This is a genomic window from Streptomyces sparsogenes, from assembly GCF_001704635.1.
In the GTDB taxonomy this organism is placed as follows: Bacteria; Actinomycetota; Actinomycetes; order Streptomycetales; family Streptomycetaceae; genus Streptomyces; species Streptomyces sparsogenes.
This window is the reverse complement of sequence record NZ_MAXF01000037.1, coordinates 1-55,344: the sequence shown is the minus strand read 5'-3', so window position 1 is coordinate 55,344 and position 55,344 is coordinate 1. Positions and strand designations below refer to the sequence as shown.

General features: G+C 73.4%; 46 protein-coding genes, 1 other RNA gene and 2 pseudogenes. 37 read left to right on the top strand and 12 right to left on the bottom strand.

All coding sequences use genetic code 11. The annotated features are described in order from the left end of the window. A pseudogene (locus BBH68_RS40510) lies at positions 1-429 on the bottom strand (hypothetical protein); the annotation flags it as partial. A 522-nt stretch (positions 430-951) separates the two neighbouring features. On the opposite strand from BBH68_RS40510, the gene BBH68_RS08040 reads away from it, so the two are divergent. From BBH68_RS08040 to BBH68_RS08025, 4 genes are all read left to right on the top strand, one after another. Continuing rightward, positions 952-2,700, top strand: coding sequence for a serine/threonine-protein kinase (locus BBH68_RS08040; RefSeq protein ID WP_065960172.1), 1,749 nt, complete (start codon positions 952-954; stop codon positions 2,698-2,700). Positions 2,701-2,863: 163 nt separating this feature from the next. Next, a complete protein-coding gene (locus BBH68_RS08035) occupies positions 2,864-4,168 on the top strand; it encodes a serine/threonine-protein kinase (protein ID WP_065960170.1) in 1,305 nt (434 codons plus the stop codon). Positions 4,169-4,266: 98 nt separating this feature from the next. Beyond that, positions 4,267-5,379 carry a peptide chain release factor 2 gene (gene prfB, locus BBH68_RS08030; protein ID WP_065960169.1) on the top strand — a complete coding sequence of 371 codons (1,113 nt, stop codon included), beginning with the start codon at positions 4,267-4,269 and terminating at the stop codon, positions 5,377-5,379. A gap of 309 nt (positions 5,380-5,688) precedes the next feature. After that, positions 5,689-6,366: a hypothetical protein gene (locus BBH68_RS08025; RefSeq protein WP_065960166.1), complete on the top strand. Its 678-nt coding sequence runs from the start codon at positions 5,689-5,691 to the stop codon at positions 6,364-6,366. Positions 6,367-6,576: 210 nt separating this feature from the next. Here the strand turns inward: BBH68_RS08025 and BBH68_RS08020 are convergent, their stop codons facing one another. Then, positions 6,577-6,771, bottom strand: a complete 195-nt coding sequence (locus BBH68_RS08020; RefSeq protein ID WP_065960165.1) for a hypothetical protein — start codon at positions 6,769-6,771, stop codon at positions 6,577-6,579. Positions 6,772-7,102: 331 nt separating this feature from the next. Between BBH68_RS08020 and ftsE the strand changes: the two genes are divergently transcribed. The 7 genes from ftsE (at position 7,103) to BBH68_RS07985 (ending at position 12,848) form a co-directional block, all read left to right on the top strand. Beyond that, on the top strand, positions 7,103-7,792 hold the full coding sequence (gene ftsE, locus BBH68_RS08015) for a cell division ATP-binding protein FtsE (RefSeq protein ID WP_065960162.1): 690 nt from the start codon (positions 7,103-7,105) through the stop codon (positions 7,790-7,792). A gap of 9 nt (positions 7,793-7,801) precedes the next feature. Then, positions 7,802-8,713 (top strand): permease-like cell division protein FtsX, encoded by a 912-nt coding sequence (gene ftsX, locus BBH68_RS08010; protein ID WP_065960160.1) that lies wholly within the window; start codon positions 7,802-7,804, stop codon positions 8,711-8,713. Between the two features lie 68 nt (positions 8,714-8,781). Then, complete coding sequence (locus tag BBH68_RS08005; RefSeq protein ID WP_065960158.1) at positions 8,782-9,978, top strand: S41 family peptidase; 1,197 nt, start codon at positions 8,782-8,784, stop codon at positions 9,976-9,978. Positions 9,979-9,996: 18 nt separating this feature from the next. Then, positions 9,997-10,476, top strand: coding sequence for an SsrA-binding protein SmpB (smpB, locus tag BBH68_RS08000; RefSeq protein ID WP_065960157.1), 480 nt, complete (start codon positions 9,997-9,999; stop codon positions 10,474-10,476). A 127-nt stretch (positions 10,477-10,603) separates the two neighbouring features. After that, positions 10,604-10,973: a transfer-messenger RNA gene (gene ssrA, locus BBH68_RS07995) on the top strand. 262 nt (positions 10,974-11,235) lie between these two features. Continuing rightward, the gene (locus tag BBH68_RS44690) at positions 11,236-12,309 is read left to right on the top strand and encodes an NsdA family TPR-like regulatory protein (RefSeq protein ID WP_065960183.1); all 1,074 of its coding nucleotides are present in this window, start codon (positions 11,236-11,238) and stop codon (positions 12,307-12,309) included. After that, positions 12,294-12,848, top strand: a complete 555-nt coding sequence (locus BBH68_RS07985; RefSeq protein WP_065960154.1) for a GNAT family N-acetyltransferase — start codon at positions 12,294-12,296, stop codon at positions 12,846-12,848. Before BBH68_RS44690 ends, BBH68_RS07985 begins: the two co-directional genes overlap by 16 nt. Positions 12,849-13,097: 249 nt before the next feature. On the opposite strand, the gene BBH68_RS07980 is transcribed toward BBH68_RS07985, so the two are convergent. Further along, positions 13,098-14,567 (bottom strand): MFS transporter, encoded by a 1,470-nt coding sequence (locus BBH68_RS07980; RefSeq protein ID WP_065960152.1) that lies wholly within the window; start codon positions 14,565-14,567, stop codon positions 13,098-13,100. A 102-nt stretch (positions 14,568-14,669) separates the two neighbouring features. Here BBH68_RS07980 and BBH68_RS07975 point away from each other — a divergent pair, with 102 nt between their 5' ends. From BBH68_RS07975 to BBH68_RS07935, 9 genes are all read left to right on the top strand, one after another. After that, complete coding sequence (locus BBH68_RS07975; protein WP_065960151.1) at positions 14,670-15,716, top strand: LysR family transcriptional regulator; 1,047 nt, start codon at positions 14,670-14,672, stop codon at positions 15,714-15,716. A 113-nt stretch (positions 15,717-15,829) separates the two neighbouring features. Continuing rightward, positions 15,830-17,224, top strand: coding sequence for a nitrate/nitrite transporter (locus tag BBH68_RS07970; protein WP_065960148.1), 1,395 nt, complete (start codon positions 15,830-15,832; stop codon positions 17,222-17,224). Between the two features lie 126 nt (positions 17,225-17,350). After that, positions 17,351-18,637 carry a uroporphyrinogen-III synthase gene (locus BBH68_RS07965; RefSeq protein WP_170066548.1) on the top strand — a complete coding sequence of 429 codons (1,287 nt, stop codon included), beginning with the start codon at positions 17,351-17,353 and terminating at the stop codon, positions 18,635-18,637. Positions 18,638-18,732: 95 nt separating this feature from the next. After that, positions 18,733-19,323: a CGNR zinc finger domain-containing protein gene (locus BBH68_RS07960; protein WP_065960147.1), complete on the top strand. Its 591-nt coding sequence runs from the start codon at positions 18,733-18,735 to the stop codon at positions 19,321-19,323. A gap of 103 nt (positions 19,324-19,426) precedes the next feature. Further along, entirely contained in the window at positions 19,427-19,957 is a 531-nt protein-coding gene (locus tag BBH68_RS07955; RefSeq protein ID WP_065960145.1) for a sigma-70 family RNA polymerase sigma factor, read from the top strand. Continuing rightward, on the top strand, positions 19,954-20,718 hold the full coding sequence (locus tag BBH68_RS07950; RefSeq protein ID WP_065960142.1) for a zf-HC2 domain-containing protein: 765 nt from the start codon (positions 19,954-19,956) through the stop codon (positions 20,716-20,718). The genes BBH68_RS07955 and BBH68_RS07950 overlap by 4 nt, the downstream gene beginning before the upstream one ends. 262 nt (positions 20,719-20,980) lie before the next feature. Next, positions 20,981-23,287 carry a HelD family protein gene (locus tag BBH68_RS07945; RefSeq protein ID WP_065960182.1) on the top strand — a complete coding sequence of 769 codons (2,307 nt, stop codon included), beginning with the start codon at positions 20,981-20,983 and terminating at the stop codon, positions 23,285-23,287. Positions 23,288-23,670: 383 nt separating this feature from the next. Further along, complete coding sequence (locus BBH68_RS07940) at positions 23,671-25,101, top strand: NAD-dependent malic enzyme (protein WP_065960140.1); 1,431 nt, start codon at positions 23,671-23,673, stop codon at positions 25,099-25,101. Positions 25,102-25,364: 263 nt separating this feature from the next. Next, positions 25,365-25,646, top strand: coding sequence for an HU family DNA-binding protein (locus BBH68_RS07935; protein WP_009717479.1), 282 nt, complete (start codon positions 25,365-25,367; stop codon positions 25,644-25,646). A gap of 248 nt (positions 25,647-25,894) precedes the next feature. Here BBH68_RS07935 and murA read toward each other — a convergent pair whose 3' ends face one another. After that, on the bottom strand, positions 25,895-27,238 hold the full coding sequence (gene murA / locus BBH68_RS07930) for a UDP-N-acetylglucosamine 1-carboxyvinyltransferase (protein WP_065960138.1): 1,344 nt from the start codon (positions 27,236-27,238) through the stop codon (positions 25,895-25,897). 239 nt (positions 27,239-27,477) lie between these two features. On the opposite strand from murA, the gene BBH68_RS07925 reads away from it, so the two are divergent. From BBH68_RS07925 to BBH68_RS07890, 8 genes are all read left to right on the top strand, one after another. Then, positions 27,478-28,065 (top strand): YqgE/AlgH family protein, encoded by a 588-nt coding sequence (locus BBH68_RS07925; protein WP_065960137.1) that lies wholly within the window; start codon positions 27,478-27,480, stop codon positions 28,063-28,065. Between the two features lie 119 nt (positions 28,066-28,184). Next, positions 28,185-28,469, top strand: a complete 285-nt coding sequence (locus BBH68_RS07920; RefSeq protein WP_076972165.1) for a DUF3039 domain-containing protein — start codon at positions 28,185-28,187, stop codon at positions 28,467-28,469. 255 nt (positions 28,470-28,724) lie between these two features. Continuing rightward, positions 28,725-30,377 (top strand): beta-N-acetylhexosaminidase, encoded by a 1,653-nt coding sequence (locus BBH68_RS07915; RefSeq protein ID WP_065960134.1) that lies wholly within the window; start codon positions 28,725-28,727, stop codon positions 30,375-30,377. A gap of 275 nt (positions 30,378-30,652) precedes the next feature. After that, positions 30,653-31,552: an FAD binding domain-containing protein gene (locus tag BBH68_RS07910; protein ID WP_065960132.1), complete on the top strand. Its 900-nt coding sequence runs from the start codon at positions 30,653-30,655 to the stop codon at positions 31,550-31,552. After that, on the top strand, positions 31,549-33,900 hold the full coding sequence (locus BBH68_RS07905; RefSeq protein ID WP_245737951.1) for a (2Fe-2S)-binding protein: 2,352 nt from the start codon (positions 31,549-31,551) through the stop codon (positions 33,898-33,900). The genes BBH68_RS07910 and BBH68_RS07905 overlap by 4 nt, the downstream gene beginning before the upstream one ends. Beyond that, positions 33,897-36,224: a xanthine dehydrogenase family protein molybdopterin-binding subunit gene (locus tag BBH68_RS07900; protein ID WP_065960128.1), complete on the top strand. Its 2,328-nt coding sequence runs from the start codon at positions 33,897-33,899 to the stop codon at positions 36,222-36,224. The genes BBH68_RS07905 and BBH68_RS07900 overlap by 4 nt, the downstream gene beginning before the upstream one ends. A 30-nt stretch (positions 36,225-36,254) precedes the next feature. Next, positions 36,255-36,998 carry a response regulator transcription factor gene (locus BBH68_RS07895; RefSeq protein WP_065960125.1) on the top strand — a complete coding sequence of 248 codons (744 nt, stop codon included), beginning with the start codon at positions 36,255-36,257 and terminating at the stop codon, positions 36,996-36,998. Beyond that, positions 36,995-38,716 carry a sensor histidine kinase gene (locus BBH68_RS07890; RefSeq protein ID WP_065960123.1) on the top strand — a complete coding sequence of 574 codons (1,722 nt, stop codon included), beginning with the start codon at positions 36,995-36,997 and terminating at the stop codon, positions 38,714-38,716. Before BBH68_RS07895 ends, BBH68_RS07890 begins: the two co-directional genes overlap by 4 nt. 45 nt (positions 38,717-38,761) lie before the next feature. Here BBH68_RS07890 and BBH68_RS07885 read toward each other — a convergent pair whose 3' ends face one another. From BBH68_RS07885 to BBH68_RS07865, 5 genes and pseudogenes are all read right to left on the bottom strand, one after another. Continuing rightward, entirely contained in the window at positions 38,762-39,979 is a 1,218-nt protein-coding gene (locus BBH68_RS07885; protein ID WP_065960122.1) for an ABC transporter permease, read from the bottom strand. Positions 39,980-40,173: 194 nt separating this feature from the next. Continuing rightward, a pseudogene (locus tag BBH68_RS07880) lies at positions 40,174-40,866 on the bottom strand (ABC transporter ATP-binding protein); the annotation flags it as partial. Beyond that, on the bottom strand, positions 40,863-42,020 hold the full coding sequence (locus BBH68_RS07875) for a peptidoglycan-binding domain-containing protein (RefSeq protein WP_065960121.1): 1,158 nt from the start codon (positions 42,018-42,020) through the stop codon (positions 40,863-40,865). The pseudogene BBH68_RS07880 and the gene BBH68_RS07875, both read right to left, overlap by 4 nt. Then, a complete protein-coding gene (locus BBH68_RS07870; RefSeq protein ID WP_065960119.1) occupies positions 42,020-42,622 on the bottom strand; it encodes a hypothetical protein in 603 nt (200 codons plus the stop codon). The genes BBH68_RS07875 and BBH68_RS07870 overlap by 1 nt, the downstream gene beginning before the upstream one ends. A 122-nt stretch (positions 42,623-42,744) precedes the next feature. Next, a complete protein-coding gene (locus BBH68_RS07865; RefSeq protein ID WP_065960117.1) occupies positions 42,745-43,590 on the bottom strand; it encodes a DUF1963 domain-containing protein in 846 nt (281 codons plus the stop codon). A gap of 217 nt (positions 43,591-43,807) precedes the next feature. Between BBH68_RS07865 and BBH68_RS07860 the strand changes: the two genes are divergently transcribed. From BBH68_RS07860 to BBH68_RS07850, 3 genes are all read left to right on the top strand, one after another. Further along, positions 43,808-44,524, top strand: coding sequence for a DUF899 family protein (locus BBH68_RS07860; RefSeq protein ID WP_245737949.1), 717 nt, complete (start codon positions 43,808-43,810; stop codon positions 44,522-44,524). 89 nt (positions 44,525-44,613) lie between these two features. Beyond that, a complete protein-coding gene (locus BBH68_RS07855; protein WP_065960115.1) occupies positions 44,614-45,546 on the top strand; it encodes an NAD-dependent epimerase/dehydratase family protein in 933 nt (310 codons plus the stop codon). Positions 45,547-45,761: 215 nt separating this feature from the next. Further along, positions 45,762-46,280 (top strand): hypothetical protein, encoded by a 519-nt coding sequence (locus BBH68_RS07850; RefSeq protein ID WP_065960112.1) that lies wholly within the window; start codon positions 45,762-45,764, stop codon positions 46,278-46,280. Between the two features lie 562 nt (positions 46,281-46,842). Here the strand turns inward: BBH68_RS07850 and BBH68_RS07845 are convergent. Then, positions 46,843-47,817 (bottom strand): helix-turn-helix domain-containing protein, encoded by a 975-nt coding sequence (locus BBH68_RS07845; protein WP_065960179.1) that lies wholly within the window; start codon positions 47,815-47,817, stop codon positions 46,843-46,845. A 360-nt stretch (positions 47,818-48,177) separates the two neighbouring features. Continuing rightward, on the bottom strand, positions 48,178-48,627 hold the full coding sequence (locus tag BBH68_RS07840; protein ID WP_065960111.1) for an ATP-binding protein: 450 nt from the start codon (positions 48,625-48,627) through the stop codon (positions 48,178-48,180). 165 nt (positions 48,628-48,792) lie between these two features. On the opposite strand from BBH68_RS07840, the gene BBH68_RS07835 reads away from it, so the two are divergent. From BBH68_RS07835 to BBH68_RS41395, 4 genes are all read left to right on the top strand, one after another. After that, on the top strand, positions 48,793-49,611 hold the full coding sequence (locus BBH68_RS07835) for a helix-turn-helix domain-containing protein (RefSeq protein ID WP_065960109.1): 819 nt from the start codon (positions 48,793-48,795) through the stop codon (positions 49,609-49,611). After that, the gene (locus BBH68_RS07830) at positions 49,608-49,793 is read left to right on the top strand and encodes a DUF397 domain-containing protein (RefSeq protein ID WP_065960108.1); all 186 of its coding nucleotides are present in this window, start codon (positions 49,608-49,610) and stop codon (positions 49,791-49,793) included. The genes BBH68_RS07835 and BBH68_RS07830 overlap by 4 nt, the downstream gene beginning before the upstream one ends. A 30-nt stretch (positions 49,794-49,823) precedes the next feature. Beyond that, positions 49,824-51,320: a protein kinase domain-containing protein gene (locus tag BBH68_RS07825; protein WP_141712966.1), complete on the top strand. Its 1,497-nt coding sequence runs from the start codon at positions 49,824-49,826 to the stop codon at positions 51,318-51,320. 99 nt (positions 51,321-51,419) lie between these two features. Continuing rightward, a complete protein-coding gene (locus tag BBH68_RS41395) occupies positions 51,420-53,009 on the top strand; it encodes a protein kinase domain-containing protein (protein WP_076972160.1) in 1,590 nt (529 codons plus the stop codon). A gap of 51 nt (positions 53,010-53,060) precedes the next feature. On the opposite strand, the gene BBH68_RS07815 is transcribed toward BBH68_RS41395, so the two are convergent. Beyond that, positions 53,061-53,606 carry a hypothetical protein gene (locus BBH68_RS07815; protein ID WP_065960104.1) on the bottom strand — a complete coding sequence of 182 codons (546 nt, stop codon included), beginning with the start codon at positions 53,604-53,606 and terminating at the stop codon, positions 53,061-53,063. A 168-nt stretch (positions 53,607-53,774) separates the two neighbouring features. Here BBH68_RS07815 and BBH68_RS07810 point away from each other — a divergent pair, with 168 nt between their 5' ends. Next, the gene (locus BBH68_RS07810) at positions 53,775-54,239 is read left to right on the top strand and encodes a MerR family transcriptional regulator (RefSeq protein ID WP_065960177.1); all 465 of its coding nucleotides are present in this window, start codon (positions 53,775-53,777) and stop codon (positions 54,237-54,239) included. A gap of 47 nt (positions 54,240-54,286) precedes the next feature. Continuing rightward, positions 54,287-55,300: an aldo/keto reductase gene (locus BBH68_RS07805; RefSeq protein ID WP_065960174.1), complete on the top strand. Its 1,014-nt coding sequence runs from the start codon at positions 54,287-54,289 to the stop codon at positions 55,298-55,300. Positions 55,301-55,344 lie beyond the last annotated feature (44 nt).

Here is a 55,344-nt window from a genome sequence, read left to right as displayed (position 1 = left end):
GCCCGCGGACCCTGGCTGGCCCGCAGACCCCGGGTGGCCCGGACTGCCCGAGTGGCCCGCGGACCCCGGGTGGCCGGGGTAGCCCGGGTAACCGGGGTGGCTGGGGTAGCGGTCGGGGTCGGCCGGCGCGTTGAGCCCGAGGACCGCGCCGTCCACCAGGGGCGGCTCGCCGAGCGCGCAGCGCTGCGCGTCGAGCCGCTCGCCCCCCGCGTAGAGCACCGCGGCGCCGCTGCCGCCGCCCGTGTCGCAGCCCGCGGCGGCGAGGGCGTCGGCCAGGCCGCTGGTCACCGAAGCGAGGGCCGTGCCGACGGGGGCGGTCACGAGCACGTCCACGGCGCGCGGTCCGGCGTGAGCGTGGCCGGGCGCGGGCTGGCCCGGACGGCCTGGGTGGGCGCTGCGCGGCCCGAGGACGGTCAGCCGAATCTGCATAGCCGTCAACGGTCCCTTCTGTCCGAGGGGCCGGGCAGGGGCGCCGTTCCCCCCACCGCCCCCAGGCGCGTCGGCACGTACAAGCTCCGTACGGATGTACGGGCACGGCACGCGGCTCCCCCCGGCTCCCACCGCTTCCGTGCTGCGTGCATCCTCGCACCTGCCGCCCACATCCCGCCCGGCGACCGCCGCTTCATGATCTTGTTTGGTCGGCTGACTGGCCGAAACTGGTTGATTACGACCGGCCGGCGAGCGCTTCTGCCCTCCCGCGGCGCCGGATCGTTCCGGCCCTGGCAACCATCTGTCCGGATCGTGCGTCTTCCCCGCATGCCACGCCCGCGGCGGCTCGTACGGAGATCAGTACGGCATCTCCCCCGCCCCCACTACAGTGGGGCGGACGCGAGCGATGCCGACGACACGGAACCGGACCACACCGAACCGGCTCGGACGGAACCGGACGAGAGACGGAACCGTCCGTCGGCATGACGCAGGCAACAGGACCACGACCAGGGAGCGCATGACGTGCGGCCGGTAGGCAGCAAGTACCTGCTCGAGGAGCCGCTCGGACGCGGAGCCACGGGCACCGTCTGGCGAGCCCGCCAGCGGGAGGCGGCGGGCTCGGAGGCCGCCGTGGCCGGACAGCCCGGCGAGACCGTCGCGATCAAGGTCCTCAAGGAGGAGCTCGCGAACGACGCGGAGATCGTCATGCGCTTCCTGCGTGAGCGCTCCGTGCTGCTCCGGCTCACCCACCCCAACATCGTCCGCACCCGCGACCTGGTCGTCGAGGGCGATCTCCTCGCCCTGGTCATGGACCTGGTCGATGGCCCGGACCTGCACGACTACGTGCGGCGCAACGGCCCGTTCACGCCCGTGGCCGCCGCCCTGCTGATGGCCCAGGTCGCCGACGCGCTGGCCGCCAGCCACGCCGACGGCATCGTGCACCGCGACCTCAAGCCGGCCAACGTGCTGCTGGCCGGCACGGGCGAGGGCCAGGAGATGCACCCGATGCTGACCGACTTCGGCATCGCGCGCCTCGCGGACTCGCCCGGCCTCACCCGCACCCACGAGTTCGTCGGCACACCCGCCTACGTCGCGCCGGAGTCGGCCGAGGGCCGCCCGCAGACCTCGGCGGTGGACGTCTACGGCGCCGGGATCATGCTGTACGAGCTGGTCACCGGCCGTCCGCCGTTCGCCGGCAACACCGCGCTCGAGGTGCTGCACCGGCACCTGAGCGAGGAGCCGCGCCGCCCCACGACCGTGCCCGAGCCGCTGTGGACGGTCATAGAGCGCTGCCTGCGCAAGAGCCCGGAGGAGCGGCCCAGCGCCGAGAACCTGGCCCGCGCGCTGCGCGTGGTCGCCGCCGGCGTCGGGGTGCACGCCACGCCCGCGCAGGCCGAGGCCGCGCTCGGCGTCGGCGCGCTGCTCGCCCCCGACCCGGCGCCCGCCCCGGTGCCGGACAGCGAGCCGGCGGGCGCCGCCGACCCGACCCAGGTGCTCCCCGCGGGCGCGGGGGGAGCCCCCGCGTACGACCCCGCGGCCGCCACCAGCGTGCTGCCCCAGACCGGCACCCCCGGCGGCGGACCGAACGCCGACCCCACCCAGGTGCTGCCCGCGGGCTCCGGCCCGGCCGGCGGCGCCGACCCGACCCGCGCGATGCCGCCCGTGCCCCCCGGCGGCCAGGGCCCGGGCGAGGAGGAGCCGCACCCCTGGCAGAGCCAGCTGCGCGCCGCGCGGGACCGCAACGACCAGACGCAGGTCCAGTACCTCGACCCGAGCGAGGACCCGCTGCGCCGCCGCCCGCAGCGCCGCCCGGCCCCCCAGCCGCCGCAGCGCCCGCAGCCGCAGCAGTACCCGCAGCCGCAGCAGTACCAGCCGCAGCCGCAGCCCCAGCAGCCGCCGCGCGGCCGGCAGCAGCGCCGCCAGCAGCAGCAGCCGCCGTACGTCCAGCAGCCCCAGGGGTACGCCCCGGCGCCCCACCACCCCCAGCAGCCGCAGCCCCAGCGCTACGCGCCGCCACCGCCCCCGCAGCCGCAGCAGCCCGAGCCGCGCCAGCCCCGGCAGCGCAGCTCCAGCCCGATGAAGATCCCCGGCATGGGGTGCCTCAAGGGCTGTCTGTTCGTGATCGTGATCCTGATCGTGGGTTCCTGGCTGATCTGGGAGCTGACCCCGCTCAAGGACTGGGTCGCCGAGGGCAAGGGCTACTGGGACGCGATCACCGGCTGGATCTCCGACGTGAAGGGCTGGATCGACGGCCTCAGCGGCTCCAAATGATCCACGGGCGGCTCGAGCCGCCCGCGATCAAGGGGATTTGTCGACATCCGAAGGGTGTTTTCCGCGCAGAAGTGACAGTTGGCGCTGTCCAAGGCCCCCAACGCGCCGGTAGCCGCGTAGCTTTGTCGCCAACGTGGCCCCTGTCGGAGGAGTCGAAGCAGTCTTGTCACGGAAGATCGGCAGCCGGTACACCGCCAACCAGGTCCTGGGCCGCGGCAGTGCCGGCACGGTGTGGCTGGGCGAGGGCCCCGAGGGCCCGGTCGCCATCAAGCTCCTGCACGAGGAACTCTCCTCCGACCAGGAGCTCGTGGGCCGTTTCGTACAGGAGCGCACCGCGCTGCTGAGCCTGAACCACCCCCGGGTGGTCGGCGTGCGCGACCTGGTCGTCGACGGCAACGACCTCGCGCTGGTCATGGACCTGGTGCGGGGCACTGACCTGCGCACCCGGCTCGACCACGAGCGGCGGCTGGCCCCCGAGGCCGCCGTCGCCATCGCCGCGGACATCGCCGACGCCCTGGCCGCGGCCCACGCGGCAGGGATCGTGCACCGCGACGTCAAGCCGGAGAACGTCCTGCTGGACATGCAGGGCCCGCTGGGGCCCGGCGGCTCCCACCCGGCCCTGCTCACCGACTTCGGCGTGGCCCGCCTCGTGGACGCCCCGCGCCGGGCGCGCCCGCAGAGCACCGCCCAGGGGCGCGTCCAGAACCCGCGCAGCGTCATCGGCACCCCGGACTACCTCGCCCCCGAGATCGTCGAGGGGCTGCCGCCGCGGGCGAGCGTCGACGTCTACGCCCTCGCCACGGTCCTCTACGAGCTGCTGGCGGGCTTCACGCCCTTCGGCGGCGGCCACCCCGGCGCGATCCTGCGCCGCCATGTGACGGAGACCGTCGCGCCGCTGCCCGGCATCCCCGACGAGCTGTGGCAGCTGCTGCTCCAGTGCCTCGCCAAGGCGCCCGCCTCCCGGCTGCGCGCCTCCGAGCTGGCGGCGCGGCTGCGCGAGCTGCTGCCGACCCTGGCCGGCTACCCGCCGCTGGACATCGACGAGCCCGACGAGCCGGGGAGCGAGCCGGAGGGCCGGTACGACGAGGCGCCGGCGCCGCACCGCGCCCCGGCCGCCGAGGAGCCGCCGCGGCGCCGCGGCGCGGTGCCGCTGGTCCCCGGGGCGGTGCCCGACTCCAGCCGGGAGACGCACACCAGCATGCGGGTGCCCAGCGCGGACGAGCTGGCCGGGGGCCCGCACGGCACGGCGCGCGCCCCCCGGGTCGCCGGCCAGCGCCGCGCCGGCTCGGCCCGCAACCGCCCGGTCTCCCCGGCGGTGCGCCGCCGCCGGGTCAGGGTGGCCGTGGTCACGGGCGCGCTGCTGGCGGCGGTGGGCATCGGCGGCTGGCTCGCGTCCGGGGGCGACGACGACGGCGAGCCGTCGAAGGGCGGCACGCACTCGGCGCCCACGGACTCCCGCGCGCCCTGAGGCCCGGCCACCGCCGGGGACAGCACCGCCTGCCCGGCCGGGCAGGCGGTCTTCCGCCCGTGCGCCCGGTCGCCCGTCCGGCCGGTTACGCTGGTCCCGTGGCAGTCGTCGATGTATCCGAAGAGCTGAAGTCCCTCTCCTCGACCATGGGGTCGATCGAGGCCGTCCTGGACCTCGACAAGATGAGGGCCGACATCGCCGTGCTCGAGGAGCAGGCGGCGGCCCCCTCCCTCTGGGACGACCCGGAGAGCGCGCAGAAGATCACCAGCAAGCTGTCCTACCTCCAGGGCCAGCTCCGCAAGGCGGAGGAGCTCCGCGGTCGCATCGACGACCTCGAAGTGCTCTTCGAGCTCGCGGACGCCGAGGACGACGCCGACACGCGCGCCGAGGCCTTCACCGAGCTGGAGTCGGTGCGCAAGGCGGTCGAGGAGATGGAGGTGCGCACCCTCCTCTCCGGCGAGTACGACGCCCGCGAGGCGCTCGTCAACATCCGGGCCGAGGCCGGCGGCGTGGACGCCGCGGACTTCGCCGAGCAGCTTCAGCGGATGTATCTGCGCTGGGCCGAGCGCCACGGCTACAAGACCGAGGTCTACGAGACCTCGTACGCGGAGGAGGCCGGCATCAAGTCGACCACCTTCGCCGTCCAGGCCCCGTACGCGTACGGCACCCTCTCCGTCGAGCAGGGCACCCACCGCCTGGTGCGCATCTCGCCGTTCGACAACCAGGGCCGCCGCCAGACGTCCTTCGCGGGCGTCGAGGTGCTGCCGGTCGTCGAGCAGACCGACCACATCGAGATCGACGAGTCCGAGCTGCGCGTGGACGTCTACCGCTCCTCGGGCCCCGGCGGGCAGGGCGTCAACACCACCGACTCCGCGGTGCGCTTGACGCACATCCCGACCGGCATCGTGGTCTCCTGCCAGAACGAGCGCTCGCAGATCCAGAACAAGGCCACCGCGATGAACGTCCTCCAGGCCAAGCTGCTCGAGCGCCGCCGCCAGGAGGAGCAGGCCAAGATGGACGCGCTCAAGGGCGACGGTGGCAACTCCTGGGGCAACCAGATGCGTTCGTACGTCCTCCACCCGTACCAGATGGTCAAGGACCTGCGGACGGACTACGAGGTCGGCAACCCCCAGGCGGTGCTTGACGGCGAGCTGGACGGCTTCTTGGAGGCGGGCATCCGCTGGCGCAAGCAGCAGGAGCAGCAGAGCTAGGCGTCTTTCAGCCGCTTCTCCCGGGCTTGTCCCGGGCTCCGCCCACTGTCTGACGACCAGTTGGTCACAGTCCTGTACCCATGCATCCGCCAACCACCTCCATAGCGGACATCTCGCGCGCAACGGCCTTGACGGTCATATGAAAAGTGGGGAAGCTGACGCGCGGCATGCGTATGACTGGGGCGCGTGTGAACGGGGGGCTCCCGGACCGCCTTGTGTGGCCGGTCCCGCGATCAGGACTCCCCGCGGAACGTTGCTCCGTGCATAGCTGCTCCATTGACGAGTACAGCTACTGGGGGTAGCAAGCAGATGACGAAGAAGACGCGGCTGCGCGTCGCGCGGATCGCGGCCGGCGCCGTGATAGCCGCCGGCGCGTCGCTGACGGCGGCGGGCGCCGCATCGGCCGTGGGTCTCGATGTCGACATCGTCGGCGTGAAGGCTTCGGCCAGCGCGGACGACAAGGGCGTGAGCGTCGGCGCCGGCGTCGGCACCGAGGACCCGACCGACGACCCGACGGTTATCCCGACGGGCGACCCCAGCACCACCCCGCCGACGACCACCCCGCCGACGGACGATCCCACCACCAATCCGCCGACGACGAACCCGCCGACGACCAACCCGCCCACCGAGGACCCGACCAAGCCGCCGACGAGCGACCCGACCAAGCCGCCGACCGGCGAGCCGACGGGCAAGCCCACCGGCAAGCCGACCGCCGAGCCGTCCTCGTCGTCCGGCACCGGCGGTGGCGGCGGCAGCGACGACCCCAACACCTGCACGGTGGAGCTCGACGGCACCGCCTGCCAGGACAACACCGACACCGACAGCGCGGGCTCCCAGCCGGTCGAGCAGAGCAAGGCCAAGGAGGAGCTGGCCGAGACCGGTGCCTCCGAGACGACCTTCCTCCTGGTCGGCGCCGCGACGATGATCGCGGGTGGCATCGGCTTCCGCCTGATGCCGCGCCTGGTCAACCGCAACACCGTGGCCTGATCACGCACGGCGATCTGATCACGCACAGCGAAGGGCCCGGAGTGCGGCGTCACTCCGGGCCCTTTGTGTGTGTGATGCGTCACGCACGGCGCACGCAGCGCTCCACGCCTCAATGACGCACACGGAATGATTGCAGGACGTCACACATCGACACAGATCGTCACCGACTGTGTCGAATCGATCACCGGGCAATCACCGGGCCGCCGGCCGTCAGGCCACGGCCACCTGGTGGGCGAGCAGGGCCACGGCGATCAGCGCCACCAGCAGCGCTATCAGGGCGGCCGGCGTCAGCCCGCCGAAGGCGCCGTCCTGCTGCATACGCTCCCTGCTGGCCCGGCAGACCGGGCAGCGGCCCTCGCTGACGGGGCTCGCGCAGTTGGCGCAGACAAGCCTGTCATACGTCATGCGCTCTTCTCCTCCCGCGCGGCGATGCCGCAGTAGACACGGGCCCAACGATCTGGAAAATGTGTTGGTTCCCCTTCCACTGTGCCAGCTTCCGCCCGGTTCGGCGCGCCCCGCACGATTCCGCACCGCATCCGTACCGGTTCCGTAGCTGTTTCGGACAGTCCGCCGGGACGGTTGTCAACCGTTTGCCCCCAATAGTGCCGCCAATAAGCGCGCCAACCCCCGAACGGCGCCTGCGCGCTCGCGCGCGGTTCGCGTATGGTCACGCTCACCGACGGGAGCCGCCCTCGCGGCCACCCGTACCCCTACCCAGGTCGACCGTGGTGCTCCAGTGATCCGATTCGACAACGTATCCAAGACCTACCCCAAGCAGAGCCGTCCCGCACTCCGGGATGTCTCGCTCGAGATCGAGAAGGGGGAGTTCGTCTTTTTGGTGGGCTCCTCGGGGTCGGGCAAATCCACCTTTCTGCGTCTGCTGCTGCGCGAGGAGCGCGCCAGCCACGGCGCGGTCCATGTGCTGGGCAAGGACCTGGCGCGGCTGTCCAACTGGAAGGTGCCGCAGATGCGCCGCCAGTTGGGGACGGTCTTCCAGGACTTCCGCCTGCTCCCCAACAAGACGGTCGGGGAGAACGTGGCCTTCGCGCTGGAGGTGATCGGCAAGCCGCGCGCCGCCATCCGCAAGACCGTCCCCGAGGTGCTCGACCTGGTCGGACTGGGCGGAAAGCAGGACCGCATGCCCGGCGAGCTCTCCGGCGGTGAGCAGCAGCGGGTCGCCATCGCCCGCGCGTTCGTCAACCGGCCGCTGCTGCTGATCGCCGACGAGCCGACCGGAAACCTGGACCCGCAGACCTCCGTCGGCATCATGAAGCTGCTGGACCGGATCAACCGGACCGGGACCACGGTCGTGATGGCGACCCACGACCAGCAGATCGTCGACCAGATGCGCAAGCGCGTGATCGAACTTGAAAAGGGCCGTCTCGTGCGCGACCAGTCCCGCGGCGTTTACGGCTACCAGCACTGAAAGGACGCCATGCGCGCCCAGTTCGTCCTGTCGGAGATCGGCGTCGGTCTCCGCCGCAATCTGACCATGACCTTCGCGGTGATCGTCTCCGTCGCCCTCTCGCTCGCCCTGTTCGGCGGGTCCCTGCTCATGCGCGAGCAGGTGAGCACGATGAAGGGCTACTGGTACGACAAGGTCAACGTCACCATCTACCTGTGCAACAAGCAGGACAAGGAGACGTCGCCCAACTGCGCCAGGGGCCCGGTCACCGAGGCGCAGAAGAACGAGATCCGCGCCGAGCTCAAGCAGATGAGCATCGTGGAGAGCGTTCGGTTCGAGACCGCCGAGGAAGCGTACAAGCACTACAAGGAGGAGTTCAGCGACTCGCCGCTGGCCGAGTCGCTGACCCCGAACCAGATGCAGGAATCCTTCCGCATCAAGCTGAAGGACCCCGAGAAGTACAAGGTGATCACCACCGCCTTCGCCGGACGCCCCGGGGTGCAGGAGGTCCGAGACCAGAAGGAAGTGGTCGACGACCTCTTCAATCTCCTCAACGGCATGAACTACGCGGCGCTGGGGGTGATGTCGCTCATGCTGATCGTCGCGCTGATGCTGATCGTCAACACGGTGCGGGTGTCGGCGTTCTCCCGCCGCCGGGAGACCGGGATCATGCGGCTGGTCGGCGCGTCCAGCTTCTACATCCAGATGCCGTTCATCCTGGAGGCGGCCATCGCGGGCCTGCTGGGCGCGGGCCTCGCCTGTGTGCTGCTGGTGAGCGGCTACTACTTCCTGGTCCGGAACTGGCTGGCCGACCAGATCAGGGTCATCCACTTCATCGCCGGTGACGCGGTGCTGGCCAAGCTGCCCCTGGTGCTGGCGATCGGGCTGCTGATGCCCGCCCTGGCGGCGTTGTTCGCGCTCCGCAAGTACCTCAAGGTGTGACATTCGTCCAGGGCGCCGTACCTCACAACGCCCGGTACGGCGCCCCGCGTTGCCCTACACTCACCGGCATGTCGGGCCCGTGTTTGTTCGTCCGGCCCCGCCGCATTCGCCGTGGGGCCGCCCTGACAGTGGTCTTTGTGAGCGTGCTGGCCACCGGAGCCGCCGTCGGCTCCTGGGGCGCCGAGGCCGAGGACGGGCGCGACCCGGCCGCCGCCCGGATACCGTCCCGATCCCTGTCCAGCACCGTCGAGAGCGACGAGGTCAAGGCGGCCGCCGCCCAGGCCGAGGAGGACGGGAAGTCCGCCTCCAAGGCCGCCCGCGAGGTGGTCAGCCGCAGCGGCGACCGCTGGGGCGCGGTCTACAGCGCCCGCGAGTACGAGGGCTTCCGCCGCAACCTGGACGGCGAGTACGTGGGCGTGGGGATCTCCGCCCGCACGGGGCCCGGCGGCCGGATCTCGGTGGACCGGGTCCAGCCCGGCAGCCCCGCCCAGAAGGCCGGCATCCGGGCCGGCGACCGGCTGCGCGCCGTCGACGGCCGCCCGGCGACCGGCCGCCCGGTCACCGAGGTGGTGTCCTGGCTGCGCGGCCACGGGGCCGTGGGCAGCCGGGTCGAGATCGGGCTGCAGCGCGGCGAGCGCAGCTGGCACCAGGCCCTCCGTCGGGCGCGCCTGGCCACCGAGCCGGTGACCGTCGACCGCCTCACCGACCAGCACCCCGCCGCCGTCCGGATCAAGGTCGAGGCCTTCACCCGGGGCGCGGGCCAGCAGGTGCGCCGCGCGGTCCGGGCCGCCCCCAAGGGCGCGGGCATCCTCCTGGACCTGCGCGGCAACTCCGGCGGCCTGGTCACCGAGGCCGTCACCACCGCCTCCTCCTTCCTCGACGGCGGGCTGGTCGCCACGTACGACGTACGGGGCAAGCAGCGGGTCCTGGAGGCCCGGCGCGGCGGCGACACCGACTCCCCCCTCGTCGTCCTCGTCGACGGCGGCACCATGAGCGCCGCCGAGCTGCTCACCGGCGCGCTCCAGGACCGCGGCCGGGCCGTGGTCGTCGGCTCCCGGACCTTCGGCAAGGGGTCCGTGCAGATGCCCAGCGAGCTCCCCGACGGCTCGGTCGCCGAGCTCACCGTCGGCCACTACCGCACCCCCTCCGGCCACAGCGTCGACGGCAAGGGCATCACCCCCGACCTGTCCGTCGCCGGCGACGACTCCCAGGGCGCCGAAACGCGCGCGCGGACGGTATTGAGTGGCCTCGGGGGTGGGGCGTAGTGCGAGAATGGCCACGCTATGGCTAAAGAGACGGGGCGCAAGCTGATCGCGCAGAACAAGAAGGCGCGACACGACTACCACATCCTGGACACCTACGAGGCCGGCCTGGTGCTGACCGGCACCGAGGTCAAGTCGCTACGGCAGGGCCGGGCCTCCCTGGTGGACGGCTTCGCCCAGCTCGACGGCGGCGAGGCCTGGCTGCACAACGTGCACATCCCGGAGTACAGCCAGGGCACCTGGACCAACCACGCGGCGCGCCGCAAGCGCAAGCTCCTGCTCCACCGCGCGGAGATCGACAAGCTGACCGGCAAGATCCAGGAGACCGGCCACACCCTGGTCCCCCTGGCCCTCTACTTCAAGGACGGCCGGGCCAAGGTCGAGGTCGCCCTGGCCAAGGGCAAGAAGGAGTACGACAAGCGGCAGACCCTCCGCGAGAAGCAGGACCGCCGCGAGGCCGACCGCGCGATCTCGGCGGCCCGCCGCCGCCAGCGGGCCTGACCGCGCCTGGCCGCGGACCCGGCCCACTGACCTGACGGCGGGAATAGGCTGGCACGGTCGTGCGTTGTTCCCGTACGATGAGGGCTGCGCCCCCCGAGGGCGCGGCACCACCTTGATAACACCACATGGGGATGATCGGTTTCGACAGCGGCTGTCGAAGCAGGGGAAGCGAGCCGAGGAAGCGGCAATGATCTCGTAAACCATATGCCGAAACCAATAATCGCCAACACCAAGCGCGATTCCTTCGCCCTCGCTGCCTAAGTAGCGACTCGCGAAGTGTCAGCCCGGGGCTGTTCCCGACCCGGATCCTGGCATCAGCTAGGGGACTAAACCACTAGACCCGGCCACGGGGCCTGGTGGGACAACAAACAGTGGCTGAGCCCGTCGGAGACTTGTCCGCGTGATCTCCGGGGCCGAGAAAATCACAGCGGACTGCGCTCGGAGAAGCCCTGGTTCCGCACCGTTGGACGCGGGTTCGATTCCCGCCATCTCCACTCATCCCATGTACGACGAGGGCCCCGCGGTCAGCCGACCGCGGGGCCCTCGTCGCGTTCCGGCGCGGGGCGCGGGTGCGCCGCATTCCTGATCAGCCGATTCATGGTTTTCGCAAGGTCTGCCGCAATGTCCACCGGCAGGCGAGGGCTTCCACGACAGCCTTAGGGCAAGTGGCGGCCGTCGCCGCTACTCGCACCCGGACCTTTTTGCCTCCCCTTGACCCGGTTCCTTGGCGGGCTGTACACGTGTGTCTACCGTGGGGGCATGGGGAACCGAGCGCTCCAAGCGGCCCTGGGCGACGCTGGATTGACGCAGGAGAAGTTGGCCGAGGCGGTGAACAGCGCCATCGAGCGAATGACCGGCAGGCCCGGCCGGATCAGTGACCGGGTGGTGCGGCGGTGGCTGAGCGGACAAACGCGCTGGCCTCACCCACTCCAGCGCCGCGCTCTGGCGATGGTGCTGGGCCGTTACCGGCCGAACTCGGATTCGTTCCGCCGCCGGGCTGTCCCCCCGTCGCCCCTCCAGAGGAGACCGTCAACGGAGGCCGCCGCCCTGGCCCTGGCCGATGAAGCCCTTGCCCTGCGGCAGCGTGGTTCGTGCTCGCAGCGCGTCAGGCGCGCTCTGTACGCCGCGGCCGCCGCCTGCGTGTCCAGCGCTATGTGGGCCGCCACCGACGGGCGTCGTTTCGACGCCGCCCTAGGGCATCACCAGCGGGCGGCCAGTCTTGCCCAGGAGTCCGGCGACCAGGCCATCCTGTTCCGTGTCTGGTCCCACAAGGGCAGCCTCTACCGCCACCTGGGCCGACCGGTCGATGCCCTCGACGCCAACGACGTTGCCCGTCGCCTGTCCATCACCCGCCGCGACCCGCTGTTCGCGTCCCTGGGCCACGCCCGGCACGCCGCGATCCTGGGGCTGACGCGGGACAAGGCCGGGGTGGACCGTGCCTTGGGCTGCGCGCGGGAAGCGATGCTCCGGGCTGATCCTGGCGAGGGGCGGCCCGTGCGGCTGACCGCGTTCTACGACGAGGCCGAAGTGCACAGCTTGGCGGCCACCGCGTACCTGGCCGCTGGTCGGCACGCCGAAGCCGAGGCGCGGGCCCACGCCTCCCTCACCCTGTTCCGCCCTCATCTCGTCCGCTCCCGGGCCATTACGACCGCCCGCCTGGCCCGCGCCCAGCTCGGGCAGCGGGAGGCGGAGCGTGCCGTGGCCACTGCCGCCTCCGTCGACGCGGCGCACCCCCGGGTGCGGTCCATGCTTGACTCGTTCACCCGTGACCTGCGCCGGATTGCTCCCGGCCCCCTCTACGACTCGTGGGAGCAGCAGTGGACAGCAGCGTGAGTCTCGTCCGGATCGGCGATGTGGACTCCGTGTGGGATGACCTGATGGCCATCTACGAGGAGTGCTGGGCGCACAAGCTCCACCTGCCGCACTACGCCCCGGAGGCATTCGGGGAGCGGCTGCCGCGGCACGCGGCCGAACCGGGCTGGGAGGCCCTGGTGGCGTACGACTCGGGCGCGCCCGTCGGCTACGTCTATGCGAACCGGCTCGCCGGAGCGGACGACCGCTGGTGGCGCCGCACTCGGCCGGAGCCCGGACCGGCCGTGGTGGGGGCTTCCACGGTCGCGGTGAAGGAGATGATGGTCCGCCGGCGCTGGCGCGGGCAGGGGATCGCGCGCAGGCTGCATGAGGCGCTCCTGGCCGGGCGCCCCGAGACGCAGGTGTCGTTGATGGTGAACCCGCTGAACCAGGACGGGAAGGTGCAGGCCCTCTACGCGTCGTGGGGGTACGGGGCGGTGGGCACCGTGCGGTCCTCGCCGGAGGCGCCGGTCCTGACGGTGATGGTGCGCTCGGTGCGGCCCGGGGTGGCCGCCGGGTAGTGCGGGGGCTCGATGTGAGGTGCCGCGCCGGTCTCACCTTTCGGTGCGCTGTCTCGTCGGAGTGGTGAGGGCAGGTCCGGCCCAGGGAGCCGGGACACCATGACCACCTGTCCGAGCCAGGAGGCGGCCGACTCGATCCGAGTCTGGGCGCGATCATGAGTGAGCGGCGGCAGCTGATCAGTCTCGCTTTTTCCGCTATCCCTTCGCCGAGGTGGCCGACATCGTCGGCCGTACCCCGGCGGCCCGCCCTCAGCCCGCTCCCAGGGACCGCCGCAGCCGCCCCGCGCCCCCCGCCGCGGCCAGCAGGGCCAGCGCCGCGGCCGTCGCGGGGGCCGTGTAGCCCGCGTCCGGGCCCAGGTGGTCGACCGTCCAGCCGCCGGCCGCCGCGCCCGCGGAGATGCCGACGAGGAGGCCGGTGTAGACGGTCGTCATGCCCTCGTTGAGGCGGGTGGGCGGGGTCAGCCGGTGGACGAGGGTCATGCCGCTGATCATCGTGGGCGCGGTCGCCATACCCGCGACGAACAGCAGCGGGGTCAGCGTCGCCAGCCCGTTCGCGGCCAGCAGGGGGAGGGCCGCCACCGCCATGGCCGCCACCCCCGCCAGGAAGCGGGTGGCCGCCGAACCGCGGACCGGCAGGGCGCCGAAGACCAGGCCCGCCACGCAGGACCCGGCCGCCTGGAGGGCGAGGACCGCGCTGCTCGCCGATCCGTGGCCGTACGACTCCACGGCCGCGACCGTCGCGACCTCCATCGAGCCGAAGACCGCGCCGGTCGCCAGGAAGGTGAGGACCACCACCCGAAGACCCGGCGAGCGCGTCAACGACCCCTCGGCACCGCCGGAGCCGGAGCCGGGGGCGGAGACGGCGGTGGCGCGGGTGCGCGGGGGCGGCTCGGTGCGGCGCTGCGCCGCGAACAGCAGGGTCCCCACGACCAGCAGCACCGCCGCCGTCGCCACCCCCGCCTCCGGGAACACCGCCGTGCACAGCACCATCGCGAGCGCCGGGCCCGCCATGAAGCACACCTCGTCGACGACCTGCTCGAACGAGTTGGCCGTGTGCCGGGCGGCCGGGTCGTCGCGGTGGACGGCCGCCCAGCGGGCGCGCGTCATCGAGCCGAGGCTCGGCACGCCGGAGGAGCCCACCGCGCAGACGAACAGCGCCCAGGCCGGCGCGCCGTAGTGGACGCACAGCAGCATCGCCGTGGCCCCCAGCGCGTACACGGCGACCGCCGGAACCGCGACCCGCGCCTGGCCGTGGCGGTCCACGAGCCGACCGAGCAGCGGCCCGGTCAGGGCCGTCACCGCGAGGCCGGTGGCCGAGACCGCCCCCGCCAGGGCGTACGAGTCGCGCACCGTCGCGATCATCAGCACCATGCCGACCCCGAGCATCGACCCCGCCACCCGCCCCACGAGCCCGGCCAGCGTGAACGCGACCGCCCCCGGCACGGCGAACAGCCGCCGGTAGGGCGCGAGCAGCGACCGGGGGGACGGGCGGGTGCCGCCGGCGGCCTCCGCCGCGCCGTCGTCAGTGTGGTCCGTGTGGTCTGTGTGGTCCGTGTCGTCCGTGTGGTCCGTGTCGTTCGTACGGCGTGGCGCGGCGGGCCCGGCGCCCGTACCGCGCGGCGGCGGCCCGGGCCGGGGGCCCGCAGCGCCGCGGAACGCGGCGCTCGACAGACGGCGGGCCGTCGGCACCACTGGCCTGGAGGCGAGAAAGAGGATCACCCCCTTACGGTCGCGGCCCCGCCCGGGCGCGGTCCAACACCTGATGCGCGGCTATTGACGCACCTGTGTTGTTAAACGCTCGCATGCGGTTGACTGCACAGCGTGCCCAAGGACATCGAGCCGCGCCTGCTGCGCGCCTTCACCGCCGTCGCCGACGAGTTGCACTTCACCCGGGCCGCCACCCGGCTCTACGTCGCCCAGCAGGCGCTGAGCCGGGACATCCGGCGGCTGGAGCGGGAGCTGGGCGCCGAGCTGTTCGTACGGACCACGCGGCAGGTGACGCTGACCGCCGAGGGGCAGCGGCTGCTGCCGTACGCGCGGCGGGTGCTGGAGGCGCAGGAGGAGCTGTCGGCCGCCTTCGGGGGCGGCCGGGCGGGGGCGGGGGCGGGGCGGCCGCTGGTCGTGGACGTCAGCGCGCCGGTCAGCACGGGGAGCGCGGTGCTGGCCGAGGCGCGCGGCCGGGTGGCGCCCGACGTGGAGCTGGTGGCGCACTTCCACAGCGGGCTGACCGGCGCCGCCGCCGAACTGCTCGCGGGCCGGGTGGACGTCTCCTTCGGGCGGGTCGGCGGGCTGGACCCGGCGGTCCTCGCGCGCCTCGAACACCAGCTGATCCGGTACGAGCGGATGGCCGTGGTGCTGCGCGAGGACCACCCGCTGGCCCAGCTCCACGAGGTCCCCCTGGAGGCGCTCGCGGGGGAGACGCTGTACGCGGCGGCGGGCAACGCGGCCACCGCCGAGTGGACGGACCTGGCCGCGCAGCTGTTCGCGGGGCGCGGCATCGTGATGGCCGAGCCGTTTCCGCAGATCGAGGGCGTCGAGGAGTTCACCCGGGTGGTGGCCAAGCGGCGCTGGTCGGTGCTGGCGAGCTCGGTGTTCATCGCCATGCCGGGAGCGGTGCTGCGCCCGCTGACCGCCCCGGTCCCGCTGTCCCCCGTCTCCCTGGTCTGGCGCCGCGGCCTCCGCCACCCGGGCCTGGACGCCCTCCGCGAGGCAGCGGCGGCGCTCGGCGCGGCGGGAGGCTGGCTCGCCACCCCACCCGGGACCTGGCTGCCGAGCCCGGAGGCGGAGGAGGCGGCGGAGGTGGCGGAAGCGGGGAAGGCGGGGGAGTCGGGGGAGGAGCCCCTCACCGCCCCGCGCGCTCGTGGGTGAGAGCAAGGTTTCGTACGCGTCACCTGCCGCCACAGCCCGGTAATCCGCGCTTCCTACCGTCGTCGGGCAGTGAGGCCGCACAGCAAGGCGACACCCGAAACCGTGGAGGCGTGATGACTGCCCCGACCACCACCCCCGCACGTAAAGGGGGCCGCTGGATAGAGCAGTGGGACCCGGAGGACGAGACCTTCTGGAGGGAGAAGGGCGAGAAGATCGCCACCCGTAACCTCCTGTTCTCCATCCTCTCCGAGCACATCGGCTTCTCCATATGGAGCCTGTGGTCGGTGATGGTCCTGTTCATGGGGCCGGAGTACGGGGTGGATCCGGCCGGGAAGTTCTTCCTGGTCGCGATGCCGACGCTGGTGGGCGGGTTTCTGCGCGTCCCCTATACGTTCGCCGTCGCCCGTTTCGGCGGCCGCAACTGGACGATCGTCAGCGCGGCGCTGCTGCTGGTGCCGACGGTCGCCGCCGCCGTGGTGATGGAGCCCGGCACCTCGTACACCACCTTCATGGTGGTCGCGGCGCTCACCGGGGTCGGGGGCGGGAACTTCGCGTCCTCCATGACGAACATCAACTCCTTCTACCCGCTGAGGAAGAAGGGCTGGGCGCTCGGCCTCAACGCGGGCGGCGGCAACATCGGCGTGCCGGTCATACAGCTCCTCGGACTGCTCGTCATCGGCACGGCCGGCGCGGCGCACCCGCGCGTGGTGCTCGGGGTCTACATTCCGCTGATCGTGGTCGCCGCGCTGCTCGCGGCGCTGTTCATGGACAATCTGGCCCCGGCGCGCAACGACGGCGGGGCGGTCAGGGAGGCGGCGCGGGACGCCCACACCTGGATCATGTCGTTCCTGTACATCGGCACCTTCGGCTCGTTCATCGGCTACAGCTTCGCCTTCGGCCTGGTCCTGCAGAACCAGTTCGCCCGCACCCCGCTTCAGGCCGCCTCGCTCACCTTCATCGGCCCCCTCCTCGGCTCCCTTGTCCGCCCCATCGGCGGCCGGCTTGCCGACGCGTACGGCGGCGCGCGGATCACCCTGTGGAACTTCGCCGCCATGTCCGTGGCGGCCGTGGTCGTCGTCTACGCCTCCGCGCAGAAGTCCCTGACCGTCTTCCTCGTGGGCTTCATCGCGCTGTTCGTCTTCAGCGGGCTAGGCAACGGCTCCACGTTCAAGATGGTCCCGGGCATCTTCCAGGCCAAGGCGGTGGCGCGGGGCCTCGCGGGCGAGGAGGCCGCGGCGTACGGGCGGCGGCTGTCGGGGGCCGCGATGGGGCTGATCGGGGCGGTGGGGGCGCTCGGCGGGCTGGGCATCAACCTGGCCTTCCGGGAGGCGTTCCTGAACGCGCACAGCGGGACCCCGGCCTTCGTCTCCTTCCTCGTCTTCTACGCCCTGTGCTCCGCCGTCACCTGGGCCGTGTACCTCCGCGGGGCCCAGTCGGCCGGGCGGTCCGACGCGACACGGACGCAGGAGCCGCAGGGGGCGCGGCAACCCGCCTACGCGGACGTCTGAGCCAGGAGCCGTCCGTTACACCCGGGTAACCTCCGCGAACCGCGCCCGTTATCGGGCGGCAACAGGATGGGCGTCGAGATGACGCCGCGGAGGGCGCCCATACGACAGCGGATCGGGACGAGAGCCATGCACCGAGACCACAGCGCGGAAAGTACGGCCCCCGGGGCGCCCGCCGCGCCGGCCCCGGCCACCGGCCCCGCCCCCACGGACCCGGTCGCCACGGACCCGGTTACCAAGGCCCCGGCCACCGGCCCCGCCCCCACGGACCCGGTCGCCAAGGCCCCCGCCACCGGCCCCCTCGCCGGGTTCACCGTCGGCGTCACCGCCGCCCGCCGCGCGGACGAGCTCGGCGCCCTGCTGCGGCGGCGCGGCGCGGCCGTCGTGCACGCGCCCGCGCTGCGCATCGTGCCGCTCGCCGACGACGCGGAACTCCTCAGCGCCACCAAGCAGCTGCTCGACCACGCCCCCGCCCTGGTGATCGCGACCACCGCCATCGGCTTCCGCGGCTGGGTGGAGGCCGCCGACGGCTGGGGGCTGGGCGAGGCCCTGCTGGCCCGGCTGCGCGGCGCCCGGCTGCTGGCCCGCGGCCCCAAGGTGCGCGGCGCGATCCGGGCGGCGGGGCTCACCGAGGAGTGGTCCCCGGCGTCCGAGTCGCTGGCCGAGGTGCTCGACCGGCTCCTGGAGGAGGGGGTCGAGGGCAGCCGGATCGCGGTCCAGCTGCACGGCGAGCCGCTGCCCGGCTTCGTCGAGTCGCTGCGCGCGGCGGGCGCGGAGGTGGTCGGCGTACCGGTGTACCGCTGGATGCCGCCCGAGGACCTCGCCCCCCTGGACCGCCTCCTGGACGCGACGGTCGCCCGCGCCCTGGACGCCGTCACCTTCACCAGCGCCCCTGCCGCCGCGAGCCTCCTGGACCGGGCCGAGCGGCGCGGTATGCGCGAGGAGCTGCTCGACGCGCTGCGCCATGACGTGCTGCCGGCCTGCGTGGGGCCGGTCACCGCGCTGCCGCTGGAGGCCCACGACGTCCCCACCAGCCAGCCCGAGCGGTTCCGCCTGGGCCCGCTCGTCCAGCTGCTGACCCATGAGCTGCCCGGGCGCGTAAGGCCGTTGCCGGTGGCCGGGCGCCGTCTGGAGATCCGCGGCCACGCGGTGCTGGTCGACGGGGAACTGCGGGCCGTGCCCCCGGCCGGGATGGCCCTGCTGCGCGCGCTGGCCCGCCGCCCCGGCTGGGTCGTGCCCCGCGCCGATCTGCTGCGCTCCCTGCCGGGCGCGGGGCGCGACGAGCACGCGGTCGAGACGGCGATGGCGCGCCTGCGCACGGCCCTGGGGGCGCCGAAGCTCATCCAGACGGTCGTCAAGCGCGGATACCGGCTGGCGCTCGACCCCTCCTCGGACGCCAAGTACGCCGATGCTTGAGCCCGTTGGGGTTCCGGGCTCGCGCCGGGGCGGGCACTCTGGGAGGGCGGGCCCTTCCGCGTGACCGCACGGCGACCCGAGGGAGTGACAGGAGCATGACGTCGGCGTCGGCCTATGACCTGCGGTTCGACTCCGGACGGATCTGTCTGGACCTGGTGGCCACGGTCGGCGGGCGGCTGAGCGAGGCCCCGGTGGAGCGGCTGGACGGGGTGGAACCGCTCAAGGCGTGGCTCGTCGGCGCCGGCCTGGTGCCCCGCGACACCGCCCTCGACGTCGTGGACGGCAGCTGGCTCGCCCGCTTCCGCGCCGCCCGCGACCTGCTCCATCGCATTGTGCACACCGAGGTCGAGGGCCGCGCCGCGGGCGCCGACCTGGAGCGGGTGAACGCCCTGGCCTCCACCGCCCCGCCCGCCGTCCGGGCCGTACGCGGCGCCGACGGCACCCTCGTACGCACCCTCGCCGCCACCCCCGACTGCGGCGCGCTGCTGGCCCAGGTCGCCCGGGACGCCGTGGAGTTGCTCACCGACCCCGTGGCGCGGGGGCAGCTGCGCCAGTGCGAGGGGGAGACCTGCTCGCTGCTCTACCTCGACACCTCGCGCGGTCGCCGTCGCCGCTGGTGTTCCAGCGAGGTCTGCGGCAACCGCGAACGCGTGGCGCGGCACCGCCGCCGGGTCACCCGCGCCTAGGGTCTGTCGTCAAAGGGGCCGTGCCAGGCGTCGGGGGCAGGGCGCTCCCTTTGACGACAGGCCCAACCCGCCCCCTCGACCGCGCGGTGGGGATTGCGCAAGGATGCTCCCCGTGACCGAGAGGACGACACCGGACGACGCGCTCATGCGCGCGCTCTACGAAGAGCACGCGGGCCCGCTTCTCGCCTTCGTCCTGCGCCTGGTCGCGGGCGACCGGCACCGCGCGGAGGACGTGGTCCAGGAGACGCTCCTGCGGGCCTGGCGCAACGCCGACCAGCTGCGGAGCACCGGCGGCTCGCTGCGCCCCTGGCTGGTGACCGTGGCCCGGCGCATCGTCATCGACGGTCACCGCGGCCGCCGGGCCCGCCCCCGGGAAGTCGACCCGACGCCCCTGCACGCCGTCCCCGCCGCCGACGAGATCGACCGCGCGCTGCGCATGATGACGATCTCCGACGCGCTCGCCGACCTCACCGACGCGCATAGGGAGGCACTGGTCGAGACATACTTCAAGGGGCGTACGGTGAACGAGGCGGCCGAGGTGCTCCGCGTACCGCCCGGGACGGTCCGGTCCCGGGTCTTCTACGCGCTGCGCGCCCTGCGGCTCTCGCTCGAGGAACGGGGGGTTACGGCATGATGCCGGCAGCGGAGGACCAGCAGCACACCGCCGTCGGCGCTTACGCCCTCGGCGTCCTGGACCCGGCGGACGCGGCCCGCTTCGAGGAGCACCTGCTCGGCTGCGACCGCTGCGGCGCGGAGCTGGAGCGGCTGATGGACATCCCGCCGCTGCTGGCCGAGTTCGCCACGTCCGCCGACGGCCGGACCGTCCTCGACCCGGCCACCATCACCGCCCGCCCCGGGCCCGAGCTGCTCGGCCGGCTGATGGACGACGTCGCGAAGAGCCGCCGCGGCCACCGCAGGCGCCGGCTGTACCTGGTCGCCGCGGCCATCGCCCTGATCATCGGCGGTCCGTTCGCCGGCGCCGCGCTGACCTCGGACGACGGCGGCGGGAGCGGCGGCGGCGCGGTGGCGGCCACCCCGGCGAAGGCGGCGTTCGACCAGGGCCGGAAGTCCGGCTCCACCGACCCCGGCACCGACGTCGAAGCGGTCGTCTCGCTCCAGGCCAAGGGGTGGGGCACCGCGGTGGCCCTCAAGCTGGCCAATGTGAAGGGCCCCAAGGCCTGCGACCTGGTCGCCGTCGGCAAGGACGGCCACGAGGAGACCGTCACCACCTGGGCCGTGCCCAGCACCGGCTACGGCATCAAGGACGGCGACGCCTCCCGCTGGAGCAAGGAGCCGCTGTACGCCCTGGGCGGCGCGGCCATGAACCCCGACCAGATCGACCGCTTCGAGGTCCGCACCCTGGACGGCGAGCGGCTGGCCGTGGTCAAGATCTAGCCGGGCCCCTGGTGTACGGTTGACGGCTGCCCTACGCACACAGAAGGGGGCTTGGGTGGCCGCGCACAACGCCACGCACGCGAGCCGGGAGGCGAGACCGGACAGACCCGGGCCCGCCGCCGAACGGGACGCCGCGCAACGGGACGCCGTGAACCAGGACGGTGTGAACCAGGGCGCCGGGAACCGGGACGCCGGAAACCGGGACGGCGCTCACCAGGACGGCGCTCACCAGGACGGCGGGGACGGGGTCCGCGAGCGGGAGATCCGTGGCGAGCAGGCGCATCTGGACCGCGTCTACCGCCGCCTCGAGGAGAAGATCCACGAGGCGGAGTTCCTGATGGACGACGCCGCCAAGCGCGGCCAGGTCGGCACGCCCGGCGCGCTCGCCGAGCGGGACGCCCAGGTCTTCCGCGCCGGCGTGCACCTCAACCGGCTCAACAGCGAGTTCGAGGACTTCCTCTTCGGCCGCATCGACCTGCTGCTCGGCAAGGACGGGGAGCGCGGCCCGGACGGCGCGTACACCTCCGTCGAGCCCGCCGACGACGCCATCCAGCCCGGCGGCGAGGACGGCGGCGACCGCGCGGAGATCGCCGAGACCCTGCACATCGGCCGCATCGGCGTCCTGGACGCCGACTACGCCCCCCTCGTCATCGACTGGCGGGCCCCCGCCGCCGCCCCCTTCTACCGCTCCACCCCCGTCGCCCCCGGCCGGGTCGTGCGCCGCCGCGTCATCCGCAGCAAGGGCCGCCGGGTGATCGGCGTCGAGGACGACCTGCTGCGCCCCGAACTCACCGCGACCCTGGACGGCGCGGCCCTGCCGGTCGTCGGCGACGGCGCGCTGATGGCGGCGCTCGGCCAGGCCCGCGGCCACACCATGCGCGACATCGTCGCCTCCATCCAGGCCGAGCAGGACCTGGTGATCCGCGCCCCCGCCGCCTCCGTCACCGAGGTGGAGGGCGGCCCGGGCACCGGCAAGACCGCGGTCGCGCTGCACCGCGCGGCGTACCTGCTCTACCAGGACCGGCGGCGGTACGCGGGCGGGATCCTGGTCGTCAGCCCGACCCCGCTGCTGGTCGCCTACACCGAGGGCGTGCTGCCCTCGCTCGGCGAGGAGGGACAGGTCGCGATCCGCGCGGTCGGGTCGCTGGTGGACGGCGCCGAGGCCACCGCGTACGACGAGCCGGCCGCGGCCCGCGTCAAGGGCTCGGCCCGGATGACGCGGGTGCTGCGCAAGGCCGCCCGCGGCGCCCTGGAGCTGCCCGCGGGCCCCGGCCGGGCCGGGCCGCCGGAGCGGCTGCGCGTCGTGGCGTTCGGCGCGCGCGTCGAGCTGGACGCGGACGAGCTGCGCCGGATCAGACAGACCGCGCTGGGCGGCACCGCGCCCGTCAACCTCCTGCGGCCGCGCGCCCGCCGCCTGCTGCTGGACGCGCTGTGGACCAAGTCGGGGGCCGGCCGCCGCTACACCGACCCCGAGCTGGCCGCCGAGGCGCGCGAGGGGTTCGACGAGGACATCTCCACCGAGGACGACTTCCTCGGCTTCCTGGACGCCTGGTGGCCCGAGCTCACCCCGCGCTCCGTGCTGGCCGCGATGGCCGACGAGAAGCGGCTGGGGCGCTGGTCCCGGCGGGTGCTGACGCAGCGCGAAGTGCGGCAGCTCGCCCGCTCGCTGGCCCGGCTGGGCGAGGACGGCCGGGGGCCGCTGTCCGTGCACGACGTGGCGCTGCTGGACGAGCTGCACACCGTCCTGGGCGCCCCGGCCCGGCCCGCCAGGCCCCGCGAGGCCGACCCGCTGGACCAGCTCACCGGCCTGGAGGAGCTGACCACCTTCGCCGACCGCACCGCGCGGCGCCGCGGCCGCGCGGACCGAGCCGAGCAGGAGCGCGCCGACTACGCCCATGTGATCGTCGACGAGGCGCAGGACCTCACCCCGATGCAGTGGCGCATGATCGGGCGGCGCGGCCGCCACGCCACCTGGACGGTGGTCGGGGACCCGGCGCAGAGTTCCTGGTCGGACCCGGAGGAGGCGGCCGAGGCCCGCGCCGAGGCGCTGGGCAGCCGCCCGCGCCGCCGCTTCACGCTGACCGTGAACTACCGCAACCCGGCGGAGATCGCCGAGGTCGCGGCGAAGGTGCTCGCGCTCGCCATGCCCGGCGCCCAGGCGCCCGAGGCGGTCCGCTCCACCGGCCTGGCGCCGCGCTTCGCACCCGCGGCGGCCGGGGACGGGGCCGACGGGGCGCTGGCGGCGCGGGTGCGCGAGGAGGCGCGGCGGCTGCTGGACGAGGTGGACGGCACGGTCGGCGTGGTCGTCGCCATGCGGCGGCGCGCGGCGGCGCGCCGCTGGCTGGAGGGGCTCGGCGACCGCGTGGTGGCCCTGGGCAGCCTGGAGGCCAAGGGCCTGGAGTACGACGCGACGGTCGTCGTCTCGCCCGCGGAGATCGCCGACGAGTCCCCGGCGGGGCTGCGGGTGCTGTACGTGGCGCTGACCCGCGCCACGCAGCGGCTGACCGTGGTGCCGGGGGAGCGGGACGACCCCGACGAGCACGGCGTCCCCGATCTGCTCCGCGACTGACCTGTTCCGGGACTGTCCTGTTCCGGGACCGGAGCGACCCCGGGCGGAAAATCAACCCGTGGGGGAGGGAATCACTTCCGGGGATGGTTTGTTAGCCTTGCTGTGGCACCGGCTCGATCCAAGCCCCCGGGCCCAACCTTCGTCGCTTCGAGCGACCACTTGCCGCGAGGCGAGCATGGCGGGTCGGTGCCACCTAGACCGTTGAAGAGGTCCGCGTCAGCCTTCAGGGCGCGGGCCTCTTTCGTTTGCTGAACAATATTTCCGAAACTCGGGCCCGGTTACCAGGTACCGGAAGGTAGGTGCAACTATCTGAGGACGCGGCCCGGCAACCACTACCGCGGCCCCGGACAACCTGAAACAAGGGAAAGCAGAGGAAGTCGGCCATGGCAACGGCGCCCAGCGTCTCGTACTCGATGACGGTCCGGCTGGAGGTCCCCGCGAGCGGCACGGCGGTCAGCCAGCTCACCACGGCCGTGGAGTCCTCCGGTGGCTCGGTCACCGGCCTCGACGTGACCGCGTCCGGTCACGAGAAGCTCCGTATCGACGTCACCATCGCCGCGACCTCCACCGCGCACGCCGACGAGATCGTCGAGAAGCTGCGCGGCATCGAGGGCGTCTCGCTCGGCAAGGTCTCCGACCGTACGTTCCTGATGCACCTCGGCGGCAAGATCGAGATGTCGTCGAAGCACCCCATCCGCAACCGCGACGACCTGTCCATGGTCTACACCCCGGGCGTCGCCCGCGTGTGCCAGGCCATCGCCGACAACCCCGAGGACGCCCGCCGCCTCACCATCAAACGCAACAGCGTCGCGGTGGTCACCGACGGCTCCGCGGTGCTGGGCCTGGGCAACATCGGCCCCAAGGCCGCGCTGCCCGTCATGGAGGGCAAGGCGGCCCTGTTCAAGCGCTTCGCCGGCATCGACGCCTGGCCGCTGTGCCTGGACACCCAGGACACCGATGCGATTGTCGAGATCGTCAAGGCCATCGCCCCCGGCTTCGCGGGGATCAACCTGGAGGACATCTCCGCCCCCCGCTGCTTCGAGATCGAGGCCCGGCTGCGCGAGGCGCTGGACATCCCGGTCTTCCACGACGACCAGCACGGCACCGCGATCGTCGTGCTCGCCGCCCTCACCAACGCGCTGCGCGTGGTCAACAAGAAGATCGGCGACGTGCGGGTGGTCATGTCCGGCGCGGGCGCGGCCGGCACCGCGATCCTCAAGCTGCTGATCGCCGCGGGCGTGCGCCACGCGGTGGTCGCGGACATCCACGGCGTGGTGCACGCCGGGCGCGAGGACCTGGCCGCCGCGAACGGCAACGGCGACATGGCCGCGCTGCGCTGGATCGCCGACAACACCAACCCCGAGGGCGTCACCGGCACGCTCAAGGAGGCCGTGCGCGGCGCCGACGTCTTCATCGGCGTCTCCGCCCCGAACGTCCTGTCCGGCGAGGACGTGGCCGCCATGGCGGACGACGCGATCGTCTTCGCGCTGGCCAACCCCGACCCCGAGGTGGACCCGGCGATCGCCCGCCAGACCGCCGCCGTGGTCGCCACCGGCCGCTCCGACTTCCCGAACCAGATCAACAACGTGCTGGTCTTCCCGGGCGTCTTCCGCGGCCTGCTCGACGCCCAGTCGCGTACGGTGAACGACGACATGATGCTGGCCGCGGCCCGTGCCCTGGCGGACGTCGTCCACGACGACGAGCTGAACGCCAACTACATCATCCCGAGTGTCTTCAACGACAAGGTCGCGGGTGCGGTCGCCGGGGCCGTGCGGGCCGCCGCCAAGGCTGTGACCGGTACCACGGCGGTCTAGGCCGGGCTCGGCGCGTCGTACGGCGCGTCGGGTGGCGTTCAGCCGATCGGGCCCCCTTAGGGTGTCGGCAGAAACGGCCGCCACGGCGCTATCCGTGCGACTCACCAGGGCCCCGGATTGGCTTTCCCGCCACAGGTGGGGGCAGGATGCGTTCCGGGCGCGAGGGTCTGAACAGCAGACCCGGGTCCGGGGACTGTCCGAGGGCCCTGGCAGCATCGGCTTCGATCTCACGCCTACTGGCAAGATGAACACGGGAGTACAAAATGAACCGCAGTGAGCTGGTGGCCGCTCTGTCCGAGCGCGCCGAGGTGACCCGAAAGGACGCCGACGCCGTTCTGGCCGCCCTCGCCGAGGTGACCGGAGAGGTCGTCGCGAAGGGCGACGAGAAGGTCACCATCCCCGGCTTCCTCACCTTCGAGCGCACCCACCGTGCCGCTCGCACCGCGCGCAACCCGCAGACCGGTGAGCCGATCGAGATCCCGGCCGGCTACAGCGTGAAGGTCTCCGCGGGCTCCAAGCTCAAGGAAGCCGCCAAGGGCAAGTAAGACCCCATGCGAAAGGGGCGGCCACCCGTTGGGAGGGTGGCCGCCCCTTTCGGCGTCCCTACGGCCCTCTGAGGCCGTTTCCGGGGCCTTGGGCCTTCTCCCCGGCCTTCAGGGCCTTTCCCCGGCCGCTCAGGCCTTCTCCCCGGCCCCCGGCAGCTCCACCTTCGCGCCCAGCTCCACCAGCTTGTCCATGCTGTGCTCACCCGGGGGGTAACCCCCGGACCCCCAGCCGGGGGCGGCGACGGGGCTCAGACGGTCTCTTGGCCGCCCGGCAGCTCCACCTTCGCGCCCAGCTCCACCAGCTTGTCCATGAAGTTCTCATAGCCGCGGTTGATCAGGTCGATGCCGTGGACCCGGGAGGTGCCCTGGGCCGCCAGGGCCGCGATGAGGTACGAGAAGCCGCCGCGCAGGTCGGGGATGACCAGGTCCGCGCCCTGCAGCTTGGTCGGGCCCGACACGACCGCCGAGTGCAGGAAGTTCCGCTGGCCGAAGCGGCAGGCGGAGCCGCCCAGGCACTCGCGGTAGAGCTGGATGTGCGCGCCCATCTGGTTCAGCGCGGAGGTGAAGCCCAGCCGCGACTCGTACACCGTCTCGTGGACGATGGACAGCCCGGAGGCCTGGGTCAGGGCCACGACCAGGGGCTGCTGCCAGTCGGTCTGGAAGCCGGGGTGGACGTCCGTCTCCAGGGCGATCGCGTTGAGCTTGCCGCCCGGGTGCCAGAACCGTATGCCCTCGTCGTCGATGTCGAAGGCGCCGCCGACCTTGCGGTAGGTGTTGAGGAAGGTCATCATCTCGCGCTGGCTGGCGCCGCGCACGTAGATGCTGCCCTCGGTCGCGAGCGCCGCGCTGGCCCAGGAGGCGGCCTCCAGGCGGTCGGGCAGGGCGCGGTGGTTGTAGCCGCCGAGCTTGTCGACGCCGGTGATGCGGATCGTCCGGTCGGTGTCCATGGAGATGATCGCGCCCATTTTCTGCAGGACGCAGATCAGGTCCTCGATCTCCGGCTCGACCGCCGCGTTGGAGAGTTCCGTCACACCCTCGGCGAGCACCGCCGTCAGCAGCACCTGCTCGGTGGAGCCGACCGACGGGTACGGCAGGCGGATCTTGGTGCCGCGCAGCCGGTGCGGGGCCTCCAGGTACTGGCCGTCCGCCCGCTTCTCGATCGTGGCGCCGAACTGCCGCAGCACGTCGAAGTGGAAGTCGATCGGCCGGCCGCCGATGTCGCAGCCGCCCAGGCCGGGGATGAAGGCGTGGCCGAGGCGGTGCAGCAGCGGACCGCAGAACAGGATCGGGATGCGCGAGGAGCCCGCGTGGGCGTCGATGTCGGCGACGTTGGCGCTCTCCACGTGGGTCGGGTCCAGCACCAGCTCGCCGGCCTCGTCACCGGGGCGTACCGTGACGCCGTGCAGCTGGAGCAGCCCGCGCACCACCCGCACGTCGCGGATGTCGGGGACGTTGCGCAGCCGGCTCGGCCCGCTGCCGAGCAGCGCGGCGACCATGGCCTTGGGCACGAGGTTCTTCGCGCCGCGGACACGGATCTCGCCTTCGAGCGGGGTGCCGCCATGGACGAGCAGGACATCGTTCGAGCGGGTCATCTGGTCTCGCGTTCCTGGGACGGTCGGGGGCCAAAAGGCAAGAGTAATGGCCGCGGAGAGCGCCTCCGTATGCCCGAGGTACCCACAGAACCGACATGGATGTGTCACAACACGTTCGGTTCGGAGCGGAAAGCGGACGGTTACCTGCGCCGTGCCTGCTGTCGTACGCCCCGACCTGCTCTCATACGGGACTCGTCTTCCACTCCCCCTCCGGGGCCGACATGCGGGATCATGTGTCCATGACCGAGGTGTCCTCGCTCACAGGACGGCTGCTTGTCGCGACACCGGCGCTGGCGGACCCGAACTTCGACCGCGCGGTGGTGCTCCTCCTCGACCACGACGAGGAGGGGTCGCTGGGCGTGGTGCTCAACCGCCCGACCCCGGTGGGGGTCGGCGACATCCTGGAGTCCTGGGCCGCGCTGGCCGGCGAGCCGGGGGTGGTGTTCCAGGGCGGCCCGGTGTCGCTGGACTCCGCGCTGGGCGTCGCCGTGGTCCCCGGCGAGGCCGGCAGAGCCTCCTCCGTGACCGAGGACGGCCCGCTCGGCTGGCGCCGGGTGCACGGCGCGATCGGACTGGTCGACCTGGAGGCGCCGCCCGAGCTGCTGGCCGCCGCCGTCGGCTCGCTGCGGATCTTCGCGGGCTACGCCGGATGGGGGCCGGGTCAGCTGGAGGACGAGCTGTCCGAGGGCGCGTGGTACGTGGTGGAGTCCGAGCCGGGCGATGTCTCCTCGCCCGCCCCGGAGCGGCTGTGGCGGGCGGTGCTGCGCCGCCAGCGCAGCGAACTGGCGATGGTCGCCACCTATCCGGACGATCCCTCGCTCAATTAGGGGCGGCCGCCCAACTGGGAGCGGTGGGTGGCGGGTGGCGCGCGGCGGCGAACAGCGGCCGGCGTCGCGGGGAGGCGCTGAGCCGTCGTTCGCCCGGAGCCTGAGTACCCTAGGGCTGTATGAGCACTCTTGAGCCCGAGCGCGGGGCAGGCACGGGGACCCTCGTTGAGCCGACACCGCAGGTGTCGCACGGTGACGGCGACCACGAGCGCTATGCCCACTACGTACAGAAGGACAAGATCATGGAGAGCGCGCTCTCCGGATCGCCGGTGGTCGCCCTGTGCGGCAAGGTCTGGGTCCCGGGTCGCGACCCGAAGAAGTACCCGGTCTGCCCGATGTGCAAGGAGATCTTCGACGGCATGGGCGCCGGCGGCGACAAGGACAAGGACGGCGGCAAGAAGTAGGCCTTCCGCCTCCGGCGCACCGCCGGAGACGAGCCCCGCGCGCGGCACGTCCGGCCCGCGCCCCCTCGACCGGGGCGCGGGCCGGACGTGTGCCCGCATCTCGGCGGGGAGTTGCCGGGCGGCTGAGCAGGGGGCGCTCGGGGCAGTGAAGCAGTGGCAGGGGCGAGCCCTGCCGTGCGGCCCCACTCGCCACCAAGCCCCACTCGCCACGAGGCTTCGCTCGCCGCGAGGCCACCCGCCGGGAAGGCACTTGCCATGAAGCTGACGGATCCGATCCCGGCGCCCAGCAGCGCGCACGAGCCGCTGTCCGGCGCCGGCCACCTGCTGGACGCCACGACCCCGCTGGCGGCGGGGCCGGGCACCGAGCCCATCGCGCGCTGGCTGCGCGCCACGGTCGGCGCCGCCACCGGCCTGCCGCTCGCGCCCGGCCAGGACCACGACAGCGGCGTCGTCCTCCGGATCGACCCCGAGATCGAGCGGAAGCTGGGCCCCGAGGGCTACCGCCTCGCCGTCGACGGCCACGCCGTCCGGATCGACGGCGGCGGCCCGGCCGGCGTCTTCTGGGGCGCGCAGACGCTCCGTCAGCTGCTGGGGCCCGAGGCCCACCGCCGGGCTCCGATCGCGCCCCGCGAGCGATGGGAGGTGCCCGCCGGCGTGATCGAGGACGCCCCGCGCTTCGCCTGGCGCGGTCTGATGCTGGACGTCGCCCGGCACTTCATGCCCAAGGGCGATCTGCTCGCCTACGTCGACCTCATGGCCGCGCACAAGCTCAATGTGCTCCACCTGCACCTGACGGACGACCAGGGCTGGCGCCTGGAGATCCGCCGCTACCCCAGGCTCACCGAGGTCGGCGCCTGGCGCGAGCGCAGCAAAGTCGGCCCCCGCGACTCGCCGCTGTGGGACGAGCGCCCGCACGGCGGCTACTACACCCAGGACGACATCCGCGAGATCGTCGCCTACGCCGCCGAGCGGCACATCACCGTCGTCCCGGAGATCGACCTCCCCGGACACTCGCAGGCCGCCATCGCCGCGCACCCGGAACTGGGCAACACCGACGTCATCGACACCGCCTCCCTCGGAGTCTGGACCACCTGGGGCATCAATCCGAACGTACTCTCACCCACCGACACCACGCTGCGCTTCTACGAGAACGTCCTGGAGGAGGTCCTGGAACTCTTCCCCGGCACCTTCGTCCACCTCGGCGGCGACGAGTGCCCCAGGGAGCAGTGGCAGGCCTCCCCGACCGCCCGGGACCGCGTCCGCGAGCTGGGCCTGGGCGGCGTGGACCAGCTTCAGGGCTGGCTGCTGGGGCACTTCGGCCGCCGGCTCGCCGAGCGCGGCCGCCGCCTGATCGGCTGGGACGAGATCCTGGAAGGCGTCATCCCGGAAGCCGGCCTGCCCGAGGGCGCCGCCGTCCAGTCCTGGCGCGGCTACGCGGGGGGCATCGCGGCCGCCCGGGCCGGTCATGACGTCGTCATGTGCCCCAAGCAGCACGTGTACTTCGACTACCGCCAGGCGCCGGGCGACGACGAGCCGGTCCCCATCGGCTACGTACGCACACTGGAGGACGTCTACCGCTTCGAGCCGGTTCCGCCCCAGCTCACCGGCGCCGACGCGGAGCGCGTGCTCGGCGCCCAGGCCAACGTGTGGACGGAGCTGACGGAGGACCGGCGGCGCGTGGACTACCAGACCTTCCCCCGCCTCGCCGCCTTCGCCGAGACCGTCTGGTCCTCCCTCCCGCCCCCGTCCGAACGTGACTTCGAGGGCTTCCAGGAGCGCATGGCGGCCCACTACGCCCGCCTGGACGCGCTCGGCGTGGAGTACCGGCCTCCCGGCGGCCCGCGCCCCTGGCAGCGGCGCCCGGGCGTATCCGGACGTCCGATCGACGGGTCGCCCCCGATCGTGTGAGGCACACCGGAAGGTGCGCCCCCCGGCGGCATGCGCCTGGGACCGTGGGTCCCCGGCGCAACCCCAAGTCGTACGAGGGTCCCTGAAACGTGGCAATCCACACCTGGCGGAGACGTCGTCCCAAACCCGTACCATCCCCTTGGTCGGGGACGGATCCATGCTTGACGGACCCTCGCGACGGCGGACTCGGAAGATGTGCCAGAGTTGCCACGTCCGGGCTGTCAGCACGTACCGTACGGCGCAACAGCCGGGACACCGGGGAAGGGGCAGCTGGGTTGACCACGCACGCACCGCAGGCGGCGCACACGGTGACGTTGCCGGGCACGCTCGACGAGGCCGTGGCGGCGCTGGCCGCCATGCCCGCCGCCGTGCCCGTCGCGGGCGGCACCGATCTGATGGCCGCCGTCAACTCCGGGCTGCTGCGGCCCGCCGCCCTCGTCGGTCTCGGCCGGATCAGCGAGATCCGGGGCTGGCGCTACCTGGACGGCCACGCCCTGCTCGGCGCCGGACTCACCCACGCCCGCATGGGCCGCCCCGACTTCGCCGCGCTCATCCCGGCGCTGGCCGCCGCCGCCCGCGCGGCCGGGCCGCCGCAGATCCGCAACGCGGGCACGCTCGGCGGGAACATCGTCACCGCCGCCCCCACGGGCGACGCGCTGCCGGTGCTCGCCGCGCTGGAGGCCACGGTCATCATCGCCGGGCCCGAGGGCGCGCGCCGTGAGATCCCGGTCAGCCATCTGCTGGCCGGCGTGGAGATGCTGCGGCCCGGTGAACTCGTCGGGTTCGTACGGGTGCCGATCCTCCACGCGCCCCAGGCCTTCCTGAAGGCCACCGGCCGCACCGGCCCGGGCCGGGCCACGGCCTCGGTCGCCGTGGTGCTCGACCCGGCGCGGCGCGGGGTGCGCTGCGCGGTCGGCGCGGTCGCGCCCATGCCGCTGCGCCCGCTGGAGGCCGAGCGCTGGGTGGCCTCGCTCATCGACTGGGACGGCGACCGGGGCCGCCTCGACCCGCAGGTGGCCGCCGCCTTCGGCGAGTACGTCGCCGCCGCCTGCATTCCCGACCCGGCTCCGCCCGCCGACGGCTCCGAGCCGGTGCCCCTGCCGCCCGCCGCGATCCATCTGAGGCGTACGGTGGCAGCCCTGGCCCGCCGAGCATTGGGGAGGGCACTCGCGTGAGTGACGAACAGCAGCCGCACCGGCCGGATTCCGGGAGCGGGTGGCAGCCGATGCCGCACGGCCCCGAGTACGACGCGGAGGCCACCGGCTTCGTGCAGCTGCCGCCCGACCACTCGCTCCAGGACCCGGCCGCCCTCGCGGGCGGGTGGGACCCGCTCGCGGCCCCCGGCACCGGCTACACGCCCCCGCCCATGACGGGCGTGCCCGGCGCGCCCTCGCAGGGCGGCCAGTGGCAGCCGACGGCGCACGACCCCGGCGCGCACGGGCAGCCGACCCCCCCGGCGGGTGATCCCGCCGGGACCGGGCACTGGTCGCTGCCGATGGACGCCGGCGCGGACGCCTCCGGGCAGTGGGCGCAGCCCGGACAGGGCGGTGACTCGGGCGAGTACGCCTACGGGGGACACCAGGACCCGCACGCCCCGCACCACGCGCACGACCCGCACGGGAACGGGGGGTGGGACCTGCCCGCCGCCGGGCAGGGGCAGGCCGGCCAGCCTGGTCAGGCCGGGCAGTGGTCGATCCCCTTCGCCGCCGACGACGGCTACGACGAGACCGGCGCGTATCCGGTGAACGACCCGGCCGCCGCGGCCCAGTGGCAGGTGCCCGAGGCGCCCGGCGGCCAGTGGGGCGCCCCCGCCGTGGGCGACCACGGGGTCGAGGAGAGCGGCGAATACCCGGTCGCCGAGCACCCCGGCCCGGCGGCGTCTCCGTACGGCGCGCACGACACCGCGCAGTGGGCGATGCCCTACGCCGACGGCACGCACGAGCAGCAGAGCGGGCCCGGCCCGCACGGCCACGCCCAGCCGCACGCCCAGCAGGGCCAGGTGGGTCAGGGGGGCCAGACCGGGCAGACCGGCCAGTGGTCGTTTCCGGTGGCCGGTGACGACGGCGCCGAGGACTCCGGCGAGTACGCGCTCGGCGACCACGCCCTCCGCTCCGCCCCCGCCCCGCAGCCGCTCAGGGGCCCCGCCCGGCGCCGCCTGAGGCTGCCCGGCGGCGCCCACGAGGTGGACGACTGGCCCGAGGAGTTGACGCACGGCGGCCAGGGCGGCGCCGACGCCCACGAGGGCGCGGGGACCCCGCCGCACGGAGTGGTGCCCACGGGCGGCCGCGGCGGGTTCGTGGACGACGGTTACGACGAACACGGCGGCTACGACGGCCCGGTGGACGACGGCTCCGCGCACGAGGGCTCCGCGCACGAGGACCGGGGCGCGACCCCGCCGCACGGCGTCGCCGCCGAGGGCACGCCCTCCGAGGCGCCTGATGCCCTTGAGGCGGCGGGGGCCGCGGAGGCGGCCGAAGCGTACGAGGCCCCCGAGGCCCCCGAGACCCCCGAGGTACCTGAGGCACTGGAACCTGTCGAGGCAGCAGAAGCTCCCGAGGCACACCAGGCTCCCGAGGCACACCAGGCACCCGCGGGCCCCGCACAGGCCGGGGATTCGGCCGAGTTGGCGCTGGACGGCCAGGGCGCGCCCCTCGCCGACGCCGACCCGTCGGCCGGTGACGGCGCGCCCGCCGACGGCGGCGAGCCACCCGCCGCCGAGGCGGCCCCCGAAGCAGCCGAGCCCGCCGCACCGGCCGACACACCGGACGCGGCAGCCGCGGCGGACCCGGCGGCCCCAGCCCTCGCAGAAGCCACAGACACGACAGAGGCGACAGACGCCCCAGCGGACCCCCAGCCGGACGACGCCGACGCGGCCCTCCAGGTCGACGGCGAGCACCCCAGCGCCTCGTACGTCCTGCACGTCAACGGCGCCGACCGGCCCGTCACCGACGCCTGGATCGGCGAGTCGCTGCTGTACGTGCTGCGCGAGCGCCTGGGCCTGGCCGGGGCCAAGGACGGCTGCTCGCAGGGCGAGTGCGGCGCCTGTTCCGTGCAGGTCGACGGGCGGCTGGTCGCCTCCTGCCTGGTGCCCGCCGCGACCGCCGCGGGCTGCGAGGTCCGTACGGTCGAGGGCCTGGCTGTGGACGGGCAGCCGTCGGACGTGCAGCGCGCGCTGGCCGCCTGCGGGGCGGTGCAGTGCGGGTTCTGCGTGCCGGGCCTGGCGATGACCGTGCACGACCTGCTGGAGGGCAACCACTCCCCGAGCGACCTGGAGACCCGCCAGGCGATCTGCGGGAACCTGTGCCGCTGCTCCGGCTACCGCGGCGTGGTCGACGCGGTGCGCCAGGTCGTCACGGAAAGGGAGGCGGCGGCCGCTGCCGACGCGGAGGAGGCGGCGCAGCACGACGGGCAGGAAGCCGCCGCCCGCATCCCGCACCAGGCCGGCCCGCCGGGCATCAACGGCGCCGGTGGCAACGGCGGCTTCGACGGCAGCGGCACGGGCAGCGGGAGGGCGACGGCATGACTGGAATCGCGGACGGCACCGGCGCCGCCACCGCCACCCCCGCCGCCGGAGTCCCCCTCACGCCCAAGGAGCCGCCGACCATCGGCCTCGGCGTGTCGCTGGAGCCCGCCGACGCCGTCGCCAAGACCTCCGGCACCTTCCCGTACGCGGCCGACCTGTGGGCCGAGGGGCTGCTGTGGGCCGCGGTGCTGCGCTCCCCGCACCCGCACGCCCGTATCGTCTCGATCGACACCGCGGCCGCCGCCCGGATGCCGGGCGTCCGGGCCGTGGTGACGCACGCCGACGTCCCGGGCGACGCCGCGCACGGCCGCCGGGTCGCCGACCGCCCGGTCTTCGCCAAGGACGTGGTGCGCCACCACGGCGAGCCGATCGCCGCGGTCGCTGCCGACCACCCCGACACCGCCCGGCTGGCCGCCGCGGCCATCGCCGTCGAATACGAGGTGCTGGAGCCGGTCACCGACCCCGAGCAGGCGTTCGCCGCCGAGCCGCTGCACCCCGACGGCAATCTGGTGCGCCACATCCCGCTGCGCTTCGGCGACCCGGACGTGGTCGGCGAGGTCATCGTCGAGGGCCTGTACCGGATCGGCCGTCAGGACCCGGCGCCCATCGGCGCCGAGGCCGGTCTGGCGGTCCCGCGCCCCGACGGCGGCGTGGAGATCTACACGGCCTCCACCGACCCCCACGCCGACCGCGATCTGGCCGCCGCCTGCTTCGGCCTGGAGCCGGAGCGGGTCAAGGTCGTGGTCACCGGCGTGCCCGGCGCCATGGGCGAGCGCGAGGACCCCGGCATGCAGCTGCCGCTGGGCCTGCTGGCGCTGCGCACCGGTCACCCCGTCAAGCTCGCCGCGACCCGCGAGGAGTCCTTCCTCGGCCACGCCCACCGCCACCCGACCCTGCTGCGCTACCGCCACCACGCCGACGCCGAGGGCAAGCTGGTGAAGGTCGAGGCCCAGATCCTGCTGGACGCGGGCGCGTACGCCGACTCCTCCGCGGACGCGCTGGCCGCCGCGGTGTCCTTCGCCTGCGGCCCGTACGTGGTGCCGCACGCGTTCATCGAGGGCTGGGCGGTGCGCACCAACAATCCGCCCTCCGGCCATGTCCGCGGCGAGGGCGCCATGCAGGTGTGCGCCGCGTACGAGGGCCAGATGGACAAGCTCGCGGCCAAGCTGGGCATCGACCCGGCCGAGATCCGGCTGCGCAACGCCATGGCGACCGGCGATCTGCTGCCCACCGGCCAGACCGTCACCTGCCCCGCCCCCGTCGCCGAACTGCTGCGCGCCGTACGGGACGCCCCGCTGCCCCCGCTCCCCGAGGACGACCCCGAGGAGGAGTGGCTGCTGCCCGGCGGCCCCGAGGGCGCGGGCGAGCCGGGCGCGGTGCGGCGCGGCGTCGGCTACGCGCTGGGCATGGTGCACATGCTGGGCGCCGAGGGGGCCGACGAGGTGTCCACGGCCACGGTCAAGGTCACCGGCTCGGTGGCCACCGTCATCTGCGCGGCCGTCGAGACCGGCCAGGGCTTCACCACCCTGGCCCGCCAGATCGTGCAGGAGGTCCTCGGCATCGAGGAGGTGCACGTCGCCCCGGTCGACACCGACCAGCCCCCGGCCGGCCCCGCCGCGCGCGGCCGCCACACCTGGGTGTCGGGCGGCGCGGTCGAGCGGGCCGCGAAGATGGTCCGCACCCAGCTGCTCCAGCCGCTCGCGCACAAGTTCGGCATGTCCACCGAGCTGCTGACCATCGCCGACGGAAAGATCACCTCGTATGACGGGGTGCTCTCCACGACCGTCGACGAGGCGCTGGAGGGCAAGGAGCTGTGGGCCACCGCGCAGTGCCGCCCGCACCCCACCGAGCCGCTGGACGAGACCGGCCAGGGCGACGCCTTCGTCGGCCTCGCCTTCTGCGCCGTACGCGCGGTGGTCGACGTCGACATCGAGATCGGCGCGGTGCGCGTGGTGGACATGACGGTCGCCCAGGACGTGGGCCGGGTGCTCAACCCCCGCCAGCTCGCCGCCCGGATCGAGGCGGGCGTCGCCCAGGGCATCGGCGCGGCCCTCACCGAGAACCTGCGCACCTCCCGCGGGGTGATCCGCCACCCGAACCTCACCGGCTACACCCTGCCGACCGCCGTGGACGTTCCCGACATCCGCATCGTCAAACTCGTCGAGGAGCGCGACGTGGTCGCCCCCTTCGGTGCCAAGGCCGCCAGCGCGGTGCCGGTCGTCACCACGCCGGCGGCGGTGGCCGCCGCGGTCCGCTCGGCCACCGGGCGCCCGGTCAACAGGCTGCCGATCCGCCCCCAGTCGGCGGTCGTCAACAGAACCTGATCGCGGCTCGAGTCTGAGGGGGGTGGGCTGGTGAGCGCGCGCGTCCTGGTCGCCGAGGACGACGAGAAGCAGGCGAGGCTGATCCGGATCTATCTGGAGCGGGAGGGAAACGCCGTCCAGACCGTCCACGACGGCCGCTCGGCCATCGACCGGGCCAGGACCACCCGCCCCGACCTCATCGTGCTCGACGTGATGATGCCGCAGGTCGACGGCCTGGATGTGTGCCGCATCCTGCGCACCGAGTCCCAGGTGCCGATCCTGCTGCTGACCGCGCGGTCCACCGAGGAGGACATGCTCCTCGGGCTCGACCTCGGCGCCGACGACTACATGACCAAGCCGTACAGCCCCCGGGAGCTGACCGCGCGCGTCAGGGCCCTGCTGCGGCGGTCCCGGGCCGCCGGCGGGGAGCCGACGGTCATCAGGGCCGGGGCGCTGGAGATCGACACCGCGCGCTTCGAGGTGCGGCTGGCGGGCGAGGTGATCGCGCTGACCGGCAAGGAGTTCGCCATCCTGGCCCTGCTGGCGGGCGAGCCGGGGCGCGCCTTCACCCGGGCGCAGATCATCGACCGCGTCTTCGGCTTCGAGCAGAACGTGCTGGAGCGGACCGTGGACGCGCATGTGATGAACCTGCGCCGCAAGCTGGAGCGCGGGCCCGGGACGCCCCGCATGCTGGAGACCGTCTACGGGCGCGGCTACCGGCTCGCGGACCCGGACCGGGGCGGCTCGGGGGACCGGGGTGACGGGGGCGACCGGGGCCGGGGTTCGGATCGGTGAGCTTCCGGCTGCGGGCGCTGGCCCTGGTGATGCTGCTCGTCGTCGCCGCCACCGCCGCCACCGCCTGGCTGACGCTGCGCCAGGCCTCGCGCCAGGCCAACGAGACCGCCGCCGCGGACCGGGCCGACATCAACCGCGTCACGGGCGAGCTGCGCCAGTACGGCCTGCGGCACGGCACCTGGGACGGCGTCGCCCCCGCCGTACGCGAGCTGGCCACCGCCACCGGGCAGCGGATACGGATCACCACCACGACCGGGTCCGGGGCGGTGGTGGCCGACTCGGACGTCCTCATGGGCCGCGAGCCCCGCAGGACCGGCCCCGGCGCCCCGCTCCTGGTGGACCCGCGCCCCGAACTGCGGCTGCCCGCCGGGCTGGCGCCCGTGGCGGCCTTCAAGACCACCGCCCTGGAGATCGCCCGATACCGCTCCGGGACGGCGTACGCGGCGTGCCTGACCCGGGCGGGCACCGAGGTGACGGTCGGCCGGGACGAGCACGGCGTCCCGACGTACGCGGCGGGCCGGAGGACCGGAGGCGGCGGCACGCCGGCGTCCGACGGGCCCTGCCGGCGCGCGAAGACGTCATCGGCGCAGTACACCCGGTACGACGAGGCCGCGAGAACCTGCCTGTCGGGCGCGGGTGCGGGCGGGGGCGCGGACGCGGGTGCGGGCGCGGATGCGGGCGGGGGCGCGGGCATCACCCCCTGCCTCCAGCGGGTCTTCGCGGAACAGGTCCGCGACGCCGCCCCGCCGCCCCTCCAGGTCCGGCTCGGCGCCCTCGACGACCCCCCGTCCACCCTCGCCGCCGCGCCCGCGGTCACCGTCGCCGTGGCCGTCGCCGCGGCGGCCATCCTCGGCGCGCTGCTGCTCAGCCGTACGGTGCTGCGCCCGGTCAGCGCCCTGACCGCGGCCTCCCGCGGCCTCGGCGAGGGCGACCTGGCCCGGCGGGTGCCCGTGACCGGCCGGGACGAGATCGCCGAACTCGGCCGCTCCTTCAACCGCATGGCCGAATCACTCCAGGCCAGCGAGGAGCGGCAGCGCCGGCTCGTCGGGGACGTCGCGCATGAGCTGCGCACCCCGCTGGCCAATCTGCGGGGCTATCTCGAGGCGCTGCGCGACGGGGTCGTCGAGCCGGACCCCGAGCTGCTGGACTCGCTCCACGAGGAAGTCCTGCTCCAGCAGCGGATCGTCGACGACCTCCAGGACCTGGCGCTCGCCGAGGCGGGCGCCCTCACCTACCACCGCGACCACACCGACCTGGGCGAGCTGCTGGAGACCTGCCGCACCGCCCACCGGGCCCAGGCCGAGCGCGCCGGGGTCACCCTCACCGCCACGGTGCCCGCCGGGCCCGTGTACGCGCACGCCGACGCGGACCGGCTGCGGCAGGCCGTCGGCAACCTGGTGAGCAACGCCGTACGGGCCACCGCGCCCGGCGGCGGCGTCCGGCTGACCCTGGAGCGCCGCGCCGCGGAGGCCGTCGTACGGGTGAGCGACACGGGGCACGGCATCCCCGCCGAGCAGTTGCCGCACGTCTTCGAGCGCTTCTGGCGGGCCGACGCCGCGCGGGGGAGGGCCACCGGCGGCAGCGGGCTCGGGCTGTCCATCACACGCCAGATCGTGAAGGACCATCAGGGGACGATCGGGGTGGAGAGCGAGGTCGGCGTCGGCACGACGTTCACCATGGTGCTCCCGCTCCCGTCGACCGAGGCGCCCGCGGACTGACGCCCCCGCCGAGCAGCCGGCGGGGGCGTCGCCGCTCCGGCGCGCTCAGGCGGATCCGGCGAGCGCCTGGGTCGGGGCCAGCCGGCCGGCCCGGATGGCCGGATACAGCCCCGCCAGCGCCCCGATGGCCAGCGTGACCCCGACCCCGGCCGCGGTGGCCCACAGCGGCACCTCCGTCGGCCAGCCCCGCACCGCCGCGTACACGGCCGTGATGCCCGTGCCCAGCACCGCCCCCGCCGCCCCGCCGAGCGCGCACAGCAGCAGCGACTCGGTGACGAACTGCCCCCGGATCTGCCCGCTGGTGGCGCCCAGCGCCCTGCGCAGCCCGATCTCCGGGCGGCGCTCAAGCACGGAGATGACCATCGTGTTGCCCACCCCCACGCCCCCCACCAGCAGCGCCACCCCGCCGAGCCCCAGCAGCAGCCCGGTCAGCGCCGACTCGGTCGCCTCCCGCGCGGCCAGCGCGTCGGAGGGCCGGGAGACGACGACCTGGTTCGGATGCTCGGGGTTGGCGGTCGCCGCGAGCACATCCCGCACCGCGGTCACCCGGTCCTCCTCCGTGCGCACGTACACGGTCGACGGGTGGCCGTCGAAGCCCAGGTACTCCCGCGCGGCCGGCCAGCCGACCAGCGCGGCCTGATCCAGTTCGGGCGCGAGCGGCACCGGGTCCACGATGCCCACCAGCGAGAACCATGTGCCGCCCAGCCACAGCCGGGTGCCCGGGGTGTGCACGTCAAGCCGCCGGGCCGCCTCCCGGCCGAGCACCACGCCCGGGTACTCGGCGGTGGCCGAATCCAGCCACCTGCCCGTACGGATCTTTCCGCCCACCGACGCCAACAGCCGCGGCTCGGCCGCCAGCACCTCGATGCTCCCGGTGCGCCCGCTGGGCATGTGCTCGTTCCGGTACACCTTGGCGTCCCCGACCGCGCCCGTCGCCGCGACCTGCCGCACCGGGCCGATCCGCCGGATCATCGCCGTGGACTCCTCGGGCAGCCGGGAGCTCTGGCCCAGGGACTGGCTGGGGGAGACGCGCAGCAGATTGGTGCCGAGCCGGTCCAGCCGGCGGTCCACCTCGGCCCGCCCGGACATGGAGATCCCGACGACCGCGAGCATCGCGGCCACGCCGATCGCGATGCCCAGCGCGGACAGAAGCACCCGCAACGGCCGGGTACGCAGCCCGGTCCCGCCCAAGCGGACGAAGTCCCCGGGGCGCAGCCGAGCCGCCCGCAACCCGCGCTTCCCTGAGACCTGCCGCCCCCTCATGACCGCCCCCAGCCCGCGGCCGCGCCCGCGTCGGCGGCGCCCGGTGGCCCGGCGGCGCCTGTAACGGCCGGCGATCCCGCCGCGCCCGCCGCGCCCGGCGGGGCCGCGGCGGCAGCCGGGCCAGCCGGGTCAGGCGGAGTGGTGGCGCCCTGCGGGGCCGCCGCGGCCGGCGACCCGGCCGTGCCCCGCAGGGCCACCGCGCCCGCCGGCCCCCGCGTGTCGCTGTCCGCGACGATCCGGCCGTCGCGGATCTCCACCCGACGGTCCAGCGCCGCGGCCAGCTCGCGGTCGTGGGTGATCACCACCACCGTCGTACCGGCCGCGTGCAGCTCCCGCAGCAGGTCCAGCACCGCCGCGCCCGAGGCCGAGTCCAGGTTGCCGGTGGGCTCGTCGGCCAGGAGCAGCGCGGGCTCGCCGATCACCGCGCGGGCCACGGCGGCCCGCTGGCGTTCCCCGCCGGAGAGCTGGTGGGGGAGGTGGCGGGCGCGGTGGCCGAGGCCCACCCGGGCCAGCGCGGCCGAGGCCCTGCGGCGGCGCTCCCGCAGGGGTACGCCCGCGTACAGCAGCCCGTCGGCGACCGTGTCGAGCACCGGCACGCCCACCGCCAGGTGGAACTGCTGGAACACGAAGCCGATCCGCTGCGCCCGCAGCGCGGCCAGCTCCCGGTCGGACAGCCGCGCCACGTCGTGGCCGTCGATCGTGATCCGCCCGGTGGTCGGCCGGTCGAGGGTGCCCATCAGGTGCAGCAGGCTCGACTTGCCGGAACCGGACGGGCCGACGACGGCGACCAACTCCCCGGAGCGGATGAGCAGATCCATCTCGCGGACCGCCGCCACCCCACCCGGATAGGTCTTCGTGACGCCCTCGAAGACGACGACGGGCCTCACTCGGGAATCCTCACCTTCATGCCCTCGCGGACCGCCGGGCCGCTGACCTCGACCTTGCCGTTCGCGAACAGGCCCGTCTTGACGGCGACGAAGCGACTGCCCTTCTCGCTACCAGACCCGCCGGCACCGTCGGCACCGTCGCCGTCGGCCAGTTCGAGCCCGTGGCCGCCCTCGGCGAGCGCCACCAGGGCGGCCACCGGCACGGTCAGCACGTTCTCGCGCTTGCGACCCACGTAACGAACGGTCACCGGGGTGCTGTTCAGCCGGCCCAGGGCCTCCTGGTCGCTGATGCGGATGAGGACCGGGACCTTGGCGTTCTTCGCTGCGTCCCCCTCGCCGCCCCCACCCCCGTCGCCCCCGTCGCCGCCCCCGTCGCCCTGTGCCGGGGAGGCGTTCTGCCCGATCTCGGCCACCCGGCCCTTGACCGTGTGCCCGCCCGGCAGCTCGACGGTCACCCGATTGCCGCGCTCCGCCCAGCCGGTCTCCCCGGCGGGCGCCTCGACGGTGACCGAGCGCGCGGTGCTCGTGTAGCTGAGCACGGTGCCCGTGGCCTGGGCACCCACCCGGACGCTCGTGCGGGCGATCCGGACCGGCCCGGAGACATACGCGATGTCCCCGATCCCCACCTTGCCGGTCCTGGGCCTGCCGAGGTCCTTCTGCCAGCGCTTCACCGCGTCGGCGGTCAGCTGGGAGTACGTGTCGTCCACGGTGAAGCCGGAGTAGCCGAGCATGGCCAGGTTGGACTCGAACTGCTTGACGTCGAGGCCCCGCAGGGGCCGGTCCGGGTCCCGGCCGACCGCCAGCTCCCGGTACATCGGCAGGTTCCCGTACATCAGCACCACGGGCTTCTCGTCCACCCGCAGCAGCGTCCCGCCCCGCGTGATGGTCTTCTCGGCCTGCGGCAGCCAGGTGACGGTGCCTTCCGCCCGGGCCTCGAAGGGGACCTCAGGCCCGTGGTCCAGCGTCCCGTCCACCGCCGTCTCGTCGACCAGCGTGCCGCGCGTGACCCGCACCGTCCGGTCACCGCGCCCGGAGTCCGGCCCGCCGGAGTCCGGGCCGTCCCCGCCGCCGAGCCCCAGCGCGCCGACCACCGCCACCGCGCTGACCGCCACGGCCCCCGCCGCCACCAGCACGGCCCTGCGCCGGACGCCCATCAGCCCTTGCCCTTACCGGGGTCGACCGGGTCCCCGATGATCGGGGCGCAGATGCGGATGGCCCGCTTGGCGCGTGCCGAGGTCGGGTCCCACTTCATCTCGCCGTCGTTCGCGAAGTCCTGGTCGGAGTAGCCGTCGTCGCCGACGTCCGGGGCCTCGGGGACCCCGTTCTCCTGCATGCACTTCGCGTAGCGCTTCCTGGTCGCGATCTCCTTCGCGGACAGCTTCGGCACCTGCTGCCGCTCGAGTTCCTCGGGCACCGGGAGCGAGAACTCCTGGCACTTCACCTGGGCCCGGGTGAACTTCGGGTCCGCCTTCAGCTCCCGGGCGTCGCCGTAGTCGATGCGCCCCTTCGCGTCGGGGTCGGGGACGTCGACCCCCTCCTCGCGCAGACACCTGACGTACCTGCGCTGCCCCTCGACGTACCGCGCGATCTCGCCCTGGCCCGTCTTCGACGCCTTGGCCTTGCCGTCACCCGCCGAGGCCACCTCGTCCCCGCCTCCGCCGCCCCCGCCACAACCGCCCAGCCCCAGCGCCACCACCGACACCACCACGGCCGGCCACACCCGGGCCGCGAACCGCCGACGCGCACATGCCTTCATGGATACGGATCCCTCATCGCTCGTGACCGCCCGGCCGCCGGTGCGGTCGGGCGGGCTCGAACGTACGAGGGGTCCTTTGAAGAACCTATGAAGAAGCCATCAAGAACCGTCGCGGGAGAGTGTCACCAGATGTCGGGGGTCGGGATCGCCCGGCGAAAGTCCCCGGTCCGCAGCGCCTCGGTGGGGATCGACCAGTGCATCCAGCCGCCGTCGCCGCCGATGTACCACTCGTCCTGGCCGGACAGTTGCAGCAGGTGGTGGTAGCGGTTGGGATCCTCGCCCGACGGCAGCATCGGCGAGCTGCCCGTGGGGAACTGGGACCACCCGAAGGCGATGTCCTCGGAATCGAGCGCGCCCGGCCGCTCCGACCACTCGGTGAGCAGCCCTTCCACATAACTCCCGGGCATCGCCCTGGCCATGTCGTCGGCGTCGGGCCCCACGTCGAAGCCGTCCCAGGCCGGGTCCCAGGTGTCGGGGAAGGCGAAACCGGGCGCCGCCGCCCACGGGATCGGCTCGAAGACGCTCGAACGGGCCGGTGGTTCGGTCTCGACGGCGTGGGTGAAACGGGCGGGGATCACCCGGCTCACCTCCGGGTCGTAGTGGCTGTGCTTCAGCATCAGGTCGTACGAGGCCGGGTCGCACTGCTCGGACTCGGCGTCGAGATAGAAGAAGTTGAGCAGGCCCGCCCCGGAGGCGGGGAGGACATCGCCGAGCCAGGGGGCCATGGCGTCGGTGTCGAGGACGGCGATCAGACTCAGCGGAAAGCCGTCACAGGCCGGCCAGGGCGTGCCCGGTTCGAGCAGCGCCCTGCCCCCGAACCGGCTGAGCCCCGCGGCCTCCCCGGGGTCCTCGGCTTCGGTCAGCGCGAAACCGGGGCGGGCGAGGTCCACGTAGCGGGCGGCGAGCTCCGGCCCGAGGCGCTCGGCGCAGAAGTCACGCAGGGCGGAGAGGGTGCTCTTGGGATCCATCGCCGCATTCAAACACCGGCCGCCGACAGACGAGGCCCGGGTCGGCCGGTGCGGGCCCGGCGCCACCGGCCGCCGACACGCGAGGCCGGGGTCGGCGGCCCGGTCCGGCGCCACCGCCTGGCCAGGCCGTATCGCCGGTACGGGCCCGGCGCCACCGCCCTGGCCAGGCCGTATTCCGTCCGACTGCACGCTCACCCCGGAACCGCCATAGACTCGAATGACCTCGGGGGCTGCCACCCAGGAGGGCGCGATGATGCGGCACACCCGACTGCCCGGCGAGTCCGCGGACTACCTCGCCGCCCGCGAGGAACTCCGCCTCGCCGAGATCGACCTCATGCGACAGAGAGAGAAGGTCGCGGCCCGCCGCCGGGCGCTGCCCCCGGGGCCGCCGGTCGACGACTACCTCTTCGTCGAAGGCCCCGCCGACCTCGACGCGGGCGACACGCCCGTCCGCGAGACCACCCTGAGCGAGCTGTTCACTGCCCCGGACCGGCCGCTGATCGTCTACCACTTCATGTACGGCAAGCTGCAGACCGACCCGTGCCCCATGTGCACCCTGTGGACCGACGGCTACGACGGCGTCGCCCACCACATCGCCCGCAACGCCGACTTCGTGATCGCCGCGGCCGCCGACCTCCCCGCCCTGCGGCAGCACGCCCGCAACCGCGGCTGGTCCCGGCTGCGCCTGCTGAGCTGCGGGGACAGCAGCTTCAAGTACGACCTGGGCAGCGAGGACAAGGACGGCGAGCAGGACTCCACCGTCTCCGTCTTCACCCGGGACGACGACGGCACGGTCCGCCACTTCTACTCCGCCCACCCGCGCATGGCCGGGGACATCAAGGAGCGCGGCATCGACCTGCTCAGCCCCGTCTGGCAGCTGCTCGACCTCACCCCGGGCGGCCGCGACGACTGGTACCCGCGACTGGACTACTGACCCGTAATTAGTGACCCGTATGTTGGTCCGACCACGGTGGACAGCGGCGTCCTCGAGAAGGAACGGCGTACTGGGAAGGTTGTCTCCTCATGCCCTTACACGTGATCGTCGGAGCGGGGCCGGTCGGATCGGCCACGGCGCGGCTGCTCGCCGGACGGTTGGAGAAGGTCCGGCTGGTGACGCGGCGGGGGACGGGCCCGGAACACCCCGCCATCGAGCGGGTCGCGGCCGACGCGACCGACGCGGCGGGGCTGGCTCGGCTCACCGAGGGCGCGGTGGCCCTCTACAACTGCGCGAGCCCTCCCTACCACCGCTGGGCGCGGGACTGGCCGCCGCTGGCCGACGCGCTGCTGAGCGCCGCCCGGCGGACCGGCGCCGTGCTGGTCACCACCTCCAACCTCTACGGCTACGGCCCGGTGGACGGCCCCATCACCGAGCAGGCCCCGCTGCGCGCGGAAGGCGTCAAGGGCCGCGTACGGGCCGGGATGTGGCGCGACGCCCTGGCCGCGCACGAGGCAGGCGAGGTCAGGGCCACCGAGGTGCGCGGCTCCGACTACCTGGGCGCGGGCACCCAGTCGCTGCTCACCGTCGCCGTGCTGCCCAAGGTGCTGGCCGGCCGGCGGGCGGTGGTGCCCGCCGACCCGGACGCGGCACACAGCTGGACGTACGTCGGCGATGTCGCCCGCACCCTCGTGGCGGTCGCCACCGACGAGCGCGCCTGGGGCCGACCCTGGCACGTGCCGACCGCCCCGCCCCACTCGATCCGCGACCTGGCCACCGCCGCCTGCGCCGGCGCAGGCGCCCCAGCGCCCCGTCTGGCCCCCATGCCGGGGGCGGTGCTGTGGCTCGGCGGCCTGGTCAGCCCCCTGGTCCGCGAACTCCGCGAGACGCAGTACCAGTTCCGGAAGCCGTTCGTCATGGACTCCACGGCCGCGACCACGACCTTCGGTATCCATCCCACCGCGATCGAGGACGCGTTGGAGGAGACCGTACGGGCCGTGCGGGGCGGCGAGGACGACTGAGCCACGGCCCGCCGGGCCTGTGATCTCAGGCCTTGGGCCTCCGGGCCTTCGGGCGTCCCGGACCGTCCGGGACTGTCCGGGACACCCCTGCGCCCGGAGCCATCCCCGGCCGCCGCGGTTACCTTCGCAGCAGAAGGTTCGCATCGGAAGGCGGAAGACGGGGGAACACGGGGACCGCCGCGGTCCCCGGGCCCGTTCCGGTCACGGAGGTTGTTGTGCACAGGTATGTGATCACCGCGAGTGTGCTGGCGGCGGGAGTGGCGCTGCTGACCGCCTGCGGGGGTTCCTCGGACGGCCCGTCCGGCCGGGCCGCCCCGCCGGCGGCGACCAGCGGGCCCACGGGCGCCGACGGCGGCGACACCGTCCGTACTCCCTCCTCGGCGGAGCTGGACTTCACCTGGTTCCCGGAGGGCACCTCGACCGTGTCCCCCCTCGGGATCCGTCACGGCGAGGCGATGATGCCGACGGTGAACCAGTGCGACGGCAAGGTCACCTTCGGCGAGGAGGTGACCATCTCCTTCCCCTGCGGCACCGACCGCGCCCGGGGCACGCTGCGGGTCAACGAGGCCGCCGACAAGCTCTCGATCGCGTGGAGCAGCGGCGTCACCGACACCTTCGTCAAGCGCGCCGACCTCACCGTCCCCGACCCGACGATCACGGGGACGCCCGACATGGACGACCTCCAGCGGCAGCTCGACGAGTTGCAGGGCCTCGTGGACGACCAGACCGGCTGACCGGCTCAGCGCGCGGCGGCCCGCCGGCCCGACGCCGGCTCTCAGGACACGGGGGTGGTCCTGAGGGCCGGCGTCGTCGTACGCAGCCCTTCCTCGGTGGCGTGCGCGTCCGCCGCGCGCGCCACGGCGGACGAGGCCCGGCACAGCGCGACAGGCGCCGATGCAGGTGGCTGAGGTTCACGTCGTGTTGCCCTTCGGCGAGCACCGTCCGGTACATGCTCATCCGCGACCGCGGCCGGTCGAGATCGAACCGCGTCAGCCCGGACCACGCCACGTGTTCTTGCATAGCGCTGCCGCAGCACCTCGGCAGCAGACAGTGACGCCCTGATCAGCAAGGCGTTCGTTGCCTCATCGTCCTTCATGGACCGGCACGTCACTGCTCTGCGGAGGCTTGCCGCGTGGCGGGCGTGAATGAAGCTGTTCGATCCCGGTCTCGGCGGTGATCTTCTCGGCAGCGTGGCGTTGCCAGAACCCTTCCGCGTCCCATCGCTGAGCCTGGCTGAAGTGACGCTCCCGCGCCTCCGTGTGCCAGTGGCCGCGCATTCGCCGCAGGAGTCTCCGTCTACGCGGCAAGGGCCGGGGCCTCGTTCGCCTGTCGGCAGTCGCGGCAGAGGCCGGCATGGGGCGCGCGGAAGGCGCGGTCGCAGCCGTCGCAGTTCTGGAGGGGGACGACCGGAGGGCGTGGGGTGGGCTCGGGCGGCTGGTCCGCTGGGAGGTGCGGCGGGAGCAGGACGGTGAGGCGGTGGGCGAGGAGCGCGGTGGGATGGCGCAGGTCCGGCGGCAGGCCGGCCGCCAGGGCACGGCGTACGGCTTCGGGGGCGGCCCCACGCTCCAGCCAGGCAGCCACGGCCGGGGCGAGGCGGCGTACGTCGCGCTCGGGGAGAAGCAGCCGGGCGTCGTCGTGGCGCAGGGCGGCCAACAGCGCGGCGGCGGTGCGCATGCGCTCGGGCACGGGTGTGGTGGGTCGGGGAAGGGGCGGCGGCGGTACGCGGCGCTCGGCGGGGCGGTGGGCAGGGGCGGGGCTCGGAGCAGGGGCCGGAGCAGCGGTAGGGGCGGCAGCGGGGCCGAGCGCAGGAGAAGCGGCAGAGGCCGGAGCGGGGTCGGGGTCCGCGTCGGCGTCGGGAGCGGGGGCGGCGGCCGTGCTGGAGGGGGAGTCGCTGGTCTTCGGCTTCGGTGACTTCTGCGACGACGGCACGGCCCGCAGGGGAGCGAGGCGCCCGGCCTGCGCCTCGCGTGCGCGGCGCGCACGGGTGGCCTCGGGGAAGTTGTATGCGAACGTCCGGCTGATGAACTGCCCCTGGGGCGTCCGCTCCCGGACCCGCTCGATGTACCCGTGCGCCTCCAACTCCCGCAGCGCGGCGGCGATCTTCGCCCGGCCCTCCGGGAACTTCTCGGCGAGCGTCTTGATGTCCACCGGCGAGCCGTCGGGCAGCGACAGGATGTGCGTGCCGAGGCCGATCGCGGTCAGGGAGAGGTCGTGGTGCTGGGAGAGGTGGTGGCCGATGATCGTGTACTGGGCAGGCTGGTATTCACTCACGACGGTGACTCCGCTGGTGGATCGACGAACCAGGTAACGGGCGCGCGGCGGCGCGCTAAGCTGCTGCTCAGCCATCAGGAAGGCCTTTTCTTCCTCGGTGGTCAGGCCCTCGATCGGGAAGCCACTCCCGGCCGGGGGCCGTCGCATGTCTGGGGGTTGCCAAGACCGAGCCTGCCTCGCCAATCCGCGTCCGCGCCAGCCGAGTTGGGCGGATTCACCTATCTGGGTGACGGTGTGGGGTTTGGTTGGGTTGGGTGGGTTCTTTACCAGGGTTCTTTGTCTTTGATGGCCCGTCGCGCCAGCGCGCGAGCCACCAGAGCCAGCATTTCCGGCCTGCGGTGGGGCGGGGGTTCGGAGGGCTCAGAGGGGCAGAGTCAGCTCGGCCCACACCGTCTTGCAGATCAGCTCGGGGACGACGCCCCAGCGGTCCGCCAACTGCTCGACGAGCAGCAGCCCATGCCCCGACTCGCCATTGGTCTCCCCGCGTCGGCGGACGGTCGGCAGCCGTTCCGTACGCGGGTCCCGTACCTCGATGCGCAGCGTCGCGGTCGGGCCGTTGGCCGTGACGACCAGCGTGATGCGGAAGTTCCGCCCCGGCACGCGGCCGTGCAGCGCGGCGTTCGCGGCCAGTTCGGCGATGACGAGCGCTGCCGTGTCGTGGGGCAGACCCCAGGCGCGGAGCCGTTCGGTGGCGAGGAGCCGGGCCAGGCGGGCGCCCTTGCGGGTGGCGGAGAGCAGGACGGTGAAGTGGCGGGTGGTGGGCGGCGGCGCGGAAACGGAACTGTCTGTTCGGGTGATTTGTTGGCTCACGTCACTCAGAGTGGCCGCGCGCATCTAGGCTGAAAAGTAGCGACGCCGATACGGACGGTGACCGTCCGGCGGTGTTTCGGCTGCGGTCCGGCGCCTGTCCGGTCCGTACGCCGTGACGCGCTCCGGGCGGATGCGTTGATCACAGCCGGACCTCGGAGGTGGGGCATGGACCAGGAGTGGGATGACGACAGCGGCGCGGTGATGAGGGCGGTCGGCCGCCAGATCAAACTGTGGCGCGAGGCGGCGGGGCTGAAGCAGGCGGAGTTCGGGGCGGCGATCGGATACGGGGAGGAGATGGTTTCGGCCGTCGAGCGGGCGCGGCGGATCCCTCGGCCGGAGTTCCTGGACAAGGCGGATGAGGTTCTGGGGGCGGACGGCAAGATCTCGGCGATGAAGAAGGACGTCGCGGAGGCGCGGTATCCGAAGAAGGTGCGGGATCTGGCGAAGCTGGAGAGGGAGACGGTCGAGCTGGGCGCCTACGGCAACACCGTTGTGCACGGCCTGCTGCAGACGGAGGACTACGCTCGCGCACTGTTCGGCCAGCGGCGTCCGTCGTACAGCCAGGACGAGTTCGAGCGCCTGGTGTCCGCGCGTATGGCACGGCAGATGATTTTCGATGAGCCGCATGCGCCACTGCTGACCTTCGTCCAGGAAGAGGCGGTGCTGCGGCGTCCGATCGGGGGCAGAATGGTGTGGCGGCACCAGCTCGAACATCTGCTTGAACTTGGGAAGTTGCGAAACGTCGAAATCCAGGTGATGCCCACTGAGTGCGAGGACCACGCAGGGCTCGGTGGCTCCCTCCAAGTGCTCAAGCTCAGGGACGGTACGACGGTTGGGCACAACGAAGTTCAGCTCACCAGCCGTCTGATCTCCGATCCCAAAGAGGTCCAGGTCCTTGAGATGCGCTATGGCATGATCCGAGCGCAGGCTCTCAGGCCACGGGAGTCGTTGGCCTTCATCGAGAAACTACGGGGAGAGACATGACCCTTAAGCCCTCCGAGTGGACGAAGAGCAGCTACAGCACCAACGACGGCCCCGAGTGCGTCGAGGTCGCCTGGATCAAGAGCAGCATCCGCATTCGAGACTCCAAGCACCCCCACGGCCCCCAACTCACCGTCACCCCCGCCGCCTGGACGGCCTTCGTCACCTACGCGGGCCGTCGCTGAGCGACGCGCACTTGGCTGATCGGGGGAGCCTTGTCAACGCTTGGCCGGGGCGCGGAGTTGGCGTCCGGACGTTATGTCGTGCGGGAGGAGCTGGGCCGGGGCGGCATGGCGGCCGTCTACCGGGCACACGACACGGCCTTGGACCGCGTGGTCGCGGTCAAGGTCATGCATGGGGAGCTGGGGCGGGATCCGTCGTTCCGGCGGCGGTTCAAGCGCGAAGCGCAGCTCGCGGCGAGACTGGCGCACGCCCATGTGGTGGCCGTCCACGACATCGGCGAGGAGCCGGACCCCGGGGGCGCGGGGGAGCCCATGCCGTATCTGGTCATGGAGTTCGTCGAGGGCGAGTCCCTGAGGGACCGGCTGGGGCGCGGGCCGGTGGGTGTGGAGGAGGCGCTGCGGATCGTCGCCGATGTGCTGGCGGGCCTTGAGGCCAGCCACGCGCGGGGCATCGTGCACCGCGACATCAAGCCCGCGAACGTGATGCTGACGCCGGACGGCGGGGTCAAGGTGATGGACTTCGGTATCGCCCGGGCGGTGCAGAGCGCGGAGAGCGCGCTGACGGGGACGGGGACGGTGCTGGGCAGCGCGCCGTACATGGCCCCGGAGCAGGCGACGGGCGGGGAGGTCGACGGCCGGACGGACCTGTACGCGGTCGGGGTGATGCTGTTCCAACTCCTCAGCGGTCGGCTTCCGTTCGCAGACGACTCGGTGCCCGCGCTGCTCTACAAGCACGTGCACGTGGCGCCGCCCGCGCTGGCCGAGGTGGGGGTGGATGTCCCACCGGCGGTGCAGGAGCTGGTGACGCGCGCATTGGCCAAGGACCCGGCTGCGCGGTACGCCGACGCGGGGGCGATGCGGGCGGAGGTCGAGGCGGTCCGCGCGGGACGGCCGGGACCACGGGGCCAGGCAGGGCCAGCGGCCCAGCCGGAACAGGCGGGGGCGGCAGGCCCGGCACGGCCCGTAAGGGCGCCCGCGCCGCACGCGCTGGCGCGTTCCACGGCGCGCACACAACCGGCGACGCGGGACTCGTACGCCCCGCCCGGCCGGACCCTTCAGGTCCCAACGGTCCTCGCCCCCGCATCCGCCCGGCCGCACCGCCATCCGTACTGGCTGTTGGCGGCGCTGGGCGTCCTGCCGCCCGCGCTCTTCCTCACGGCCCTCGAGCTGCGCGCGGGAGTGGCGGTCTTCGTCCTGGTCGGTGTCGGCGCGCTGCCGTGGCTGGGTGTGCCGGCCGTACGCTGGCCCAGCGGGCCGGGCTTGATCAGAGCCTCCCTGGTGACGGGGCTGGTCGCCGTGCCGGTGTTGCTCGGGGCCGCCTGGGCGATCGCCGCCGCGACGGACCTGCCGGGGAACGAGGAGGCGTATCTGCCCCCGCTGATGCCCCTGCCCGTGGCCGTGGTCGGCTTCTGCTATGTGATACGGATCCTGATGCAGCCCGAGAAACCACGCGGTGGCGCCGTCGTGGCCGGGGCGATGATCAACGCCGGGGTGCTCGTGGGGTGCTTCGTCGGGATCTTCAGCTTGTGACGCACGCCTCCAGTCGCTGACCGGCGCCGCGCCCACCAACTCGTATGATCGGCAGGCGGTTTGCGCGAGGCGTGTTGGCGGATCGGGGGAGCCTTGGCGGTGCTGGGACCGGGTGCGGAGTTGGCGTCCGGACGTTATGTCGTACGGGAACAGCTCGGTCAGGGCGGCATGGCGGCCGTCTACCGGGCGCATGACACCGGCCTCGACCGCGTCGTCGCGGTCAAGGTCATGCATGGCGAGCTGGGGCGCGATCCGTCCTTCCGGCAGCGGTTCAGGCGGGAGGCGCAGCTCGCGGCCAAGCTGGCGCACCCCAACGTGGTGGGCGTCCATGACATCGGCGAGGAGCCGGACCCCGGTGGCGCCGGGGAGCCGATGCCGTACCTCGTCATGGAGTTCGTGGGCGGCCAGTCCCTGCGGGAGCGGGTGGAGCGCGGACCCGTGGGCGTGGACGAGGCGCTGCGGATCACCGGCGATGTGCTGTCGGGCCTGGAGGCCAGTCACGCCCTGGGCATCGTGCACCGTGACATCAAGCCCGCGAACGTGATGCTGACGGCGGATGGCCGGGTCAAGGTCATGGACTTCGGCATCGCCCGGGCGGTGCAGAGCGCGGAGAGCGCGCTGACGGGTACGGGGACGGTGCTGGGGAGCGCGCCGTACATGGCCCCGGAGCAGGCGACGGGCGGGGAGGTTGACGGCCGGACGGACCTGTACGCGGTCGGGGTGATGCTGTACCAACTCCTCAGCGGCCGACTGCCCTTCGAGGACGACTCGGTGCCCACGCTGCTCTTCAAGCACGTCTACGCGGAGCCGCCCGCGCTGGCCGAGACCGGGGTGCATGTCTCCCCTGCGGTGCAGGAGCTGGTGACGCGCGCGCTGGCGAAGACCCCGGGGGAGCGGTACGCCGACGCGGGGGTGATGCGGGAGCGGGTCGAGGCGGCCCGTACGGGGACAGCGGGGCCGCCACCACACCAGGCCACCCTGCCCGCGTCGGCGGTGCCTCCGGCGCCCCCGGTTTCCCCGTGGCACGCCGCGTCCACCCAGCCGGCCCGGCCCGCCGCGACACCGCCCGGCCCGCCTGCCCCGCCGACTCAGCCCGCCTGGGTCGCCGCGACGCCGCCCGGCCCGCTCGCTCCGCCGACTCCGTCCGCCCCGGCCGCCTTCACCCCTGCGCCCGCACCCCCGTACGCCCAGTCCGCCAGTTCCTTTCCGGCCGCCCCGGCCGCCCCGGCCGCCTTCGCCCCCGCGCCCGCTCGCAGGCGCGTCCGGCAGCTCGACTCTCCGTACCGGCTGCTCACGGCAATGGGCGCCCTGCCGCTGGCATTCCTCCTCGTGGCAAAGGTGTTCCACAGCTTTCCAGTGCCGTTCGCGCTCTTCCTCATCGCGGAGCTGCTGCTGGGTTTCGTGGCCGTACGAGGGGGACCCGACGGGCTGGAGGCGGCCCGTTGCTCCCTGGTGACGGGCCTGGCCGTGGTGCCGCTGACCTTGATCACCGGTGCTGTGGCGACGGCAGCCGTGGACCTGCCGGGGCACGCGGAGACGTATTTCCGGGCGTTCTGGGGGCTGCCCGCCGCCGTGGTGGGCATCTGCTACGGGGCGCAAAGCCTGCAACAGCCCAGGCCGCAGGGCCGGGGCAGGGCGATAGCCGGGGTGGCGATCAACAGCCTGTCGTTGGTGTTTCTGGGGGGTTAGCGAGCCGTTGGCGCGTGGTGGAAGACGCCGCCGGCGCTTGCTCGGCTGGGGTCAGGGAGCGGTCCACTTCACCTTGGTCGCCTTGGCGATCTGGCAGGTCTGCGGCATCGCGGCGGCGTCGCCCTTCCAGGCGGCGGACGCGAGGCTGCTCTTCATGGCCCCGGCCTGGACGGGGAGGTCGGAGAAGCTCGCGTAGACCGCCTGGTCGGGGTGCGCGGAGTTCACGAAGCGGACCTTGACGGAGTAGGCGTAGTCCGCCGCGCCGTGCACGTTGTCGAGCTGGACGATCGCGAACAGCTTGGACGCGTCGCGCAGCTGGCACGACTTGATGCTGACCTCGGCCTTGGACGTGACGGGCTGGGCGGGGCCCGACCCGCCGGCCTGGCCGCTCCCCTTCGCGGACGGCGAGGAGGTGGCCTTCTTGCCCGGCGAGCCGCTGCTGCTCGCGCTCGCCGTCGTGTCCTTCCCCGCCTTTCCGTCCTTCCCGTGGTCGGCGGACGACGCGTCGTCCGATCCGCCGCCGGAGCAGGCGGACAGGGCGAGGAGGGTGGAGGCGGCGAGCGCGCCGAACGCGGCGGCGCGAGGGAGGCGGTGCATGGTGGAGGGTCCCCCGTCAGGACGCGGATCGCCGGCGGACCGGCCGGTTCCGGTTCACGCTAGCACCCGCCGTATCCGCCTCGAGCGCCACCTGCGGCGCGGGTACGGACGCGGGATCGGGCGAAGCCTCTTGCTTCAAGCGCACTTGAAGGTCCTAGCGTGTTCGGCATGACGGTGATCGACAGCAGCCCCGTGACATCCCCGCCCGTGGACGTCTGCGTGTCCGTGGGCTCGGCGCATCCGCGCCCCGACGGCCAGGATCGCTACACGATCCGGGAGGTCGCGGAGTACACGGGGCTCAGCGCGCCCACCCTGCGCTGGTACGAGCAGATCGGGCTGATGCCGCAGGTGCGGCGGTCGCCCACCGGCCAGCGCCTCTTCGACAACAGGGACCTGGACTGGCTCGCCTTCGTGACCAGACTGCGGATGACCGGGATGCCGGTCGCCGACATGGTCCGCTTCGCGGAGCTGGTCCGCCAGGGCGAGGCCACCTTCGCCGAACGGCGGGAGATCCTGCGGCAGACCCGGCGCGAGGTGATCGCGCGTATCGCGGAGTTGCAGGACACCCTCTTCGTACTCGAATCCAAGATCGACTTTTACGGGGGCGCCCAAGGGGCGTCGGAAAGGGCCTGAGCGCCATCATGAGCAGCATCAGCAACGCCAGCAGCACCAGCGAGACCATGGAACAGATCCGCAAGGTCGAGCTGGGCACCGGCGGCCCCGTCGTCGGCGTCCAGGGCTTCGGCGCCATGGGCATCAGCGCGGCCTACGGGGAGACGGACGACGCGGCGGCCCGCGACACCCTGGAGGCCACCGTCGAGGCGGGTGTCACCCTCATCGACACCGCCGACATGTACGGCGGTGGCGCCAACGAGGAGTTCCTGGCGCCGTTCGTGGCCGCGCACCGCGACGAGATCACCCTGGCCACCAAGTTCGGCTTCGAGTACCGGTCCGACGACCCGGGCTACCGGGCCATCCGCAACGACCCCGCGTACATCAAGAAGGCCGTCGAGGCGAGCCTGCGCCGCCTGGACGTCGAGGTCATCGACCTCTACTACATGCACCGCCGCAACCCCGACGTCCCGCTCGCCGAGTCCGTCGGCGCCATGGCGGAACTGGTGGGGGAAGGCAAGGTCAAGCACCTGGGCCTGAGCGAGGTCACCGGCGCCGAGCTGCGCGAGGCGCACGCCGTGCACCCGATCGCCGCCCTCCAGACGGAGTGGTCGGTCTTCAGCCGGGACGTCGAGCGCAGCGCGGTGGGCGCGGCCGCCGATCTCGGGGTCGCCTTCGTGCCGTACTCGCCGCTCGGGCGGGGCTTTCTGACCGGTGCCTTCACCGACGCGGGCAAGGAACTCTCCGGCGGCGACTTCCGGCAGTTGCTGCCGCGCTTCACCGGGGACAACGCCAAGGCGAACGCCGCTCTCCTGGCGCCCCTCCACCAGATCGCCGCCGACCGAGGCGCCACCACGGCGCAGATCGCCCTGGCCTGGTTGCACCAGCGGTCCCAGGTGCACGGCCTGACCGTCGTACCGATCCCCGGCACCCGCAGGCGCGCCCGCCTCCTCGAGAACGCCGCCGCCACCCGGATCACGCTGACCCCCGGGGAGCTGGCGCTGCTGGAGCCGATCGCCGGCCAGGTGGCGGGCGAGCGCTACTCGGATATGTCCCTCACCTCCGTGGCCCGGGAGGCCTAGCCCCAAGGCCAGGGACTTTGTGGTGAGTATGGGACTTTGTGGTG

Bases quoted from the DNA above. Each gene is read 5' to 3' on its own strand.
- BBH68_RS08025 (WP_065960166.1), top strand. From the start codon at position 5,689: ATGACGAAGAAGACGCGGCTGCGCGTCGCGCGGATCGCGGCCGGCGCC.
- BBH68_RS08020 (WP_065960165.1), bottom strand. From the start codon at position 6,771: ATGACGTATGACAGGCTTGTCTGCGCCAACTGCGCGAGCCCCGTCAGC.
- ftsX (WP_065960160.1), top strand. From the start codon at position 7,802: ATGCGCGCCCAGTTCGTCCTGTCGGAGATCGGCGTCGGTCTCCGCCGC.
- BBH68_RS08005 (WP_065960158.1), top strand. From the start codon at position 8,782: ATGTCGGGCCCGTGTTTGTTCGTCCGGCCCCGCCGCATTCGCCGTGGG.
- smpB (WP_065960157.1), top strand. From the start codon at position 9,997: ATGGCTAAAGAGACGGGGCGCAAGCTGATCGCGCAGAACAAGAAGGCG.
- BBH68_RS44690 (WP_065960183.1), top strand. From the start codon at position 11,236: ATGGGGAACCGAGCGCTCCAAGCGGCCCTGGGCGACGCTGGATTGACG.
- BBH68_RS07970 (WP_065960148.1), top strand. From the start codon at position 15,830: ATGACTGCCCCGACCACCACCCCCGCACGTAAAGGGGGCCGCTGGATA.
- BBH68_RS07965 (WP_170066548.1), top strand. From the start codon at position 17,351: ATGCACCGAGACCACAGCGCGGAAAGTACGGCCCCCGGGGCGCCCGCC.
- BBH68_RS07960 (WP_065960147.1), top strand. From the start codon at position 18,733: ATGACGTCGGCGTCGGCCTATGACCTGCGGTTCGACTCCGGACGGATC.
- BBH68_RS07955 (WP_065960145.1), top strand. From the start codon at position 19,427: ATGCTCCCCGTGACCGAGAGGACGACACCGGACGACGCGCTCATGCGC.
- BBH68_RS07950 (WP_065960142.1), top strand. From the start codon at position 19,954: ATGATGCCGGCAGCGGAGGACCAGCAGCACACCGCCGTCGGCGCTTAC.
- BBH68_RS07940 (WP_065960140.1), top strand. From the start codon at position 23,671: ATGGCAACGGCGCCCAGCGTCTCGTACTCGATGACGGTCCGGCTGGAG.
- BBH68_RS07935 (WP_009717479.1), top strand. From the start codon at position 25,365: ATGAACCGCAGTGAGCTGGTGGCCGCTCTGTCCGAGCGCGCCGAGGTG.
- murA (WP_065960138.1), bottom strand. From the start codon at position 27,238: ATGACCCGCTCGAACGATGTCCTGCTCGTCCATGGCGGCACCCCGCTC.
- BBH68_RS07925 (WP_065960137.1), top strand. From the start codon at position 27,478: ATGACCGAGGTGTCCTCGCTCACAGGACGGCTGCTTGTCGCGACACCG.
- BBH68_RS07920 (WP_076972165.1), top strand. From the start codon at position 28,185: ATGAGCACTCTTGAGCCCGAGCGCGGGGCAGGCACGGGGACCCTCGTT.
- BBH68_RS07915 (WP_065960134.1), top strand. From the start codon at position 28,725: ATGAAGCTGACGGATCCGATCCCGGCGCCCAGCAGCGCGCACGAGCCG.
- BBH68_RS07900 (WP_065960128.1), top strand. From the start codon at position 33,897: ATGACTGGAATCGCGGACGGCACCGGCGCCGCCACCGCCACCCCCGCC.
- BBH68_RS07885 (WP_065960122.1), bottom strand. From the start codon at position 39,979: ATGAGGGGGCGGCAGGTCTCAGGGAAGCGCGGGTTGCGGGCGGCTCGG.
- BBH68_RS07875 (WP_065960121.1), bottom strand. From the start codon at position 42,020: ATGGGCGTCCGGCGCAGGGCCGTGCTGGTGGCGGCGGGGGCCGTGGCG.
- BBH68_RS07870 (WP_065960119.1), bottom strand. From the start codon at position 42,622: ATGAAGGCATGTGCGCGTCGGCGGTTCGCGGCCCGGGTGTGGCCGGCC.
- BBH68_RS07865 (WP_065960117.1), bottom strand. From the start codon at position 43,590: ATGGATCCCAAGAGCACCCTCTCCGCCCTGCGTGACTTCTGCGCCGAG.
- BBH68_RS07860 (WP_245737949.1), top strand. From the start codon at position 43,808: ATGACCTCGGGGGCTGCCACCCAGGAGGGCGCGATGATGCGGCACACC.
- BBH68_RS07855 (WP_065960115.1), top strand. From the start codon at position 44,614: ATGCCCTTACACGTGATCGTCGGAGCGGGGCCGGTCGGATCGGCCACG.
- BBH68_RS07835 (WP_065960109.1), top strand. From the start codon at position 48,793: ATGGACCAGGAGTGGGATGACGACAGCGGCGCGGTGATGAGGGCGGTC.
- BBH68_RS07830 (WP_065960108.1), top strand. From the start codon at position 49,608: ATGACCCTTAAGCCCTCCGAGTGGACGAAGAGCAGCTACAGCACCAAC.
- BBH68_RS07815 (WP_065960104.1), bottom strand. From the start codon at position 53,606: ATGCACCGCCTCCCTCGCGCCGCCGCGTTCGGCGCGCTCGCCGCCTCC.
- BBH68_RS07810 (WP_065960177.1), top strand. From the start codon at position 53,775: ATGACGGTGATCGACAGCAGCCCCGTGACATCCCCGCCCGTGGACGTC.
- BBH68_RS07805 (WP_065960174.1), top strand. From the start codon at position 54,287: ATGGAACAGATCCGCAAGGTCGAGCTGGGCACCGGCGGCCCCGTCGTC.